Annotated in this window: 36 protein-coding genes (2 of these 36 cut by a window edge); 33 read left to right on the forward strand and 3 right to left on the reverse strand. The window is 35.8% G+C overall.

Annotated features, from left to right (window positions below):
* From ACZ0AH_RS09890 to ACZ0AH_RS09940, 11 genes are all read left to right on the forward strand, one after another.
* Window positions 1–754, forward strand: the 3' end of a protein-coding gene (locus ACZ0AH_RS09890) for a RagB/SusD family nutrient uptake outer membrane protein (protein ID WP_463475632.1). Its footprint begins 1043 nt before the window's first position; the window shows 754 of its 1797 coding nt (coding positions 1044–1797); its start codon lies off the left edge, out of view; it ends in the stop codon at window positions 752–754.
* 69 nt (window positions 755–823) lie between these two features.
* Window positions 824–2212: a discoidin domain-containing protein gene (locus ACZ0AH_RS09895; RefSeq protein ID WP_463475633.1), complete on the forward strand. Its 1389-nt coding sequence runs from the start codon at window positions 824–826 to the stop codon at window positions 2210–2212.
* A gap of 137 nt (window positions 2213–2349) precedes the next feature.
* Window positions 2350–4818, forward strand: a complete 2469-nt coding sequence (locus tag ACZ0AH_RS09900) for a glutaminase family protein (RefSeq protein WP_463475634.1) — start codon at window positions 2350–2352, stop codon at window positions 4816–4818.
* Window positions 4819–4830: 12 nt separating this feature from the next.
* Window positions 4831–5958, forward strand: coding sequence for a glycoside hydrolase family 76 protein (locus ACZ0AH_RS09905; RefSeq protein ID WP_463475635.1), 1128 nt, complete (start codon window positions 4831–4833; stop codon window positions 5956–5958).
* A gap of 10 nt (window positions 5959–5968) precedes the next feature.
* A complete protein-coding gene (locus ACZ0AH_RS09910) occupies window positions 5969–8137 on the forward strand; it encodes a hypothetical protein (RefSeq protein ID WP_463475636.1) in 2169 nt (722 codons plus the stop codon).
* 25 nt (window positions 8138–8162) lie between these two features.
* Entirely contained in the window at window positions 8163–10433 is a 2271-nt protein-coding gene (locus ACZ0AH_RS09915; protein ID WP_463475637.1) for a GH92 family glycosyl hydrolase, read from the forward strand.
* A gap of 49 nt (window positions 10434–10482) precedes the next feature.
* Window positions 10483–11409 (forward strand): ROK family protein, encoded by a 927-nt coding sequence (locus ACZ0AH_RS09920; protein ID WP_463475638.1) that lies wholly within the window; start codon window positions 10483–10485, stop codon window positions 11407–11409.
* Between the two features lie 42 nt (window positions 11410–11451).
* Complete coding sequence (locus tag ACZ0AH_RS09925) at window positions 11452–11967, forward strand: cupin domain-containing protein (protein ID WP_463475639.1); 516 nt, start codon at window positions 11452–11454, stop codon at window positions 11965–11967.
* A 209-nt stretch (window positions 11968–12176) separates the two neighbouring features.
* On the forward strand, window positions 12177–13211 hold the full coding sequence (locus ACZ0AH_RS09930) for a LacI family DNA-binding transcriptional regulator (RefSeq protein WP_463475640.1): 1035 nt from the start codon (window positions 12177–12179) through the stop codon (window positions 13209–13211).
* 826 nt (window positions 13212–14037) lie between these two features.
* Window positions 14038–16335, forward strand: coding sequence for a GH92 family glycosyl hydrolase (locus ACZ0AH_RS09935; protein ID WP_463475641.1), 2298 nt, complete (start codon window positions 14038–14040; stop codon window positions 16333–16335).
* A gap of 7 nt (window positions 16336–16342) precedes the next feature.
* Window positions 16343–17782: a glycoside hydrolase family 125 protein gene (locus tag ACZ0AH_RS09940; RefSeq protein ID WP_463475642.1), complete on the forward strand. Its 1440-nt coding sequence runs from the start codon at window positions 16343–16345 to the stop codon at window positions 17780–17782.
* 58 nt (window positions 17783–17840) lie between these two features.
* Here ACZ0AH_RS09940 and ACZ0AH_RS09945 read toward each other — a convergent pair whose 3' ends face one another.
* The 3 genes from ACZ0AH_RS09945 to ACZ0AH_RS09955 form a co-directional block, all read right to left on the reverse strand.
* On the reverse strand, window positions 17841–18134 hold the full coding sequence (locus tag ACZ0AH_RS09945) for a DUF3861 domain-containing protein (protein WP_463475643.1): 294 nt from the start codon (window positions 18132–18134) through the stop codon (window positions 17841–17843).
* Window positions 18135–18384: 250 nt separating this feature from the next.
* Window positions 18385–19116, reverse strand: coding sequence for a LytR/AlgR family response regulator transcription factor (locus ACZ0AH_RS09950; RefSeq protein WP_463475644.1), 732 nt, complete (start codon window positions 19114–19116; stop codon window positions 18385–18387).
* Window positions 19113–20162: a sensor histidine kinase gene (locus ACZ0AH_RS09955; protein WP_463475645.1), complete on the reverse strand. Its 1050-nt coding sequence runs from the start codon at window positions 20160–20162 to the stop codon at window positions 19113–19115. The genes ACZ0AH_RS09950 and ACZ0AH_RS09955 overlap by 4 nt, the downstream gene beginning before the upstream one ends.
* A 264-nt stretch (window positions 20163–20426) precedes the next feature.
* Here ACZ0AH_RS09955 and ACZ0AH_RS09960 point away from each other — a divergent pair, with 264 nt between their 5' ends.
* From ACZ0AH_RS09960 to ACZ0AH_RS10065, 22 genes are all read left to right on the forward strand, one after another.
* The gene (locus ACZ0AH_RS09960) at window positions 20427–21590 is read left to right on the forward strand and encodes an efflux RND transporter periplasmic adaptor subunit (RefSeq protein ID WP_463475646.1); all 1164 of its coding nucleotides are present in this window, start codon (window positions 20427–20429) and stop codon (window positions 21588–21590) included.
* A 7-nt stretch (window positions 21591–21597) separates the two neighbouring features.
* Window positions 21598–24765 carry an efflux RND transporter permease subunit gene (locus tag ACZ0AH_RS09965; RefSeq protein WP_463475647.1) on the forward strand — a complete coding sequence of 1056 codons (3168 nt, stop codon included), beginning with the start codon at window positions 21598–21600 and terminating at the stop codon, window positions 24763–24765.
* A 19-nt stretch (window positions 24766–24784) separates the two neighbouring features.
* The gene (locus tag ACZ0AH_RS09970; protein ID WP_463475648.1) at window positions 24785–26188 is read left to right on the forward strand and encodes an efflux transporter outer membrane subunit; all 1404 of its coding nucleotides are present in this window, start codon (window positions 24785–24787) and stop codon (window positions 26186–26188) included.
* A gap of 203 nt (window positions 26189–26391) precedes the next feature.
* Window positions 26392–26880 (forward strand): hypothetical protein, encoded by a 489-nt coding sequence (locus ACZ0AH_RS09975; RefSeq protein ID WP_463475649.1) that lies wholly within the window; start codon window positions 26392–26394, stop codon window positions 26878–26880.
* Between the two features lie 166 nt (window positions 26881–27046).
* Window positions 27047–28090 (forward strand): LacI family DNA-binding transcriptional regulator, encoded by a 1044-nt coding sequence (locus ACZ0AH_RS09980; protein ID WP_463475650.1) that lies wholly within the window; start codon window positions 27047–27049, stop codon window positions 28088–28090.
* Window positions 28091–28595: 505 nt separating this feature from the next.
* Complete coding sequence (locus tag ACZ0AH_RS09985; protein ID WP_463475651.1) at window positions 28596–30761, forward strand: alpha-glucuronidase family glycosyl hydrolase; 2166 nt, start codon at window positions 28596–28598, stop codon at window positions 30759–30761.
* A gap of 17 nt (window positions 30762–30778) precedes the next feature.
* The gene (locus ACZ0AH_RS09990) at window positions 30779–31516 is read left to right on the forward strand and encodes an SDR family NAD(P)-dependent oxidoreductase (RefSeq protein ID WP_463475652.1); all 738 of its coding nucleotides are present in this window, start codon (window positions 30779–30781) and stop codon (window positions 31514–31516) included.
* A gap of 18 nt (window positions 31517–31534) precedes the next feature.
* Window positions 31535–32716, forward strand: a complete 1182-nt coding sequence (uxuA, locus tag ACZ0AH_RS09995) for a mannonate dehydratase (RefSeq protein WP_463475653.1) — start codon at window positions 31535–31537, stop codon at window positions 32714–32716.
* 240 nt (window positions 32717–32956) lie between these two features.
* Window positions 32957–35821, forward strand: a complete 2865-nt coding sequence (locus ACZ0AH_RS10000; protein WP_463475654.1) for a glycosyl hydrolase 115 family protein — start codon at window positions 32957–32959, stop codon at window positions 35819–35821.
* 156 nt (window positions 35822–35977) lie between these two features.
* Complete coding sequence (locus tag ACZ0AH_RS10005; protein WP_463475655.1) at window positions 35978–37093, forward strand: endo-1,4-beta-xylanase; 1116 nt, start codon at window positions 35978–35980, stop codon at window positions 37091–37093.
* Window positions 37094–37337: 244 nt separating this feature from the next.
* Window positions 37338–38771, forward strand: a complete 1434-nt coding sequence (locus ACZ0AH_RS10010; protein WP_463475656.1) for an MFS transporter — start codon at window positions 37338–37340, stop codon at window positions 38769–38771.
* A 29-nt stretch (window positions 38772–38800) separates the two neighbouring features.
* Window positions 38801–39826: a glycoside hydrolase family 43 protein gene (locus ACZ0AH_RS10015; protein WP_463475657.1), complete on the forward strand. Its 1026-nt coding sequence runs from the start codon at window positions 38801–38803 to the stop codon at window positions 39824–39826.
* 35 nt (window positions 39827–39861) lie between these two features.
* Window positions 39862–40593, forward strand: coding sequence for an NUDIX hydrolase (locus tag ACZ0AH_RS10020; protein ID WP_463475658.1), 732 nt, complete (start codon window positions 39862–39864; stop codon window positions 40591–40593).
* A 209-nt stretch (window positions 40594–40802) separates the two neighbouring features.
* A complete protein-coding gene (locus tag ACZ0AH_RS10025) occupies window positions 40803–42290 on the forward strand; it encodes a xylulokinase (RefSeq protein WP_463475659.1) in 1488 nt (495 codons plus the stop codon).
* A 4-nt stretch (window positions 42291–42294) separates the two neighbouring features.
* Window positions 42295–43620, forward strand: coding sequence for a xylose isomerase (gene xylA / locus ACZ0AH_RS10030; protein ID WP_463475660.1), 1326 nt, complete (start codon window positions 42295–42297; stop codon window positions 43618–43620).
* Window positions 43621–44008: 388 nt separating this feature from the next.
* Window positions 44009–44665, forward strand: a complete 657-nt coding sequence (gene fsa / locus ACZ0AH_RS10035) for a fructose-6-phosphate aldolase (protein WP_463475661.1) — start codon at window positions 44009–44011, stop codon at window positions 44663–44665.
* A 606-nt stretch (window positions 44666–45271) separates the two neighbouring features.
* Window positions 45272–48439, forward strand: coding sequence for a SusC/RagA family TonB-linked outer membrane protein (locus tag ACZ0AH_RS10040; RefSeq protein WP_463475662.1), 3168 nt, complete (start codon window positions 45272–45274; stop codon window positions 48437–48439).
* Window positions 48440–48451: 12 nt separating this feature from the next.
* Window positions 48452–50083 carry a RagB/SusD family nutrient uptake outer membrane protein gene (locus tag ACZ0AH_RS10045; protein WP_463475663.1) on the forward strand — a complete coding sequence of 544 codons (1632 nt, stop codon included), beginning with the start codon at window positions 48452–48454 and terminating at the stop codon, window positions 50081–50083.
* A 40-nt stretch (window positions 50084–50123) separates the two neighbouring features.
* A complete protein-coding gene (locus tag ACZ0AH_RS10050) occupies window positions 50124–51488 on the forward strand; it encodes a glycan-binding surface protein (protein ID WP_463475664.1) in 1365 nt (454 codons plus the stop codon).
* Window positions 51489–51520: 32 nt separating this feature from the next.
* Window positions 51521–53722 carry an endo-1,4-beta-xylanase gene (locus ACZ0AH_RS10055; RefSeq protein ID WP_463475665.1) on the forward strand — a complete coding sequence of 734 codons (2202 nt, stop codon included), beginning with the start codon at window positions 51521–51523 and terminating at the stop codon, window positions 53720–53722.
* Window positions 53723–54435: 713 nt separating this feature from the next.
* Window positions 54436–56061 (forward strand): GH35 family beta-galactosidase, encoded by a 1626-nt coding sequence (locus tag ACZ0AH_RS10060; RefSeq protein ID WP_463475666.1) that lies wholly within the window; start codon window positions 54436–54438, stop codon window positions 56059–56061.
* A 156-nt stretch (window positions 56062–56217) separates the two neighbouring features.
* Window positions 56218–57671 carry the 5' portion of a sialate O-acetylesterase gene (locus ACZ0AH_RS10065; protein ID WP_463475667.1) on the forward strand. 472 nt of this gene lie beyond the right edge of the window, so 1454 of the gene's 1926 nt are visible here — the first part of the coding sequence; it begins with the start codon at window positions 56218–56220; its stop codon lies beyond the right edge, outside the window.

Here is a 57671-nt window from a genome sequence, read left to right on the forward strand (position 1 = left end):
TGCTTATTTTACAGCAAACGGTCGTTCTATAGATGATCCGGCTTCAGGTTACCAGCAAACTGGTTTCTCTAATTTTCAATCTCCAAATGATTTCCAAAAAAGAAATACCTACAATCAATGGGCAAACAGAGAACCAAGATTTTATGTAGGAGTTACCTATAATGAAAGTCTTTGGTTAAACCGAGATTTCGGAAACATTATAACCGCTACCTGGTACGGTGGAAATTCAGGACGTAAAGTAGGTTCAAACGATTATAGCCCAACAGGTTATATGGTTAGAAAAACAATGATTACAGGTAATAAAAATAATACCAACAGAAGTATACCAATGTTGAGACTTGCAGAAATCTATTTGGATTATGTAGAAGCCTTAAACGAGTCAGATCCTTCAAATCCTGATATTTTAATTTACCTGAATAAAATCAGAGAAAGAGCAGGAATTCCACAATATGGTGACGCAGGTTTGGATATTCCGGGAGGTCAGGCACAAATGCGTGACGCCATTCATAAAGAGCGCAGGGTAGAACTTGCTTTCGAAAACGTGCGTTATTTTGATGTTCGCCGTTGGAAAGAAGCAATCACAAAATTTGCAGGTGATTTTCACGGAATGGATATTAACGCAACAGATGAAAATAACTTTTACAAACGCGTAGTTTTTGAACAAAGGGTTTTCAATCAAAGACATTATTTATGGCCAATACCACAAAAAGAATTGAACACAAATACCAAGTTAATTCAAAACCCGGGATGGTAATCTAAGTATTTTACAGCGCTGTTTTTCTTATAATAAACAGCGCTTAAATAACCTTTAAAACGTAAAACTATGAATAAAAATATCGTAAAAATTATTTCATTAATTTTTGTTACAAGCTTATTTTGCTCTTGCAACGACGACGATTCTTCGATTATCGAAGGAATGCCGGATGCAATTGTAAACTCAGATCCCGCGGGAGCGCCTCCAAGAGAAATTAACGAAAACTGGAGCAATCACACTGATAAATTATACCGTCAGTATTTTGATAAAAATGTGGCCATTTATTATGATAATGATGTAAAAAGACCTTTGGATTGGCCAAATGATTTTTTCAAAAATACCTGGAAACAAGTAACTGCGACTTACGGAGATTTTGCCGGAGACAACAGATTATATGCTGTTTTTCATGACAAAAGCAAAGGCGCAACTTATGTAGGAACGACTTTTAACAGCGAAAGCGGAAACAGAAGCATCTTCGACATTGCCTTTGATGGTTATGAAATGAAAGGAAACAACATCGATAATCCGCTTATTGCAATCAGTCAGATTGTTGAAACTTCTGCAAAAGGAATAAACGGTTCTCCTGCAAAAGCAATTTGGGGAGATACATTTTCGCAAATCTTCTTATATGATATTTACACCAATTTGCAAATGCAAACAGATGCAGATCGTATTGCAGCACTTTACAATGCAAAAACAGAAACTTTTCCAAAAGAAAACACCAATTGGTTTAAAGATTGGTACATGCCAATTTATAAAGATCACGGCGGAAGTTTAGCACTGGGAAACTTCTTTAAACTTACGGCACAATTTTACCCAACAAACGGTAATGTATATGCGCATGATATGAATATGGGAGAATTTGTTCACTTTTTTAGCGGCGCAACAGGAGACGATTTACAGCCTCTTGCCGAAGCAGCTTTTGGATGGAATGACGAATGGCAGGAACAATTATTAGACGCCCGCGCTGATTTTCCAACCTTAAATTATCCATTTACACCAGTTGTAAACATTACAGATTTAACAACCGGAGCAACATTAACCGTAAGCAAAGACAACGGAAATGGAGCGCAAGGAGGCGAAGGATCTCTAAAATTAATTGACAATGACTTAAATTCTAAGTTTTTAGTTGGAGGTTTAGATACCAATAATATTAATTTCTGGATGCAGCAGGAACTTATAGAAGCTGCAGTAGTAAACAAGTATAACTTTACATCCGGTAATGATGCACCGGACAGAGATGCTAAAAACTGGGAACTTCTAGGTTCTAATGACGGTTCAACATGGACATCTTTAGACAAAAGAACCAATCAGGTTTTCAGCGGAAGAAATCAAACCAGAGAATTTGTCGTAGACAACACAACTGCATACAAATATTACAGAATAAATATTACTGCTAATTACGGTAGCGACGCCATTCAGATCAGTGAATGGAGGCAGTATTATGTTAGAAAATAAAGGTTTAGTTAATTAAGTTTAGTAATGATTGATAAGCATTCTGGCCTGGTTAGTCAGAATGCTCCAATCTCTTAAATATTAAAATTATTTTCAAAATCAATATTGCATAATCAGTAAAATTTCAACAATACATTATAATGATAAAAAAATATATCTCGATTATAACCCTTGCTTTTACAGCAATCACGACCAGTAATGCTCAGATATTAAGAGCGCCTTCTTATCCTTTAATCACGCACACGCCTTATCAGAGTGTATGGTCTGCCGGAAATCAGTTAAATACCATGGCAACCCAGCACTGGACAGGAGCAGAGCAGTCTTTGACCGGATTAATCAAAATAGATGGCGAAGTGTACCGCTTTCTTGGTGTAGAATCAACAGCTTATAAAACAGTTTTGGCTACAGCCGATGAAGAAAATTACAGCGTAAAATATTCGGAAGAAGCTCCGTCATCTGACTGGAAAAATTCTGATTTTAATGATGCTGCATGGAAAACCGGAAAAGCGCCTTTTACAGATGAAGAATCAAAAGCCAAAACCATCTGGAAATCCAGAAACCTTTGGACAAGAAGAACCTTTGATTTAAAGGATAAAAACTTCAGTAAATTATTCCTGAAACTGCGCCATGACGATGATATTCAGGTTTACCTTAACGGAGAAAAAATTTATGACGTAACCGGATGGAAACATCAGTACAAATACATCAACATTGAATCTGCTGTACTTGCAAAACTGAAAGCAAAAGGAAATGTATTAGCCGTTCATATCGAAAATACCGCAGGCGGACAATGGCTTGACGCAGGTTTAGTAACCGAAGATGTTTCGATGCGAAATGTAACCATTCATCAGGCAAATCAAACCAATGTTTCCCTGGAAGCTACCAACACAAAATATACTTTTGATTGCGGAAAAGCAGAACTAAATGTAACCTTTACATCACCGCTTTTATTAAATGATTTAAAAATATTAAGCCGTCCTGTAAGTTATATTTCAGTTGCAGTAAAATCAAAAGATGATAAAAAACACAGCGTTCAGGTTTATTTAGGTGCTTCAAGTTCATTGGCCGTAGATTCTCCGGCGCAGGAAGTAGAAGTTTCACGTTACACGCAGAATAATTTAGCGATTTTAAAAGCCGGAACTACAGAACAGCCAGTGCTTCAAAAGAAAGGCGATGATCTTAGAATTGATTGGGGATATGCTTATGTTGCGACTAAATCTTCTAAAGATGTAAAACAATATATTTCATCAGCAAACGGTGGTTTTGAGCCTTTTTTAAGTACCAAAATAGCATCAGAAGTTAACAATCTAAACGGAACTAATTTATATTTGAATACCATAGTTGATCTTGGAAATGTGGGAAGTAAAGTAAAAAAACAAGTATTCCTGATGGGTTACGACGAATTGTTTGCCGTAAACTATTTTGATACTCCATTAAAACCGTGGTGGAAAAAAGACGGAAAAACAATTGAAGAAGCACTTTCAGATGCCAGTTCAGCTTACAAAAGAATCATCCGAAAAACCGAAAAATTTGATGCAAAATTATTATCAGATGCTACAGAAGCCGGCGGAAAAAAATATGCTGATTTATGTATTTTGGCATACAGACAAGCCATCGCAGCGCATTCGATTACTCAGGCTCCAAACGGCGATATTCTTTTTTTATCGAAAGAAAATCACAGTAACGGATCAATCAATACAGTCGATTTAACGTATCCTTCATCACCGTTATTCTTGCTTTACAACCCGAAATTAATGGAAGGAATGCTAAACGGAATCTTCTATTACAGCGAAAGCGGAAAATGGAAAAAACCGTTCCCATCGCACGATTTAGGAACATACCCAATTGCAACCGGACAAACTTATGGTGAAGATATGCCAGTTGAAGAAGCCGGAAATGCAATTGTTGTGGTTGCCGCAATCGCACAGCAGGAAGGAAATGCAGATTATGCTAAAAAACACTGGGAAACCCTGACAACATGGGCAAACTATTTAAAGAAAAGTGGTTTTGATCCTGAAAATCAATTATCAACAGATGACTTTGCGGGACATTTAGCGCGCAACGCCAATCTTTCAATAAAAGCAATCGAAGCATTAGCCGCTTACGGAAAATTAGCAGGAATGTTAGGCGATAAAAAAACAGAACAGGAATTTAGTGCTTCTGCAAAAGAAATGGCGCTAAAATGGGTGGATTTAGCCAAAGATAATGACCATTACACATTAGCTTTTGGAAAGCCGGGAACCTGGAGTCAAAAATACAACCTGGCTTGGGACACGATTCTGGATCTGAATGTTTTTCCTGAAAGTGTTAGAAAAACGGAAGTTGCGTATTATTTAACCAAACAAAATAAATACGGTATGCCATTAGACAGCCGTGAAAATTATACCAAAACAGACTGGATCATATGGTCAGCGTCTTTAGCAGACAATCAAAAAGATTTTGATGCAATCGTTAACCCAGTTTGGGATTATGCAAACGAAACTCCTGACAGAGTTCCATTAAGTGATTGGCACCAGACTTTAGACGGGCATACGGTAAACTTCAAAGCCAGATCTGTAGTGGGAGGATATTACATGCAACTTTTAAAATGGAAAACATCCAAAAAATAAAACATAAAAATTATGAAAAAATATAAAATAATTTACCTGGTTTTAGTGAGCGTTCTTTTTTCGTTCTGTAGTAATGATGAGCCTACGGGACCACCTTTATGGACACCGGACACCACCAATATTACGCCTTACACAGGTGCTGATGCAACGGTTGCGTATGAAGCTTTCAACAAACAGTTTTACAACCCAACAGCAAAATTATATTACAGCACAACCGAAAAAGGCGGATTGGGTTCGATCTGGACACAAGCTATTTTTTGGGACATTGCCATGGATGCTTACAAACGTACCAATGATCCTAAATACCTGACTTTGATCAATGATATCTATCAGGGCGCTTATAAAGAATACGACGGTTTCAATTACAGCAACAAAGTAAAATGGTTTATTTATGACGATATGATGTGGTGGGTAATCTCATTAAGCCGAGGATATGAAATCACTAAAAACGAAGAATACCTTCAAAACTCTATCAAAGGTTTTGAATATGTTTGGAATGGTTCATACGACCCAATTAACGGCGGAATGTTCTGGGATTTTCAGCATTCAGGAAAAAATACCTGCATCAATTATCCTACTGTAATTGCAGCAATGGAATTATACAAAATCACTGGAGACGCAGCCTATTTGGATAAAGCAAAAAGCATTTACGACTGGTCAAAAAACAATTTATTCGAAAAAACAACAGGACGCGTAGCCGATAATAAAATAGGAAACAATCCGGGTTGGTCTGATTACACCTATAATCAGGGAACTTGTATAGGAGCTGCAGTAGCACTTTATAAAGAAACGAAAGACGCAGCCTATTTAAATGATGCAAAATTAGCCGCTGATTATACTAAAAACGTAATGTCAAGCGCAGAAGGAATTCTTCCTGCAGAAGGCGACTGGAACGAACAAGGAGTCTTGAAAGCCATTTTTGCCAGATATACAATGGCATTGGTAAACGACGGAGGACAAGATCAATACCTGACCTGGCTTCGTAAAAACGGTGATGTAGCCTGGAGAAACAGAGACAAAAACAGAAACATCATGTTCCGTGATTATGATATTCCTTGCCCGGTTTTAACCGTTCAGTCATTCGAAGCCTGCAGTGCTGTAGGCATTATGCAAATTGCACCACCAGCAGCTCAAAAATAAAATTCAGAGTATGAAAAAGTATTCTAAAATAATAATCCTTTCAGGTCTTTTCGTTTTGCCAGCGCAATTATTTGCGCAAAAAAAAGACCCCAAAACAGTATTCCAGGTATCTGATGCCTGGAGTCCTGCTTATGATGTCAGGGCAGATGCGGCTATTGTTTACGGAATAAACGATGCCGGAGGAAACTTTAAGGAAAGAGCCAAAAGCTGGAAAGACAACGGTTATACCATTCAGTTTATGACCGGTATTGCCTGGGGACAATACAAAGATTATTTTAAGGGAAAATACGACGGCAAACAGCATTTTGACGAAGGTCAGAAAATGAAAAACGGCGAGATTATCTGGCATGGTGAAGATGTTCCGTACACGGTTCCAACAGCCGGATATATTGAATACATAAAAGGTTTGGTAAAAGAAGCCATCGACGCAGGATCAACCGCGATTTATCTCGAAGAACCTGAATTTTGGGCAAGAGCCGGATACAGCGACGCCTTCAAAAACGAATGGCAAAAGTTCTACGGATCGCCTTGGCAAGCACAGGACGAATCTCCGGAAGCGACCTATTTATCATCAAAACTAAAATATGATTTGTATTTCAATGCCTTGAAAAATGTCTTTGAATATGTTCATCAATACAGCCAAAGTATTGGCAGAAAAGTAAAATGTTATGTCCCAACGCACTCCTTAATCAATTATGCATCCTGGGAAATCGTAAGTCCTGAAGCCAGTCTGGCACAATTACCCTACATGGACGGATACATCGCGCAGGTCTGGACAGGAACTTCTCGTGAAAGAGTTTATTTTAACGGAGATTTTAAAGAAAGAACCTTTGAAAATGCCTTTCTGGAATACGGTTCAATGGTTTCAATGACAGCGCCAACAGGCAGAGAAATGTTTTTCCTGACAGATCCTATCGAAGACAGAAGTCAGACCTGGGCCGATTACAAGAAAAATTATCAGGCCACTTTTACCGCTCAATTGATGTACCCAACAGTTGCGAGTTATGAAGTTATGCCCTGGCCGCCACGAATTTATTTAGGTAAATTTAAAATGGAAGAAGGTCAGGAAAGACAACCGCTTTCAAAAGCATACGGAACCCAAATGCAGGTAATGATCAATTCCCTGAACAACATGCCGGTTTCAAAAAATGAAGTAAACGGAACCAAAGGAATCAATGTTTTATTGGCAAATTCTATTATGTTTCAGCGTTTTCCGCTTCATGAAGGTTATACAGATCCATCACTTTCTAATTTTTACGGTATGGCGTTGCCTTTATTAAAAAGAGGAATTCCCGTTGGAACCGTTCACATGGAAAATCTGGATTTAGTTTCCGGTTTAAAAGACACCAAAGTTTTAGTAATGTCTTATGCCAATATGAAACCGCTTTCGGCTAAAAATCATGAAGTTTTGGCAAAATGGGTAAAAGATGGCGGAATGCTGATTTATTACGGAAAAGACGATGATCCGTTCCAGAAAGTAACCGAATGGTGGAACAAAGATGGCAAAACCTATAAAGCGCCATCAGAACATCTTTTTGAATTAATGAACCTGAAAGTCGATAATTCAAAAACAAATTACACCTACGGAAAAGGAAATGTATTTGTAGTTCGCAAAAATCCAAAAGAATTGGTTTTGGAAAAAAACAACGACAAAGATTTTCTTGATATCGTTGCAGAAGCGTATCACAAAGCCAAACCTAAAGAAAAATTAGAACTTAAAAATTTCTATTATTTAGAACGCGGACCGTATGATATTATCGCTGTTTTAGACGAAAATGAGAACAAAGAAGCTTTACATATTAAAAGACAAGTTATTGACCTTTTTGACCCCGAATTACCTGTTTTACAAGAAAAAATAATCAATCCCGGAGAACAAGCTTATTTATTTGATTTAAATAGAATCGAAAATAAAAAGAAACCTCAGGTTTTGGCTGCGGCTTCAAGAGTTTACGAAGAGAAAATGACAAAAAACAGTTATTCTTTTTTAACCAAAAGTCCATCAAATACCATGAATGCCATGCGTATTCTTTTGCCATCAAAACCTTCAGAAATAATTTTGAGCAATGATGCCAAACAAACTATTACAACATTTACCACCACTTGGGATGAAGCCAGCAAAACCTGTCTTTTGAAATTTGAAAACGACAGCAAAGGCATCAGCGTACAACTGAAATGGTAAATTAATTACGAATAAAACTGAAAACATGAAGTATAATAAATATCTAATCTTTTTTCTTTTAGCACAATTTTTAGGTCACGCGCAGGCTTTAGATTTGACCCAATATGTGAATACATTGCAGGGAACAAATTCTAAACATGAATTAACAAAAGGAAATACGTATCCTACTACGGCATTGCCTTTTGGTATGAATACCTGGTCGCCACAAACGGGAAACAACGGCGATGGCTGGAAATACCAATATTTCAAAGAAACCATCAGAGGTTTTCAGCAGGCACATCAATGTAGTTCATGGTCAAATGATTACGCGGTATTTTCGCTAATGCCCGAAACCGGAACTTTAGAATTGAACGAAGACAAAAGAGCGGCAAAATTTAGCCATACCAATGAAATTGCAAAACCTCATTATTATAAGGTTCAGTTTGAGAACCAAATAACAACCGAAATGTCTCCAACAGAAAGAGGTGTTCACATGCGTTTTTCTTTCCCAAAAAATCAGGCTTCCTTTCTTGTTTTGGATGGATATACCGGAATGAGCGGCGTTACAATCGATGTTAAAAAACAAACCATAACAGGATTTGTACAAAACGGAAAAGGCTTTGATCAGGTAAAAGAATTGAAAAACTATTTTGTAATTCAGTTTGATAAACCTTTTAAAACACAAGGAACCTGGGAAAACAGAAACGGTGAAAAATCAGATAAACTTTCGTTAGAAGCAAAAGGAGCAGGCGCTTATCTTCAGTTTAAAGATGGAGAAATCGTTCAGGTAAAAATCGCTTCATCCTACATAAATTACGATCAGGCACAACAAAATTTAAATCAGGAATTAGGCAGTTTCAAAAAATTAGAAGACACTAAAGAAGCGGCCAGAAAAGTCTGGAACAAACAATTAGGAAAAGTAGTGGTAGAAGGCGGAACCGAAGAGCAATTCAGGACTTTTTATTCTTGTTTGTTCAGAGCCAGTCTTTTCTCCAGAAAATTCTACGAAGAAAAAGCAGACGGATCTCCAATTTATTTCAGCCCGTATGATGTAAAAGTTCACGACGGATACATGTACACAGATACTGGTTTTTGGGATACTTTTAGAGCACAATTTCCTTTAAACGCTTTATTGTCTCCGCAAATGCACGGGCGTTATGTGGGTGCTTTGGTCGATGCTTACGATCAGTTTGGGTGGTTGCCTTCGTGGTCATTTCCTGCAGAAGCCGGAAGTATGATCGGGAATCACGGAATTTCACTTTTGACAGATGCCTGGGCAAAAGGTTTCAGAACCTTTGATCCTAAAAAAGCATTAAAAGCATACTATCACGAAGCCACAAATAAAGGTCCGCAAGGTCCGTCAAACGGAAGACACGGCTGGAAAGAATACTTCACGCTGGGTTACGTTCCTTATCCGGAATATGGCGAAGCGACCGCAAAAACTTTAGAATATGCATACGATGATTTCTGCGGATATCAATTGGCAAAAATGACCGATAATCAGTTTTATCAGGACGTTTTTTCACGCCAAATGTACAACTACAAAAATGTTTACAATGCCAAAGACGGTTTCATGGAAGGCAGAAATATAAACGGAGACTGGAAATCAAACTTTGATCCATATGAATGGGGAGGCCCTTTTACAGAAGGAAACGCATGGCATTATTTATGGTCGGTTTTTCAGGATCCGCAAGGTTTGATTAATTTACTAGGTGGCGAAGATAATTTTACCAAAAAATTAGACGCCGTTTTCTCTAGTCCAAACACGGTAAATGTGGGAACTTATGGAGGAAAAATTCACGAAATGACTGAAATGGAAGTGGGCAATATGGGACAATATGCACACGGAAATCAGCCAATTCAGCACATGATTTATATGTATGATTACGCTGGACAGCCTTGGAAAGCGCAATATCACGTGCGTGATGTCATGGAAAAATTATACAATTCTACCGAAAATGGATATCCCGGAGATGAAGATCAGGGACAAACCTCTTCCTGGTATGTATTAAGTGCCTTAGGATTTTACAGCGTTTGTCCGGGAACAGATCAATACGTTTTAGGAAGTCCGGTTTTCGCCAAAACAACCATCAATTTAGAGAACGGTAAAAAGTTTGTAATCGAAGCCAAAAACAACAACAAAGAGAATGTTTACATTCAGTCAGCAACCTTAAACGGTAAAGAATATACCCAAAACTTTTTGACTTACGGAGATTTGACAAACGGAGGTATTTTTAAACTCGAAATGAAAAATACACCAAACGAAAAAAGAGGAATCAACGATTCTGATCGTCCATTTTCGCTAACAAAAAAATAAAATTAATAATAAAATAATCCCCCAAATATTAAATATAAATAACGTAGAAATGTCAATAATAGTAGGAGTAGATATAGGAGGAAGTCATATTAGCAGTGCAGCAGTTAACCAGGAAAATCGCGAAATAATTAGCGAAAGTTATTTTAGAGGCGCTGTTGACAGTAAAGCGGCTAAAGAAATAATTCTGAAAAAATGGGCAGAAATCATCAATCAATCGCTTGAAAAAATAAAGGTTGACGAAACAATTGGAATTGCGTTTTCGATGCCCGGACCATTTCAGTACGAAACCGGAATTGCCATGTTTGAAGGCAATGACAAATACGAATCGCTTTATAACGTGGATATTCCTTTAGAATTAGCCGATTATTTAGACAATAAAAATGTTGTTTTCAGGTTTTTAAATGACGCTACTTCATTCGGAATTGGAAGCGCGCTGAATCAAAAAGGCGGCGGAGCAGATCAAAAAGTAATCGCAATAACATTAGGAACCGGTTTTGGAGCTTCATTTTTAAATGATGTAATTCCAGTAATAAATAGCGATGATGTTCCTGAAAACGGCTGTCTTTGGGATAAACCTTTTAAAAATACTATTGCCGATGATTATTTTTCGACAAGATGGTTTTTAAAGAAATACGAACAATATAGCGGTCAAAAAAGTACGGATGGCGTTAAGGAAATTGCCAGCATCAAAAATGAACATTCGGCTAAGATATTTGATGAATTTGCTACTAATTTAAGTGATTTTCTATTGCCATATATTTTGAAATTTAATGCAGATTTATTAGTTTTAGGTGGCAATATTGCCAAGTGCAGTGAACTTTTTTTACCAAAAGTGCTTCAGAACTGGAAAAATAACGGGATTGAAATCTCCATTACAATTCTCGAAAACACGGAAGAATCAAGTATTATTGGGTCAAGTTATATGTTCAATGAAGTTTTTTGGGAAAGAATAAAAGAAGAACTTCCTAATTTTTAAGAAGAAAAACAGGAAGTTATAATCATTAAAATTAGAATCAAAATGAGTATTACTATTTCAAACAATGAGGAGAAACCAGCAGTTTTTGAGGAAATTGCAAAATTTTTAGCAAACGAGAATTTTAAAGTTGTTGCGCAGGACCACACAAGGCCCTGGGGCGGTTTTTTTGTAATTGATGAAACCCAGGCAAGTGCTTTTGCAGCAAAGTTTTTTCCGCATTTAAATTTGTCTGACATTCAGATTACCAATAAACTAAGTCCAAAAATATTAATTGTTGCACCAAATAAGCGTTTATCGTGGCAATATCATTTTAGAAGAGCCGAAATCTGGAAAGTTTTAGTTGGTCCGGTTGGCGTTAAAATCAGCGATACAGACGAAGAAGGAGAATTAAAAGAATTAACAGTTGATAGTTTTATCCAGATGGACAAAGGAGAACGCCACCGCTTAATTGGTTTGGATTCATGGGGAATTGTTGCTGAAATTTGGCAGCATACAGATCCTGAAAATCCATCGGATGAAGACGATATCGTACGTCTTCAGGATGATTTTGGAAGATAAAATAAAGAGTGAAAATATGAAAACATATTAAAAACGACTCCATAAAAAGGCATTAAATTCTTTTTTTACTGTTAAAATACTATTGTTTGTTGAGTTTTTATTATTAATCTTCTAAAATTAGTTTTCCTATATTTGACCATTATTTGCTCAATGTTTTTATTAAAAGAAAGCATTGAGCAAATAATTTTAATATCTTTTATAACTTTAGAATGAAAAAAAAGTCAGTATCTATAAAGACTATTGCAGAAAATCTTAACATTTCAGTTACCACTGTTTCTTTTGTTTTAAACGGAAAAGCCAAAGAAAAACACATTTCGAAAGAGTTGACACAAAAGGTATTAGATTACGCAAAAGCAGTCAATTATAAACCCAATCAGATTGCCCAGAGTCTTAGAACCGGAAAATCGAATATTTTGGTTTTTATGGTTGAGGATATTTCAAATAGTTTCTTCTCAAAATTAGCCCGTATCATTGAAGATATTGCCTATGAAAAAGGATATAAAGTTATTTTTTGCAGTAACGAAAACGACGACGAAAAATCGATAGAATTAATCAGTATTTTCAAATTCAGGCAAGTCGACGGATTTATTATTGTTCCGTCTCCGGGAATAAAATCGACCATTGCAGAGTTAATTGAAGAAAATATTCCGGTTGTTCTTTTAGATAGATATTTTGCTGGTTTAGATTGCAATAGCGTTGTAATAGATAATGAAGATGCAACTTTTAAAGCAACAAGCCACCTTATTGACAACAATTTTAAAAATATTGCTTTCATCACCACAGATTCTGACCAGACCCAAATGCAGGATCGTTTATTAGGATATGAAAAAGCAATTTCAAACTTCAGGTTAAAACCTCAAGTCCTTAAGATTCCGTATAACGAAACCAGCGATGGAAAATCGAAGGAATTCATTAAAAACTTCATCGAAAAATCTAAAAAACTAGATGCTGTTTTTTTTGCAACAAACTACCTTACACAAACAGGTTTAGAAGTTTTTAAAGAAAATGCACCGCATTTAATTCAGGATTTAGGGATCATTACTTTTGATGATAATGAACTTTTCAAAATCTACACGCCAACAATTACAGCTGTTTCACAGCCATTAGTAGAAATAAGCACCGAATTAATGAAGCTTTTATTACCACTTTTAAAACGCAAAGACCTAAAAGAAGAACCAACAAAAAACATTCTCCTTCAAGCAGAGTTGAAAATCAGAGAATCTTCTGTAGAGAAGTTAAAATAATAGCACCCAGATGACGCGGATTTGAATAGATTTGCGCGAATTTTATACTCATTTTCGTCATCCTGAGAGAAGTCGAAGGAACGCAACAATGAGCACAAAATGTTTTGTTGCAAAGTGACTAATCCCGAAGTAAATCCTTGCGAAGAGCAAAGCAATCTCACTAGCTGCATTAGACACTTTTTTCATTTGTGGTAATGTGTAGTCCCTACGGGACATTTGGCGTTGGGTTGATATTGTTTTCTACCAAGATTTAACTCCTGACGGAGTATAGCTATTAGATATTTAAATGTTTTTAAAATGGTATGCAATTTTATCTGTACTAGAATTTCAATTCGTGGCAGAGTGTACCTCGTAGAGGTTAAATGTTGGTAGAAAAAAGATTCACATCGAAAATTTGTCCCGTAGGGACTACACATTCCCTCTATGCGAAATATGTGTGACCAAGCAAGTGAGATTGCTTCGTTCCTCCCAAAGACTAAAAAAATCCGTTTAAATCCGCCTTATCGCTTTAGCGAATCCGTGTCATCCGCGTTCCATTTTCATCCCAACCTTAATCTGGATTTTTTACTTACCATTAGTAATTCAATATAATATCACTCCTAAAATTAAGATTATACTCATTAATTAACGCAAAAATTATTTAAAACGAAAAAAGTTTTGTTTTTGCTAAAACGTTTTAGTATGTTTGCTTTAGTATTTTTGAATTGGCTTTATACCGATTTAAAATTCTTACTAATTCGAAAATAAACTATTTTATTATTAATTTCCAGACTCTTTTTGTGAGGCTTAAAGTGTCAAAATCTTCAGTAAAACTGTAATCATGCACATGAAAAATTTCTTAATTAAATCAGTAGCCCTCTTTTTTGTCTTTCAATGCGCATCGGCACAAGAAGGTATTATAAACAATGTCGAAAAACCTATCGATTGGGTAAATCCTTTAATTGGCAGTGACTCTGATCATACACTTTCTAACGGAAATACCTATCCGGCAATTGCGATGCCCTGGGCGATGAATTTCTGGACACCGCAAACGGGAAAAATGGGAGACGGATGGGCGTATACGTATTCGGCTAAAAAAATAAAAGGGTTCAAACAAACGCATCAGCCATCGCCGTGGATGAACGATTACGGACAGTTTTCGATTATGCCAATTACAGGAAAATTGCGTTTTAAAGAAGACGAAAGAGAAAGCTGGTTTTCGCATAAATCAGAAATTGTAACGCCTTATTATTACAGTGTTTATCTGGCAGATCATGATGTAACGACTGAAATTGCACCAACAGAAAGAGCCGCAAGATTTAGATTTACATTCCCGCAAACGGATGATGCTTATGTAGTTATCGATGCTTTTGATAAAGGTTCATATGTAAAAATTATTCCAAACGAAAATAAAATCATTGGATATACGACTAAAAATAGCGGTGGAGTTCCGGAGAATTTCAAGAATTATTTTGTGATTGTTTTTGATAAAAGTTTCACCGTAACCAAAACTTTTGATGGCGATAAATTGTTAGACGCCTTAGAAACTCAGGCAGATCATGCCGGAGCAGTTATCGGATTTAAAACTTCAAAAGGAGAAAAAGTTAATGCAAAAGTGGCTTCATCTTTTATTAGTTACGAACAAGCAGAAAGAAACTTAAACGAATTGGGCAAAGACAATTTTGACCAAATAAAAGAAAAAGGTAAAAATGTCTGGAATACAGAGTTAAGCCGAATCAAAGTAGGAGGAGGAACGGCAGAACAATTCACCACTTTTTACTCCAGTTTATATCGTTCACTTCTTTTTCCGAGAAAATTCTATGAGTTTGATGCTCAAGGAAAAGTAGTGCATTATAGTCCGTATAACGGAAAAATTTTGCCGGGATATATGTTTACAGATACCGGTTTTTGGGATACTTTCAGGGCTTTATATCCTTTTTTAAATTTAATGTATCCGGAATTAAACCAACAAATGCAGGAAGGTTTATCGAATGCTTATAACGAAAGTGGCTGGTTGCCGGAATGGGCAAGTCCGGGTTTAAGAGATATTATGGTGGGGAATAACTCGGCTTCGATTGTGGCTGAAGCGTATTTGAAAAGCGAAACCAAAAAGAATCCTGAAATCGAAAATTTATACAAAGCCTTGATTCACGGAGCTAATAATGCCGGGCCTTTAAGAGCGGTAGGGCGTTTGGGTGTTGATTATTACAACTCGTTAGGATATGTTCCTTATGATGTAGAAATCAACGAAAATGCTGCGAGAACATTAGAATATGCATACGACGATTTTGCTATTTACAAATTAGGAGTTGCTTTGAATAAACCAAAATCTGAAACAGATATTTACAAAAAGCGCAGTTTGAATTATAAAAATCTTTTTGACTCTGAGAATAATTTGATGAGAGGAAAAAACAAGGACGGAAAATTTCAGGCACCTTTTAGCCCGTTTAAATGGGGAGACGCTTTTACAGAAGGAAACAGCTGGCATTATTCATGGTCGGTTTTTCATGATATGCAGGGTTTAATTGATTTGATGGGCGGAAAAGAAGTTTTTGTAAGTCAGTTGGATAAAGTGTTTTCATTAGCGCCGGTATTTGACGAAAGTTATTACGGAAGTGTGATTCACGAAATCAGAGAAATGCAAATTGCTAATATGGGACAATATGCACACGGAAATCAGCCTATTCAGCACATGACATATTTGTATGATTATGCAGGTGAACCCTGGAAAACGCAATATTGGGTAAGAGAAACCATGAACAGAATGTACAAACCAACCCCTGATGGATATTGCGGAGACGAAGATAACGGACAAACCTCAGCCTGGTATGTTTTCTCAGCGATAGGATTTTATCCTGTAACGCCTGCGAGCGATCAGTATGTTATTGGTGCGCCATTGTTTAAAACGATCAAACTGAAATTGCAAAACGGAAAAGAAGTTACGATCAATGCGCCTCAAAATAATGCTGAAAACAAGTATATCAAAAGCATGAAATTCAACGGAAAAGCGGATACTAACAACTTTTTAAGCCATTCGGCATTATTAAAAGGCGCTACAATTGATTTTGAAATGAGCAATACGGCGAATAAAAACAGAGGAACTGCAAAAACAGATTTCCCTTATTCTCTTTCAACCGAAAAATAATACAATTATGCAAAGAAGAAAATTTATTAGAAATTCAGCTTTATTTGGAAGTTTAATGTTAGTTAATCCATCTGAATTGTTTGCAAACGAATTATCATTTTCATTAAAAGATTTTCCGGTTGTAAGACCTTTAAAAGGCAAAAGAAATTTTGAAAGTACTATCATTGAAAATGCCATAAAAGAGTTTACAAAAAATGTAAAAGATCAGGAACTTTCGTGGTTGTTCAACAACTGTTTCCCCAATACACTTGACACAACGGTAACGTATTCTGTGCAAAACGGAAGACCGGATACCTACGTAATTACAGGCGATATTGATGCGATGTGGCTGCGAGACAGTTCGGCTCAGGTTTGGCCGTATATGGCTTTTGTAGCCAAAGATGAAAAACTAAAAAATCTGATTGCCGGCGTTATCAACAGACAAACGCAATACATTTTGAAAGATCCGTATGCAAATGCGTTCTATAATGATCCGAATAAAAAAGGGGAGTGGACAACGGATTTAACCGATATGAAACCGGGCGTTCACGAACGAAAATACGAGATCGATTCGTTGTGTTATCCAATCAGGTTAGGCTATAATTACTGGAAAACGACCGGAGATGTTTCTCCTTTTGATGAAAACTGGAAAAAAGCGATTCAGGAAATTCTGAAAGTTTTTAAAGATCAGCAGCAAAAGAAAGATAAAGGTGCGTATCATTTTCAAAGAGAAACTTCAAAAGCTACGGATACACGCGCTCTTGAAGGGTACGGATATCCGGTGAATCCGGTTGGTTTAATTTGCTCTGCTTTCAGGCCGAGTGATGATGCTACGGTATTTTCATTTTTGATTCCGTCTAACTTTTTTGCGGCGGTTAGTTTAAAACAATCTTCAGAAATGATGCGCGAAATCAAAAAAGATAACGCTTTAGCGGAAGAATTAAAAGCCTTGGGTGTTGAAGTAGAAAAAGCAATACAAGAGCACGGTATTGTAAAACATCCCAAACATGGGGATATTTATGCGTTTGAAATTGACGGTTTTGGAAATCACCTTTTAATGGATGATGCGAATGTGCCAAGTTTGCTTTCGTTGCCGTATTTAAATGCTATTGATGCAAAAGATCCTATTTATCAAAACACGCGAAATTTTGTCTGGTCAAAAGAAAATCCTTTCTTCTTTAAAGGTTCTGCTGCCGAAGGAATTGGCGGACCGCACGTAGGAATGGATATGATTTGGCCGATGTCAATCACCATGAAAGCCCTGACAAGTTCAAATCCGCAGGAAATAAAAGAATGTATCAAAATGCTGAAAACCACGCATGGTGATACCGGTTTTATGCACGAATCGTTTCATAAAGACAATCCTAAAAACTTTTCGAGATCCTGGTTTGCCTGGTCAAATACATTGTTTGGAGAATTGCTTTGGGAAACTTACCAGAAATATCCTGAGGTTTTAAAAGAGATATAATTTGTAATAGTGGTTAATTTAAAAAAGTGCTGAATCATCTGACTCAGCACTTTTTATTTTATAAACTTTTTAATTTCTTCATAAAAACTGGAAACACTTCGTTGAGTTCTTCAAAAAGTGGATTGTTACGATGTTTTAGTTTTATTTCGCTAAACAATTTCAATCCAAGTGCAAATTGTGCAGCTTCAGAATCACTTTCAAAAATGTTTTTCGCTCTTATTCTTTCAATAATGCCAAATATTTCATCGTGATTAGTAAATTCTAATCCAAGTTCTTTGGCTGGTTCTGTTTCGCCGTTTGCGTATTCTTTCAGGCTTAAAGTCAGATAATATTTGTTTGATCTTTTTTCCATGTGATATTTAGATTTATTTGGGGTTTAAAATATATCAAAGTGCTTGTATTCAATTTTTTTTATAAGATGTTTAAAAAAATAACTCCATCGGAGTGTCATATTTATAGTTATTTTATATCGTATTGTTAAAGCTCCATCAGAGCGATATTCAACAAGAAATATTTCACCCTGATAGGGTTCTGCTGCCAATATGTATTAATTTTCTACAAATATGATGTCTCGCTGAGACTTTTCGGAAAATGTTAATTCATCATTTCAACCATTTTTCAACTATAGTTTTAAATGTTTCTTTGTATTGTTCGCCAACCGTTATTTCGGTTTTATTGATGAAAATTGAGTTTTTGCTTATAGAATTTATCTTTTCTAATGACACAATAAACGAACGATTGATTCGCATAAATTTTGATGCCGGTAATTTTTCTTCCAGTGCTTTAAGCGAAATCAATGACATTACTGATTTTTGCGTATCTTCAAGATGGACCTTCACATAATCTTTTAAACTTTCGATATATAAAATGTCTTTTAAGGAAATCCTGACCCATTGGTATTCTACCTTCAAAAAGATAAATTCGTCATCTGCAGCAAGCGAATGAAATTGATTTGAAGCTTCTTCAGACAATTGCAATACTTTGTTGGCGGCGCGTAAAAATTCTTCGTAACTAAAAGGTTTTAAAAGATAATCTACGGCATTAACCCTGTAACCTTCAATAGCATAATGATTATAAGCTGTTGTAAAAATAATTTTAGGCAATGGTCCGGGCTGTTCCTGCAAAAGTCTGGCGAGTTCCATTCCTGTTAAATTGGGCATATTGATATCCAGGAAAACAATATCCGGCTGTTGTTCGCGTATCAGGCTCATGGCTTCGACGGCGTTATCGCAACTGCACGCCAATTGCAAAAATGGCGTTTGCTCTATGAACGTTTCAACAAGTTTTAAGGCTAATGGTTCATCATCTACTGCTATACATTTTAATACAATCATTGTTCTAAAGTTATTTGCAGATTTACTTTGTACTTTCCGTTTTGATCGACACCGCATGTCATATTATGCCTGTGCGGATAAATTAAATGCAATCTGCGTTTGGTATTCGTTAACCCAATTCCGCCCTGATCTGATGTCGAAGTTTTTTCAAAAAAAGTATTCTCAACTTCAAATTCAAGATTAGTTTCCTTTTGCTTAAGCGTAATATGTATTTCACTTTTATCCGTGGCATGTACGCCGTGTTTAAAAGCATTTTCTACTAAAGGCAGCAGCAACATGGGAACAATTGGATAATCCTGGATCTTTTCCGGAATATCTGTGGTAATAGTTAATTTGCTATTGGCACGAAGTTTCATCAGTGCTATAAAATCTTTCATGAATTCGACTTCTTTAAGCAATGATGTTCTTTCGCCTTCGGTGCTATAAAGAAGGTATCGCATCATGCGGCTTAAAGTATGGAGCGCCTTTCTTGAATCTTCGATATTAGTGTATGTAAGCGAATAAATACTATTTAGTGAATTAAAGAAAAAATGCGGATTAATCTGGGCTTTCAACATCGCCAATTCGGCCATGGTTTTGTCCTGTTCCAGTTTTTGTTTGTGCTGTGCCGCTTTTTGCCAGTGCTGCAGCATGGCCCAGCTCGTGCTAATTCCTAAAACCAATAGGCTTATCGTGAAAACGTAATTGTCGAAATAATCATTTCGGTATTTTTTAAAACCTAATATTATGGCCAGTTTATTGTGCAAATCGGTGTTGTAATTGTAGACATACGCAATAAGCTGCATAATAAAAATGGTAAAAAACGCCCAGATGAAAAAGGGACTTATTTTATCTTTTATAATGGTTCTTGGAACAATTAGCTGTGCATTAGAATAAAAAATAACAATCATAAAAAACAACACGATCGATTGCCACAACCAAAATATCGTTGGCAAAACAATATTCCATGTCAAGGGGATATAGAACAGCAAAGTAAATCCTAATAATAACCAGGCAAGAATATGTAATCCTGTGAATATATATGGTTTAAAAAAATTGGGTGCCATATTGTTTGTGATTTTATGGCAATATTACATTATATTTATATAAGATATAAAATCAATCGCCCAAAATAGAATCAGAATCCTTAAAAACCATTTTAGAACCGACGAGACTGCCCTTAAATGCGAAGATATTAGCAAATAAATTTCTATCGGCTCTTATGTTATATCTATCGATTCTCTCTAGGCCTTCGTCTATTGAAAAAATTTTGTTTGTGATATTTTAGTTCTTTTGTACGTATATAAATAGATAATTACACATTTTTGACAATGAATAAGCAATCCTTTTTAAGCATTCTCGCAGCATCAGTTATCATCGTATCGTGTGGTAACAAAAATGATAAAGCGGCTCAGGCCGGAGGTGCACCGCAAGTTAAAGAATATAAAACGTTAACCTTAGAGCCTAAATCAGCGACCTTATATACTGATTTTCCCGCAACGATTCAGGGACAGCAAAATATAGAAATCCGCCCAAGAGTAGAAGGATATATCGATAAGATTTTTGTTGATGAAGGTGCTGTTGTCAAAGCAGGACAGCCTTTGTTTAAAATTAGTGCGCCGGAATATGAGCAGGAGGTTCGTACGGCATCTGCAAGTATAAAAAGTGCACAGGCAGATGTAAGCGCAGCAAAATTAGCTGTAAATAAAGTGAAGCCACTTGTAGAAAAAGGAATTATCAGCAAATACGATTTAGAGTCGGCGCAATTTACATATGAATCTGCTGTAGCTTCGTTAGCGCAGGCAAATGCAGCATTGGTAAATGCCAAAACAAATTTAGGATACACAACAGTAACAAGTCCGGTTAATGGCGTTGTAGGTTCGATTCCGTTTCGTTTAGGAAGTTTAGTAGGTTCATCAACTGCAGAACCTTTAACTACCGTTTCGAGTATTGGCAACGTTTATGCTTATTTTGCATTGAATGAAAAAATGCTTTTAAACTTTACTCAAAATTCTGCTCCCGGATCTTCATTAGTTCAGGTAATCAAAAAAATGCCAGCCGTTTCCTTATTGCTTTCAGATGGTTCTATGTATGCTGAAAAAGGATATATTGAAACCGTAAACGGATTAATCAATACAGAAACAGGTTCGGTTACTTTTAGAGCGCGTTTCCCTAATCCAAAAGGAATCATCAGAAGCGGAAGCAGCGCAACAGTAAAAATTCCAAAAGAAATAGACGAAAAACTATTGATTCCGCAAAGCGCCACTTTCGAGCTTCAGGACAAGATATTTGCAGTTACAGTTGGAAAAGACGGAAAAACTAAAAATGTCAATATTAAGGTTTTAGAAAATTCTGCCGGAAACTATTATGTTGTAACAGAAGGATTAAAAACAGGAGATCAAATTGTTTTAGAAGGTGTAGCATCTTTAAAAGACGGAAGCCAAATCAAATCTCAAAATCAAAGTCAGGAAACGGTTTATGCTGACCTAAAATAAGAAAAAAATGTTTAAAATATTCATACAAAGACCTGTACTTTCGACAGTAATATCTGTTATTATTGTCATTCTGGGAGTTTTAGGACTTATTGAGCTGCCTATTTCTCAATATCCTGATATTGCCCCGCCAACAGTAAACGTTTCTGCAAGTTATACGGGAGCCAACGCTGATGTGGTATTAAAAAGTATCGTAATTCCGCTTGAAGAGCAAATTAATGGTGTAGAAAACATGACTTACATGACATCTACAGCAACGAATGACGGTAATGCTTCTATAAAAATATTTTTTAAAGTAGGAACAAATCCTGATTTAGCAGCAGTAAACGTTCAGAACAGGGTTTCCAGAGCTACCAGTTTATTGCCTGTAGAGGTAACTCAGGCCGGTGTTACGGTTACAAAAAGCCAGAGTAGTAACTTGTTGATTTTCTCTTTATACAGTGATGATCCGGCTTACGATCAGACTTTCCTTCAAAATTATGCCAAAATTAATCTTGTTCCTCAAATTCAGCGTGTGGTTGGAGTTGGAGATGTAACCGTTTTTGGTGCAAAAGATTACTCAATGAGAATCTGGCTAAAACCGGATGTCATGCAGCAATACAAACTGATTCCAAGTGATGTTTCGGCTGCTTTGGCAGAACAAAATATAGAAGCGGCACCAGGTAAATTTGGTGAGAACGGAAATCAGGCTTTTCAATATGTAATTAAATACAAAGGACGTTTAACCAGCGAAAAAGAGTTTGGTGATATCATCATAAAATCCATCGGAAACGGACAAATGCTTCGCTTAAAAGATGTTGCAAAAGTAGAACTTGGATCTTTAAGTTATTCTTCAACAATTAAAACAAACGGCGTAGAATCTGCAGCGATGGCTATTAGCCAGACTCCGGGATCAAATGCGCGTGATGTAATCAATAATTCTAAAAAACTGATTGAACAAGCCGTAAAAGATTTTCCAAAAGGAGTAAAATATACGATTCTTGTAGACGTTAACGAAAACCTGGATGCTTCTATCGAAAAAGTAATTCATACTTTGATTGAAGCTTTTATATTGGTTTTTATTGTGGTTTTTATCTTTTTGCAGGATTTCAGATCAACCTTAATTCCGGCGATTGCAGTTCCGGTTGCGATTGTGGGAACATTTTTCTTCCTTAGTTTATTTGGGTTTACGATTAACTTATTGACACTTTTTGCAATGGTTCTGGCCATTGGTATTGTCGTCGATGATGCTATTGTCGTCGTCGAGGCCGTGCACGCCAAACTGGACCATGGTTATAAATCGTCTAAAAAAGCCACAATTGACGCGATGGATGAAATTTCTGGTGCGATTATTTCGATCACGCTGGTTATGGCTGCGGTATTTATTCCGGTAACATTTATCACCGGTTCTACCGGGGTTTTCTATAAACAATTTGGTATTACATTAGCGGTTGCGATTATTCTTTCGGCAATTAATGCATTAACTTTAAGTCCGGCATTGTGTGCCTTACTTTTAAAACCACATGCAGACGATCATAAGCATAAAAGTTTTATTCAAAGATTTTACACTTCGTTTAACGTTGCATTTGATAATGTAACCGGCAAGTATAAAAGATCAGTTCAATTTCTTTCGGTTAAAAAATGGATTGTATTGACGGCAATTGTTATTGCGGGTACAGCATTATTTTACATGATGAAAACTACGCCATCAGCTTTCGTTCCTGCCGAAGATCAGGGAACTGTTTTTGCAAATATTAGTTTACCGCCATCGGCTTCTATGGAACGTTCTGATATAATAGCCAAAAAAGTAGACAGCATCGCCAAGACAATTCCTGGAGTTAAAAATACGCTGCGTATTGTGGGGCAAAATTTTACGGCAGGAGCGGGAAGTGCATACAGTATGGTTATTGTAAAATTAGAAACATGGGATAAACGTGATTTAAGTGTAAATGATGTAATTGGTCAGCTTTTTGCCAAAACTAGCGGTATTCGTGAAGCTAATATTTTCTTTATTTCGCCGCCAACAATTTCAGGATTTGGACAAAGTGGTGGATTCGAATTCCAATTGCAGGATAAAGGAGGACATACAACAGCAGATTTCTTTAAAGTAAATAATGAATTTTTAGAAAAGCTCTCAAAACGTCCCGAAATACAATACGCAACAACGCCATTTAATCCGGGTTTTCCTCAATATATGATGGAAATTAACCTGGCAAAAGCGAAAGACGCTGGTATTCCCGTTAATACGATTTTGTCGACAATGCAAGGATATTATGGAGGTTTGTATGCTTCGAATTTCAATAAATTCGGAAAACAATACCGTGTCATGATCCAGGCTTCACCGGAATTCCGTACAAATACAGAAGGACTGAATAAAATTTTTGTTAGAAACAGTGCAGGAACAATGGCACCAATTACAGAATTTGTAAAAATGACAAGGGTTTTTGGACCGGAATCTATTTCGAGATTTAACCTTTTCTCTTCTATTGCGATTACAGGAGCTCCAAATCCGGGTTTTAGTTCCGGAGATGCCATTAAAGCGATTCAGGAAGTTGCAGCAGAAGAACTGCCGGCAGGTTATGGTTATGAATTCTCAGGATTAACACGTGAAGAATTAGCATCAGGAAGTGAAACTATTTTCATCTTTATATTATGTCTTGTCTTTGTTTACTTCTTGTTAAGTGCACAATATGAGAGTTATATATTGCCATTTGCCGTATTGTTATCAATTCCGTTTGGACTTGCAGGAGCTTATTTGTTCTCGATTATATTCAAATTAAACAGTAATATTTACCTGCAGATTTCTTTAATCATGTTGATTGGATTGCTGGCCAAGAACGGTATTTTGATTGTCGAATTTGCTTTGGAAAGAAGACGAAAAGGAATGCCAATCGTGCAAGCCGCAGTTGAAGGGGCTGTAGCTCGTTTACGACCAATTTTAATGACCTCATTCGCTTTTATTTTAGGACTTGTTCCTTTAATGTTTGCTACAGGTGCAGGAGCTGTCGGAAACAAATCAATTGGTACCGGAGCAGTTGGAGGTATGTTAATCGGAACCATTCTGGGAGTATTTGTTATTCCAATATTGTTTATCATTTTCCAGACTTTACAGGAAAAAATTAGTGGTCCGGCAAAAGAAGGTTATGACGATGACGATGATGATGAGGAAGTACAACTGATAGAAGCTCACAAAGAGTAATAATTTAATTAAGACAGAGATGACTCACAGTTCAAATAAATATATAATAATGGTAGTTGCAGCCACACTTTTAAGTGCCTGTGTTACCAAAAAATACGAACGCCCCACAACATTTTCTACAGATAAGCTGTATCGTGATCAGGCTTCCGCCGATTCGACTACGATCGCCAATATGCCCTGGCAAAGTGTTTTTAAAGATGAGAAACTGAATGCTTTAATCCAAAAAGGATTAGATCAGAACCTTGATCTTAAAAATGCCATAGAAAATATCGTTCAGTCGCATGCGGCTTTACAACAAAGTAAATTAGCCTATTATCCAACATTAAATGCGGATGCCAATGTAACGCGTAATAAACAGTCTCAAGCCGGTTTGAATTTTCCGGCAGGAATTAATATCAACACCTTAACGACGACCTATAAATTAGGTTTAAGTACTTCCTGGGAAGCAGATATTTGGGGAAAACTAAGCAGTTCTAAAAGAGCTGCCCTGGCAACTTATCTTGCTACAGATGCTGCAAAACAAGCAATTCAGACGCAATTGATTTCGGATATTGCCAACAATTATTTTTTATTGCTGGCGTATGACAAACAATTAGAAATCACAAAAGCAACTTTGGAAAGCCGTATCAAAAATGTTGAAGTTATCAAAGCTTTAAAAGAAGGCGCAATTGTTACCGGAGCATCAGTAGTGCAAAGTGAAGCCAATCAGCATGCAGCCGAAGTATTGATTCCGGATTTAAAAAGAAACATTCGTGAAACCGAAAATGCATTGAATATTCTTTTAGGACAAGAACCTCAAGCTATTGACAGAGGAACGTTAGGAAATCAGGTAATTCCTGAAAAACTGGAGATCGGTTTGCCGGCCCAATTATTAGAAAATCGTCCGGATGTTCGTCAGGCAGAATTTAATTTCAGAACAGCTTTCGAAAATACAAATATGGCAAAAACATATTTTTATCCTAGTTTGACATTGACTGCAAGCGGTGGTTTTTCGAACCTTCAATTAACGGATTTCTTTACGAATTCTGTTTTTTATTCCTTAATAGGAGGATTGACACAGCCGCTTTTTAATCAGGGATTAAATAAAGCCAGATTAACAACAGCACAATCAAGACAAGTTCAGGCGCTGAATAATTTTCAACAAAGTTTATTAATTGCGGGTCAGGAAGTTTCAAATGCTTTGTATGCATATGAAATGGCAGTTGAAAAAGAAGATTCAAGAGAAAAACAAATCGAAGCCCTGACAAAAGCGGTTGACTTTACGCAGCAGCTTTTAGAATATAGCTCGGCTACCAATTATACAGATGTATTAACATCAGAACAAAATCTTTTAGCAGCACAGTTAAGCGGTGTAAATGATAATTTACAAAAATTGCAAGCTGTTGTTGATTTGTATCGCGCTTTAGGCGGAGGATGGAAATAATAAAAATAACCTGCATTGTTAATTAAAATTGTTGAAACGAAGAGCGCCTCATTATTTGAGGCGTTTTTTTTTAGCTTTATGTCGGTTAAGAAGTGCTTTTCGTCGATTGGAATGGCGATTTCATATAATGGATAGTGAAAAAGAAAATAAATGGCACTACTTTAGCTTAGTATCCAATAACATTAATATTTAATACCACAACAATGAAAAAATTAGGATTCGCATTAATACTCTTGATGAGTGTTTTTGCACAAGCGCAAGTTTCGATCAATGTAAATATTGGTACACCGCCAAATTGGGGTCCGCAAGGAAATGACAACAGCAGATATTACTATTTACCGGATATCGACACATATTACGACGTTGCCCAAAGCCAGTTTATTTATGATAATAATGGCAGATGGGTTCGTGAAACAAGACTTCCGTCAAAATACAGACAATATGATCTTTACGGAGGTTATAAAGTAGTTTTAAATGATTACAGAGGAGATGCTCCGTATTATTATCATGCAAAACACAGAGCCAGTTATCCGCAGGGATATCACGGAAAACCTCAACAAAACAGAGGTCCAAAACCGGATAAAAAATATAAATCAAATAACAAGGATAAACAAAAAAACGACAAGCACGGGAAATCAAAGGAACATTCCCATAATGATCAGAATCATGGTCACGACGATCATCACCATTAATTAAAACATGACAAAGAAAACGCCTCAGATAATGAGGCGTTTTTATTTTTTAGATAAATTTGCAGGTAATTGTAAAGTTGAACATTAATTGAAAAACGAAGGCTGATTTCAATAAGATTGTGTTGTCATAAAATAGTTTATATTTACATCTCATATTAGTTATTTCATGGAAGAAAATAAACATGTAACGATTTACGATATTGCTGAAAGGCTAAATCTGGCTACCTCAACAATCTCAAGAGCTTTAAAAGATCATCACACGATTAGTGATAAAACGATAAAGAAAGTAAAAAAAACAGCTGAAGAAATGGGTTTTGTTCCCAACACTTTAGCCGCCGGTTTGCGTGGCAACAAAACCAAAACAATTGGCGTTTTGATTCCAACCGTAACACAGCCCTTTTTATCCTCCTTAATTAGTGGTATCGAAATTACAGCTCAAAAATCAGACTATACGGTAATAATTATGCAATCGCACGATTCATATGAAGAAGAGGTCAATATGGCTAAATCCTTATATAGCAACCGTGTAAGTGGCGTAATTTGTTCATTGGCTATGGAAACCAGAGATACATCTCATTTTCAGCAATTTTCAAACAATAACATTCCGCTTGTGTTTGTAGACAGGGTTCCTAAGGATTATAATACTTTTAGAGTAGTCATCGACAATTATACAGCAGGATATAAAGCCACAAAACATCTTATAGAACAAGGCTGTATCAGGATTGCACATTTAACTGCCGGATCAGAATATGGAAATCTGTATAACGAAAGGAAAAGAGGTTATATAGAAGCCCTAAAAGATCATAATTTGGCTGTAGATGAAGAATTAATCATTAATTTGAAATCAGTTACATACGAAGAAGGAGTAAGGGCAAGCAATCAGTTATTTGATTTAGATCCAATTCCGGACGGACTTTTTGCACCTGGAGATATCATTGCAGTAAGCGCCGTTCAAACCGCTAAAAAACGCGGAATAAAAGTACCCGAAGAAATTGCAATTATAGGTTTTAATAACGACCCAATTTCTCAAATCATTGATCCTAATATATCTACAATTACACATCCCGCAGAAAAAATGGGTAAGGCTGCAGCCGAAATTATCATCAAAAACCTAAAATCCTCTAAAAATGATGATGCCAAAGAAATCACATTTTTAAATACAGAAGTTCTGGCACGTGAATCTTCTGATAGAAAAGCATTAATTTCTTAAATCCGTTTCCTGCAAGGTTTTCAAAACCTTGTAGGCATGGTCTGTGTGGTTACGGAATATCTGTATGGCAAATCAAACAGATTATTTATTTCAATTTATTAATTACCCCAAATATTCCCTCCCGAATTTATCTGTAGAGGCGCACAGCAGTGCGTCTACGTCCTAATATTCCGTTTCTAATATTCCGTAATTTTATTTCGTGTTTTACATTACGTCAAAACTGTGTGTAGACGCACAGTTGTACGTCTCTAAGGAATATCGGTGTCGATATTTTATATGAAATAATTTAATTTTCATTTAATCCTTCAATTTCTGTCATTTTATTTTTTCATAAAAAAATACAACAAAAATTTTTTTCTTAAATAACAATACTATATTTTTACGCAACCGATTGCAATTGTTGTTTTATTTCTAATAATGTATTTTTTAGGATATAATTTTATCAAATGCTTTTATAAATAAGAAAATTGCTGATTTGTATTTAAATAAAAATATTGAAACCATAATGAAATACATAAGAAATACGTCCTTACAAATTATCATATTGCTTTTTGCGATTTCTTGGCAGGCATCTGCCCAAAAGGATTATAAATTATGGCTTCAATATAATAAGATAACCAATGCTAAAATTGTTTCAGATTATAATGCTGTTATTCAGGGAATTGTTGCTGCTGGGAATTCTGAAACCATAAAAATTAGCACTGATGAATTAGAAACAGGTTTGAATACTATGTTAGGAAATAAAATTCAAATCAAATCAAAAATAGAAGGCGAGAACAACATAATTATAGGCTCGAAATCATCTTTAGATTCAGAAATTCAAAAAGAAATAGAATCTGATTTTAATAAAATAAATGACGAAGGTTTTATTATAAAATCCATTTCGATAAAAAATAAAAAGCAGATTATCATTACAGGAAAAAAAGACGTTAGTGTTTTATACGGCGTTTACAGTTTCTTGAGATTAATTCAGACCAATACATCAATCTCAAATTTAAATATCGTTGATTCGCCCAAAACAAATATCCGAATCTTAAATCATTGGGATAATTTAGACCGAACTGTAGAACGCGGTTACGCAGGATTTTCATTATGGAATTGGCAAAAATTACCTGATTTTATCGATCAGCGTTATATAGATTATGCCCGCGCAAATGCTTCAATTGGAATAAACGGAACGGTTTTGACCAACGTAAATGCAAATGCCCTGATCTTAACGCCGCAATATTTAGAGAAAGTAGAAGCTCTTGCAAATGTATTTAGGCCTTACGGAATAAAAGTGTATTTAACAGCACGATTTTCGGCACCAATAGAAATTGGAGGCTTAAAAACGGCCGATCCAAAAGATGCTGCTGTAGCCAATTGGTGGAAAGATAAAGCCAAAGAAATCTATAAAAGAATTCCTGATTTTGGAGGATTTCTGGTAAAAGCAAATTCAGAAGGTCAGCCGGGTCCGCAAAATTATGGACGAGATCATGTTGATGGCGCGAATATGCTGGCAGATGCTGTAGCGCCTTTTGGAGGTGTAATTATGTGGCGCGCGTTTGTGTATTCGGAACATGATGCAAATGACAGGGCAAAACAGGCTTTCGCCGAATTTCAGCCGTATGACGGAAAATTCAAGGACAATGTAATCGTTCAGGTAAAAAATGGCGCGATAGATTTTCAGCCAAGAGAACCTTTTCATCCGTTATTTGGTGCCATGCCGAAAACGCCAATTATGATGGAGTTTCAAATTACACAGGAATATTTAGGTTTTAGTACACATTTGGTTTTCCTGCCAAAATTATTTCAGGAAGTTTTAGAATCTGATAGCTATCAAAAAGGCAAAGGTTCGACGGTTGCAAAAGTCGTTGACGGAACTTTATATCCACATAAACTTACCGGAATTGCTGGCGTTTCGAATATAGGGAATGATCTCAACTGGACCGGACATCCTTTTGCGCAGGCAAATTGGTACGGTTTCGGGAGATTGGCGTGGAATCCTTATTTACATGCTGAAACGATTGCAGATGAATGGTTGAAATGTACTTTTTCGAACGATGAAAACTTTATAAAACCTGTTAAGGAAATGATGATAAAATCGCGTGAAGCAGTCGTAAATTATATGGCGCCGCTTGGTTTGCATCATATTATGGATACGGGACATCATTACGGTCCTGGTCCGTGGGTTTCGAATTTGTCAAGACCAGAATGGAATCCGACGTATTATCATAAAGCAGATAAAAACGGAATTGGTTTCGACAGATCAAAAAACGGAACAAATGCAACCGCCCAATATGCGCCGGAAGTTGAGAAACTTTTTGATAGTCTGGAAACGTGTCCCGAAACAGATTTATTATGGTTTCATCATGTTTCCTGGGATTATAAACTCAAAAACGGCCAAACACTTTGGAATGGTCTTGCATTGAAATATCAGGAAGGCGTAAATCAGGTTAAGGAAATGCAAAATACGTGGAATAAAACCGAAAAATATGTTGATGCTGAACGTTTTAAAGAAGTTCAAATGCTGTTAGCTATTCAGTATAAAGAAGCAAAATGGTGGCGCGATGCCTGTTTGCTTTATTTTCAGCAATTTTCAGGTAAAGAATTACCGGTTGGAGTAGAAAAACCAACACAAACTTTAGAGTATTTCAAATCATTAAAATTTCCGTTTGCACCTGGAAATTAATATATAAATAAAAGAATATGAATACAAAAACGGCCATTGTAACCGGAGGAAATTCGGGTTTGGGTTTTGCAACCGCGAAGAAATTATGTGATAACGGCATCAAAACGTATATAATTGGAAGATCAAAAGAAAAAACAGAAGAAGCCTGCGCGGAAATTGGCGAAAATGCAATTCCGGTTTTATTTGATTTAAATGATATCGCGGGAATTCCCGCCATGATCGAAAATTTGACAAAAGACAATGCAATCGATATTTTGGTAAACAATGCCGGAATCAATCTTAAAAAAGAATTTCTGGACGTAACCGATGAAGATTTTCTATCGATAATTCACACCAATCTTTTGAGTGTTTTTGCTGTGAGTAAAGCAGTTGTAAAAAATATGAAAGAAAATAACGGAGGAAATATCGTTAATATTAGTTCGATGGCATCTCAATATGGTATTCCAAAAGTGATTGCTTATTCGGCAAGTAAAGGTGCGATCGAATCAATGACACGGGCAATGGCGGTAGAATTGGCACAGTTTGGAATTCGCGTCAATTGCGTTGCGCCGGGATTTATCAAAACCAAAATGTCGGCAAAAGCATTAGACAGCGATCCTGAACGAAAAAATAAAGTATTGGGCAGAACGCCAATGGGAATTTTAGGGGAACCATCAGATATTGCAGATGCGGTTTTTTATTTTGCATCAAATGAATCAAAATTTACAACCGGAACTATTTTGCCTGTTGATGGCGGAAACAGCATTGGTTTTTAATCGAAAAGAATAAGTATCATGATAAAAATGCAGCAAACCATGCGTTGGTTTGGCCCTCAGGATCCTGTAACATTAATAGATATAAAGCAAGCCGGAGCAACCGGAATTGTAACGGCTTTGCACCAAATTCCGGTTGGCGATATCTGGACTATTGAGGATATAAAAGAAAGACAGCAAATCATTAAAAATGCAGGTTTAGAATGGGCTGTTGTAGAAAGTTTGCCGGTTCACGAAGAAATTAAAAGAGCGAGTGGAAATTATCAGCAATACATAGAAAACTATAAAATTAGTTTAAAAAACTTGTCGGATTGTGGGATAAAAATCATCACATATAATTTTATGCCCATTTTAGACTGGGTTCGGACGAATCATAATTTTATCAACGAAGACGGAAGTAAAGCCTTGTTATACAATCAGGAAGCGTTTACTTATTTTGATGTTTATCTTTTAAAAAGACCAAATTCTGAAAACGATTATTCGGAAAAAGAAAAACAAAAAGCTTTAGCATTCGGAAACAAACTTTCTGAAGATGAAAAAGCATTATTATTCAAAAATGTGCTGTTAGGATTGCCGGGAAGTAAAATCAATTTTACGGCAGAACAAATTCTTTCGTTATTGGATAATTACGCTGATATCGACAACGAAAAACTAAGAGAAAACCTGATTTATTTTTTATCAGAAGTAGCTCCAATTGCTGAAAAATTAGGCTCAAAATTAGCGATTCATCCTGATGATCCGCCGTTTTCGGTTTTGGGATTGCCAAGAATTGTTTCTACGGAAAATGATATGAAGGCAATTTTTGAAGCAGTTCCGCTAAACGCAAATGGATTGTGTTATTGCACGGGTTCTTTGGGCGCAAATGCGAACAATAATCTGGAAAAAATAATTGATGATTTTGGAGACAGAATTCACTTTTTGCATTTAAGAAATACATTCCGCGAAAGCGAAGACATTTTCAGGGAATCGGAGCATTTAAAAGGAGATACCAAAATGGAAGTCATTGTAGAAAAATTATTACTATTAATGAATCAAAGAAAAGTGAGTTTGCCCATGCGTCCGGATCACGGTTTCCTGCATGCCGTTGATGAAAAAACAGAAACATATCCGGGTTATTCTCTTGTGGGAAGATTAAAAGGTTTGGCTGAATTAAGAGGATTGGAAATGGGAATTGCTTATAAATTAAGTCAGGTTTTAAATTAAAAAAGGTTTAGACCTGACAGTTTTTAAAACCTTTCAGGTCGCAGTTGAAGCGTATTTTGTCATCCCGAGGAACGAGGGATCGCACTAGAAATTCGACAAAGATTGGCGAAGTTCCAGGCGGAATTTCTTGTGCGATTTCTCCTTACGTCGAAATGACAAAACTGGCGCGGATTAGACTAGGAAAGCTATGTTTGTTTAAGCAAGTGAAACGCCTTTTATAGACAAAAAAACTATGTATCTATGTGTTTAAAAATAAAACTATCGTATGTGATTTTATTGCTGTTTCTCTTCGGAATCGGTACAAACTCATACGCCATAAATCCGGAGAAATATGTAGTAAAAAAAGCTTCTTCAGAAAATTTCCCTTTGGCTTCAAAAGGAAAAATAGCTTCTGTTTTAGTGAGTGAAAATGATTTTGCAGGAGTTTTAAAAGTTGCCGGACATTTAGAAAATGATCTTTTTAAGGTTACAGATTTACATCCGAAAAGAATCAATAAAATTTCTGAAGCTACAGATTTTGTCGTTATTATTGGAACAATTGGCAAAAGTGAAATTATAGATCAATTGGTTCGTGAAGGCAAAATTGATGCAAATCAGCTGAAGGGGAAATTGGAAAAATTTACGACTCAAATTGTAAATAATCCTGTAAAAGGAATAAAAAAAGCATTGGTAATTGCAGGTTCTGATAAAAGAGGAACGATTTACGGTATTTATGATTTATCAAACCAAATAGGGATTTCTCCGTGGTATTTCTGGGCAGATGTTCCGGTTCAGAAACAATCGGAATTGCATGTTTTGCCTGGAGTTCATTCGCAGGGAGAACCAAAAGTAAAATACCGGGGAATTTTTATAAATGACGAAGCGCCGGCATTATCGGGTTGGGCTTTTGAGAATTATGGCGGATTTAACGCTAAATTCTATGATAAAGTTTTTGAATTGATTCTAAGAATGAAAGGCAATTATTTATGGCCGTCGATGTGGGGAAGAATGTTTTATGTGGATGATCCTCAAAATGCGGTTTTAGCCGATGAATACGGAATTGTAATGGGAACTTCGCATCATGAACCGTTAACAAGAGCCCATGCAGAATGGGGAAAATCGAACGGGAAATGGGATTTTAGTACCAATTCTGAAAACCTGATTTGGTTCTGGAAAGAAGGAATGAAAAGAATGGGAAATACCGAAACAATTGTAACAGTTGGCATGCGTGGCGATGGCGATGAACCCATGACGCAGGGAACTGCAATAGATTTACTCGAAAATATCGTAAAAACGCAAAGAGAAATTATTGCAGCAGAAACGAAAAAACCTGCCGAAGAAACGCCGCAAATGTGGGCGCTTTACAAAGAAGTTCAGGATTATTATGATAAAGGAATGCGTGTTCCAGACGATATTACGCTTTTATTATGTGATGATAATTGGGGAAATATCCGCAAATTGCCTGAACTCGGTGCAAAACCAAGAAAAGGCGGTTACGGGATTTATTATCATTTTGATTATGTTGGCGGACCAAGAAATTACAAATGGATTAATACGAACCAAATCGAAAGAACCTGGGAACAAATGGATTTGGCATATCAATATGGCGTTGATAAAATATGGATTGTAAATGTGGGCGATATCAAACCAATGGAATTTCCGATTGAATTTTTCCTGGATATGGCCTGGAATCCAGAAGCTTTTAATGCCAATAATTTGGATCAATATTATGTGAATTGGGCAAAGGAAAATTTTGGAAATCAATATGCTGAAGAAATTGCTCAAATTATAAAATTATATACGAAATACAATTCAAGAAGAAAACCGGAATTACTGAATGCTAAAACCTATAGTATTACCAATTACAATGAAGCTGAAAATGTAATTTCCGATTATAAAAAACTGGCAGAGAAAGCGAATAAAATCAACGATCAGTTAAAACCGGAATACAAAGATGCTTTTTATCAATTGGTTTTATTTCCTGTTTTGGCAAGCGCAAACTTAAACGAATTGTATGTAGAAACAGCTAAAAATCAGCTGTATGTCAATCAGGGAAGAGCTTCGGCAAATGACTATGCAAAACAGGTAAAAATGTTATTTGAAAAAGACAGTTTGCTGACGAATTATTATCATACGAAATTGGCAAATGGCAAATGGAACCATATGATGGCGCAAACGCATATTGGTTATACAAATTGGCAGGAACCGAAAACAAATGTGATTCCGCAGACAAAAGTAATAGCACTACCAAACAAATCTGAAGCCGGAATTGCCATTGAAGGATCTGAAAACTGGTGGCCAGATAGTAAGGAAGAAATTGTTTTGCCCACTTTTAATTCATTCGAAAACAAAACCTCTTATATAGATGTATTCAATCGCGGCACAAAACCGTATGATTTTAAAATAAGTGCTGAAAATGATTGGATTAAGTTTTCGAAATCTAAAGGAACGATTAATCAGGAAGAAAGAATATTAGTTAATATTGATTGGAAAAAAGCGCCAAAGGGTGCTATAAAAAGCCAAATTACAATTACAGCAGACAAACAGGATTTTATCATAAATATAAATACTAAAAATGTCGATTTAAACGCAATAAAAGGCTTTGTAGAAAGTTACGGAATTATTGCAATTGACGCACAAAATTATTCAAAAGCAATTGACACAAATGTGCATTGGACAACGATTCCGAATATGGGAAAAACAGAATCCGGAGTAACATTAAAACCGTCGCATATACCAAGTATTCAAATTTCCGAACAATCACCAAGATTAGAATATGAGGTTCATTTTTTTAGTAAAGGAAATGTAAAAGTGCGTGCTTATTTTTCGCCTACAATTAATTTTAAAATGGGCGATGGTTTAAAATACGGAGTTGCTTTTGATTCGGATAAACCTCAAATTATGAACCTGAATGCGGATAATTCTGAGAAGAACTGGAACGAATCAGTTGCAGATAATATTAAAATAATTACGTCGTCGCATACAATTGAAAATCCCGGGAATCATGTTTTGAAAATTTATGGAGTTGATCCTGCATTGGTTCTTCAGAAAATAATAATTGAAACGGAATCAGGCCAGGTATTAAAATCGTATTTAGGACCGCCGGAAAGTTTTAGGATGAAATGATTCGTTTTATTTGTCATTCCGAGGAACGAGGAATCTCCGTTTGTGAATCCAAGTTTGGGGAGTTGCTTGCGAAGATTTCTCGTTCCTTAGAATGACAAATTCAATGTTATATATAAGTAATGAATGAAAAAAATACTAACTAAAAAACCAAAAACAATGAAATTAATAAAACCCAGTTTTCTAGTAATGACAGCAATGTTAGCGTTTAGCTGTTCATCAAAAAAAGAGGTGGCTTCTTTGAAAAATAGTTACAAAGGCGATTTTTATATAGGAACAGCTTTAAGTGAAGACGAAATCGAAGAAAAAGATGCTAAAGTTGATTCGCTAATTTGCAAAGAATTCGATGCGATTACGCCAGAAAACATCATGAAATCGATGTTTATTCATCCGCAAAAAGACAAATATGATTTTACATTGCCGGATAAATTCGTTGCTTTTGGCGAAAAAAACAAGATGTTTATTCACGGACATACTTTGATTTGGCACAGTCAATTGGCGCCGTGGATGGCTCAGATTAAAGATAGTACTGAAATGAAAGCTTTTATGAAAGATCATATTACGACAATTGTTTCTAAATATAAAGGAAGAATTAATTCGTGGGATGTTGTTAATGAAGCGTTGAACGAAGACGGAACGTTAAGGAAATCGGTTTTTTTGAATACACTTGGCGAAAGTTATTTGGTTGATGCTTTTAAATTAGCGGCAGAAGCAGATCCTAAAGTTGATTTGTATTATAATGATTATAATCTTGAAGATCCTGCAAAAAGAGAAGGCGTAGTAAGATTGGTAAAAAAGATTAAAGCTGCAGGCGTAAAAATTGATGGAGTTGGAAGTCAGGCACATTGGAAACTGGATAGCCCGTCATTGGAAGAAATTGAAAAAACGATTCTGACTTTTTCGGCATTGGGCGTTAAAGTTGCTTTTACGGAATTAGATATTACCGTTTTACCAAATCCGTGGGATTTAAAAGGTGCCGATGTCAACCAGAATTTTGAAGGAAATCCAAAAATGAACCCGTATCCGGAGAAACTTCCGGATTCTATTCAGGATAAACTCGCGCAGCGTTATGCAGATATTTTTAAATTATTTCTAAAACATAAAGACAAAATAAGCAGAGTTACGTTTTGGGGCGTTCATGACGGACAATCGTGGTTAAATGATTGGCCAATAAAAGGACGTACTAATTATCCGTTGTTATTTGATACTAAATTACAGCCTAAAAAAGCATACGAAAGCGTTATGGATTTAAAAGCAGCAAAACGCCCTGAATAATTGATTAAAAAACCATTCGTTTTAAAGAGAATTCCTGCAATCGGTTGTTTTTAAATTTATTATATAAATAAACTGAACTAAATTTGCATAATATATATTTTTAGCTAATTTTACACAACCGATTGTGTGAATGGAATTTTGATATCAAAATCATGAAACAGAAAAATTAAATTAAAAATAAATGCTAATATTATAACCTAAATCGATTTTGATTTAAACTAACTAAAATAACCACAGACGAATAATGAATTACACATCACAAAAATTATCCATTAAAGAAAAAATCGGATATAGCTTAGGTGACTTAGCAGCAAATTTAGTTTTTCAGACCTTGATGACTTATCTGGCCTATTTTTATACGGATATCTACGGATTATCTCCCAGAGATTCCTCTATAATAATGTTAGTTGTAGGTTTAATTGCAGCGTTTATTTTTAACCCGATTATTGGTGTATTAGCGGACAGAACTTCTACCAAATGGGGAAAATTCAGACCGTGGATTTTAATAACGGCAATTCCGTTAGGAGCAATTGCTTTATTAGCCTTTACAACACCTAGTTTTTCATACCACGGCAAAGTAATTTATGCCGTTGTAACCTATACTTTATTGCTGCTTTTTTATGCCAGCAATAACTTGCCATATTCTGCTTTAAGCGGCGTAATTACAGGCGATATGGGAGAGAGAAACAGTTTGTCATCGTATCGTTTTGTAGCGGTAATGTTTGCACAATTTTTTGTTCAGGTTTTCATGTTGGGAATCATAAAAAGTGCCGGAAACGGTGATAAAGCTGTTGGTATCGAAAAAGTAATGACCGTTTTGGCAATTATTGGAACCATTATGTTGTTAATCACGTTTTTAACTACAAAAGAAAGAATCATTCCAAAACCGGAACAAAAATCCAGCATTAAGGAAGATTTGACAGATTTGATGAAAAATAAACCGTGGGTAATCATGTTGAGTTTAACCACACTGGTTTTTATTACACTAGCCATGAAAGGCGGATCTTATGTGTATTATTTTGAAAATTATGTAGACAAAACACAATTGGCCATTTTTATTCAGCCCATTCTGGATGTATTGTCAAAAATAGGATTGAATCATTTTGGGAATGATCCTGTTTCTGCAGGTTTTGGATTATTTAATGCAGGCGGAATCATTTTTATGATTGTTGGAATTACGTTATCAAAAGGTTTAGCAGATAAGTACGGAAAACGAAATGTATTTGGCTTATTTCTATTCATTTCGACTTTGTTTATTGTGGCGTTTTATTTCTTTCCGCCAACATCTATTAGTCTGATATTTTTCTCCCAAATCCTGCACGGATTTTTCTACGGAATTACAATTCCGCTGCTTTGGGCGATGATTGCAGATGTTGCAGATTACTCAGAATGGTTAAACAATCGCCGTGCAACAGCTATTATATTTTCGGCTATGATGGTGGGTCTAAAAGCCGGATTAAGTATTGGTGGCGCTTTAACGACATCGTTTTTGGGATTTTTTCAATATGTTCCAAACTCATTAACCCAGACAGATACTGCAATTAACGGAATAAAATTATTGGTTAGTATTTTTCCGGCTATACCATTTTTAATTGGAGTTGCTTTATTGTTCTTCTATAAAATCAACAAGAAAATGGAAGTACAAATTGAAGCGGATCTAAAGGAAAGAAGAACTTAAAAATTAATCTAAAAAAATAAAAATGCACTATGCCTGAAGATAGTATTGAACAAATTAATTTTGAAACAATTAATAAATTAGCGATTTCGCAGCCGTTAGTTTCACATATTTACACGGCCGATCCGTCGGCGCATGTATTTAATGGTACGATTTATATTTATCCTTCGCACGATATTGATGCCGGAATTCCGTTTAACGATAATGGTGATCATTTTGGGATGGAAGATTACCATGTTTTTTCGATGGAAACCATTAAATCAGAAGCAGTTGATAATGGCGTTGCGCTGCATGTAAATGACGTTGAATGGGCACAAAAACAAATGTGGGCGCCTGATGCAGCTTGCAAAGCAGGAAAATATTATTTGTATTTTCCAGCGAAACGTCCTGACGGAATTTTCCAGATTGGAGTTGCGATAAGCGATTCTCCTGTTGGTCCTTTTAAGGCAGAACCACAAGCGATTAAAGGAAGTTATAGTATTGATCCTGCGGTTTTTGAAGATGAAGACGGGAAATATTATATCTACTTTGGAGGTATTTGGGGCGGACAGCTTCAAAAATACAGAAACAATAAATACGCTGTAAATAACGAAGAACCCAAAAGCACCGAAACGGCTTTGGGACCAATCGTTGCCTTGCTTACTGATAATATGCTGGAGTTTGCCGAAGAACCTAAAGAAATCAAAATTCTGGATAAAAACGGTGCCGTTTTATTAGCCGGCGATAACGATCGTCGTTTTTTTGAAGCTTCCTGGGTTCATAAATACAACGATAAATATTATTTCTCGTATTCTACCGGCGATACTCATTTTATCTGTTATGCCATTGGCGACAGTCCGTACGGGCCATTTACGTATCAGGGCAGAATTTTAAATCCTGTTGTAGGCTGGACTTCGCATCATTCGATTTGTAAAGTCAACAATGAGTGGTATTTGTTTTATCATGATTCGAGTTTATCAAAAGGAGTAACGCATTTAAGAAGCATGAAAGTGACTAAAATTGAATATCTGGAAGATGGTTCAATAGTTACAATAGATCCTTATGGTCCAAAAGAATAAGTAAAGAAATGTACTATATTTAAATTTTATTTTCGATGAAAAAAGGGGATGAAAAAGAAAGAAATGCCACCAGCCCATATATTGCAAACAGAATAGAAGTTGATTGTGTGATATTTACTTTTGAAAGAGAAAGCCTGAAAGTTTTACTGGTAAAAAATGAAGACGAGAACGGAAATTTAAATTGGGAATTAGCAAACGATTGTATAAAAGAAGGAGAAACAATAGCAAGTACGGCCCGCAATATTTTAAGGGAATATATAGATGCAGATAACTTTTTTCTGGAACAATTAAAAGCTTTTGGTTATCCGTCACAATCTTCGACACAAGAAGAAATTTCGATAGGATATTATGCTTTGGTAAAAAGGGATATTCCTGTTTTAGAAGATGATGAATTTATTTCTGAAGCTGAATTTAATGCGAATTCACAATGGATTGGAATTAATGATATACCCCATTTAAACGAAAAGCACCAGGTAATTTTAGATTATAGTTTGAAAGAATTGCGCAGGAATATTTGTAAAAGTGCAATAGGATTTAATTTATTGCCTGAAAAATTTACTTTATTGCAAGTCATGCATTTGTACGAACAAATTCTGGGTATCGAACTAAATAAGTCTAATTTTAGAAGAAAGATTCTGCAAATGGATTTAGTCTTAGATGCAAACGAAAAAGAAGAAGATGTGTCGCACAGAGCCGCAAAGTTTTATAGTGTAAAGTTGCAGAAACATGAAATGTTAGCGCACAGAGAACTAAATTTTAATTTTTAATATGTTTATAAATAATAAAATAGATTTCAAAAATTACAGCTGTAATCATTCTTATGATTGCCGGTTCTTCGTGTAAAAAAATTTCCTGCAAAAAACAATCGGTTGTGTGAGTTTAAAAGGAATTAAGATTTAACTTAGTGAATTGATTTTAAAAGAGATAAACAACACTATTTATAATGTTGAGAATAGAAATAAGAAACAAATAAAGTATGTATTACATAGGATTTGATATTGGAAGTTCATCCGTAAAAGTAGCTTTGGTTGAAGCCGAAACCGGAAAAAAAATAATTGTTTTGCATGAACCGCAAAACGAAATGGAGATCGTTTCGCTGCATTCGGATTGGGCAGAGCAGGATCCTGAAATTTGGTGGCAGCACATTTGTACAGCGACCAAAAGAGCGATTCGCGAAGCCAATATCGAAGCTTCAAAAATTCAGGGCGTTGGAATTTCCTATCAAATGCACGGATTGGTAATTGTGGATAAAAACGGAAATCCGTTACGTAATTCTATTATTTGGTGCGACAGTCGCGCGGTTGAAATTGGCAATACCGCTTTCGCCGAATTAGGACAGGAAAAATGTTCTGAGCATTTATTGAATTCACCTGGAAATTTTACGGCTTCAAAACTAAAATGGGTTAAAGAAAACGAACCAGAAATTTATAATAACATTTATAAATATATGCTGCCGGGCGATTATATCGCGTACAAATTAACCGGAGAAATCACCACTACAAAAAACGGTTTGTCTGAAGGAATGCTTTGGGATTATAAAGAAAATAAAGTAGCCAACTGGTTGTTGGATTATTACGGAATCGATCAGTCGCTGACGCCAAATATTGTAGAAAATTTTACAACTCAGGGCATTTTAAACGAGAAAGCTTCAAAAGAATCCGGGCTTCCTGTTGGGATTCCGGTAGTTTACAGAGCGGGAGATCAGCCTAATAATGCATTATCATTAAATGTTCTTAATCCGGGTGAAGTTGCAGCAACCGGAGGAACTTCGGGCGTTTTTTATGCCGTTAGCGAAATGTCTACGGGAAATAAAAGTACAAGAGTAAACAATTTTGTACACGTTAATTATGAATTGGAAACACCAAGAATTGGTAAACTTTTAAACATAAACGGAGCAGGAATTCAATACAGATGGCTGCGCAATAATATGGGCGACGAAACGTATGAATCGATGAACCGAAAGGCGTCAAAAATTGCAGTTGGATCAGATGGGGTTGTGGTGATTCCGTTTGGGAATGGCGCTGAGCGTATGTTCAACAATAAAAACATCGGAACACATTTTTTAAATCTGAATCTGAATATTCATAACAGTTCGCACTTATTCAGAGCTTCTCTTGAAGGAATTGCTTTTTCATTTGTTTACGGAATGGAATGTTTAAAAGATGATAATGCAACGATAAATGTTATCAGGGCCGGAAATGATAATTTATTCCGTTCTGAGATTTTCTCGAATACAGTGGCAACTTTAATTGGTCACGAAATCGAAATTTACAATACAACGGGCGCAGTTGGCGCTGCAAGGGCAGTGGGTTTAAAAGATGGAGATTACAATAAATTTAGTTCAAGTATTACAACCAACGATCACGTAATGACCTTTTTACCGCTGAAAAATAAAGAACCTTATGATAAGGCTTACCAAAAATGGAAACAAGAATTAGAATTAATATTAACACAAAAAAAATAAAAAAATGATAGTTTTAGGAAATAAAGAATATTACAAAGGCATAGGTCAGATTAAATTTGAAGGAAAGGAATCTGACAATCCTTTGGCGTTTAAATATTATAATCCAGACCAGATTGTAGCAGGAAAAACGATGCGCGAACACTTTAGATTTGCGATTGCGTACTGGCATACTTTCTGCGGACAAGGAAGCGATCCGTTTGGACCGGGAACTCAAAATTTTGCGTGGGATCAATCATCAGATCCAATTCAGGCGGCTAAAGATAAAGCGGATGCTGCTTTTGAATTTATCAGTAAAATGGGCTTTGATTATTTCTGCTTTCACGATTATGATTTAGTTGCCGAAGGACCAACTTTTGCAGAATCTGAAAGACGTTTATCAACTATTACAGAATATTTAAAACAGAAAAAAGCAGAGTCAGGAATCAAATTACTTTGGGGAACTTCTAACTGTTTTTCGAATCCAAGATTCATGAACGGAGCGGCTACAAATCCTGATTTTAATGTGGTGGCAAGAGCCGGAGGACAAGTAAAATTAGCACTTGACGCAACAATTGCTTTAGATGGAGAAAACTATGTATTCTGGGGAGGAAGAGAAGGATATATGTCTCTTTTGAACACAGATATGGGCAGAGAATTAGATCATATGGCGCAGTTTTTAACCATGTCGAGAGATTATGCAAGAGCGCAGGGATTTAAAGGAACGTTTTTTATCGAGCCAAAACCAATGGAACCATCAAAACACCAATATGATTTTGATTCGGCTACAGCAATTGGATTTTTAAAAGAATACGGTTTAGATAAGGATTTCAAAATTAATATCGAAGTAAACCACGCAACATTGGCACAACACACTTTTCAGCATGAATTAGAAGTTGCTGCAAAAGCGGGAATGTTAGGAAGCATTGATGCAAACAGAGGTGATTACCAAAATGGCTGGGATACAGATCAATTTCCAAATAATATCCAGGAAACTACAGAAGCCATGCTTGTATTCTTAAAAGCTGGAGGATTACAAGGCGGAGGTGTTAATTTTGATGCAAAAATCAGAAGAAACTCAACTGATCTTGAAGACGTTTTCCTTGCTCACATTGGCGGTGCCGATACTTTTGCAAGAGCTTTATTAACGGCTGATAAAATCATCACTTCTTCTCCTTATGAAAAATTGAGAAAAGAAAGATACAGCTCATTCGATTCCGGAAAAGGAAAAGATTTCGCTGACGGAAAATTAAACCTGAAAGATTTATATGCAATCGCACATGATAATGGAGAATTAAATCTTCAAAGCGGTAAACAAGAGTTGTTTGAAAATATCATTAATCAATATATATAACATTTTATTTAATAACCTGCAAGGTTTTCAAAACCTTGCAGGTTTAATTTAGATTTTCTGGTTTTAAATAGCAGACCTACAGGATTTTGAAAACCTTGCAGGGCAAAGATAAAAGTGAAATAAAGAGAATGTGTATTAAGATTATGGCTTTCTTTTTTTGATTTACAGATTTTAGAGAAATTAGGTTTAAGGTTTAGTTACTATTTTTTTATGATTTACAAAGTTTAAAATAGAAAGTTAGTTTAATAAGAACAGCGAGATTAGTTTTTTATTAAATGGTTTTTGAAGATTAGACTCAATCGAAATGCACATTTTCATTCACTGGAATTTTTTCAAACAAATAAAATCCGATAACATTTTGTTATTCAATTTAATTAAAACAAACAACATGAAATTTTTTATAGATACAGCTAATTTAGAGGATATTAAAGAAGCGCAATCTTTGGGTGTATTAGATGGCGTGACGACAAATCCGACTTTAATGGCAAAAGAAGGCATAACCGGAAAAGATAATATTCTGAAACATTATGTAAATATCTGCAATATAGTTGATGGCGATGTTTCGGCTGAAGTTATTTCGACAGATTATGACGGAATGGTGAGAGAAGGCGAGGAGTTGGCAGCTTTGCACCCGCAAATAGTGGTAAAATTACCGATGATTGCTGACGGAATTAAAGCTTGTAAATATTTTTCGTCTAAAGGAATCAAGACGAATGTTACGTTGGTTTTTTCTGCCGGACAAGCTTTATTAGCTGCAAAAGCCGGAGCAACTTATGTTTCTCCATTTCTGGGAAGATTGGATGATGTTTCGACAGACGGGATGCATTTAATTGCAGAAATTCGTCAGATTTATGATAATTACGATTACCAGACACAAATACTTTCAGCTTCTGTGCGACATACGATGCATATTGTAAATTGTGCAAAAACAGGATCTGATGTGATGACCGGACCATTATCGGCAATTAAAGGATTGTTAAAACATCCGTTAACGGATATTGGTTTAAATCAGTTTATAGAGGATGCTAAAAAAATGAAATTATAAGTTTTTAATCGAAAATTAAGACATTATAATTTCATTTTACTGCAGCTTTTTTTGTAGTTAATAACTCTCTTCAATTCAGTTTTGAAGGGAGTTTTTTTATTTTATCAGCAACCGATTGCTTGTTTTGTGTTTTTATTAGAGATTTAGCGATTATCAGGCTTAATATTGTTTATGAGCACTTAAATGGTTTTTTAAAACATCCAAAAGTATTACTTTGTTCATTTTTTTAACATTATTTATACTTCAAATAATGATGAAAAAGGAAGCTTAAAAAAGAAAATTTAAACTTTTTATTTTTTATGATTTTTTTAAGGTTTTGAATAAAACACATTATTATCTACAACGTTTTCGTAATTCTAAAACTATATTTTGATTAATTATCAATATTTTATTAATTTAAATATATATAATACTTTTTTTACTACTATTTTTTTTGTTATTCAGAAAAAAAATTAACGCAACCGATTGTGTGTTGTTGTTTTTTATATATATTTGTTTCAATCAAGAACCTGCAATTGGGGATATCTGTACGGAAGAAACCGCCTGCAAGTCCATTCAAAATAAAACTAACTAAACCATACTATTAACTAATTAAATCAACTATTTATGACTAACTTTTTACTTACTAAAAGCAAATCAAAATACTTTAAAAATTTGGGATTCTTATTCCTGATGTTAGTATTTTCTGCTGCGGTAAATGCTCAAACAACTGTATCAGGAGTGGTTTCTGATAATAACGGACCAATACCAGGTGTGAATATTATTGTAAAGGGAACTAAAATTAGTGCAGTTTCTAATTTTGACGGAACATATGAAATCAGATCAGTACCCACAAATGCTGTTTTGGTTTTTAGTTTCATAGGTTACAAAACAAAAGAATTACCTACGGCCAACAAAAGCAAAGTAGATGTATTGATGGAAGAAGATGCAAATGATCTAAAAGAAGTTGTTGTTGTGGGATATGGTACGATGAAAAGAGGCGATTTAACAGGATCAATTTCCTCTATATCAGCAAAAGCCGTAAGCGAATCTGTAGCCACAACGATCGATCAGGTTTTGCAGGGGCGTGCTGCGGGTGTACAAATTCAGCAAAATAATGGTGCTCCGGGTTCAAGTTCTTCTATCCGTATTCGTGGTATAAGTTCATTAAACGGATCAAATGAACCAATATTTGTCATTGATGGCGTTATTATCGACGGATCTACAAGTTCTGTAAATTCAAATCCGTTAGCGTCAATAAATCCGTCAGATATTGTTTCTATGGATGTTTTAAAAGATGCTTCGGCTACAGCCATTTATGGATCCCGCGCTGCAAACGGAGTTATTATTGTGACTACAAAAAGAGGTAAAAAAGGCGATTTGACCTTAAATTTTGATAGTTATGTAGGTTGGCAGGAAATTCCGAAACACCTTGATTTATTAAATCTTAGAGAATATGGAACGCTAAAAAATACACGTTCAGATTTAGGAATCGTTCAGCGTGACAATACTTTTATCCGTCCAGATTTATTAGGAGAAGGAACAGACTGGCAAAAAGAATTGTTTACAACTGCAATGATGCAAAGTTATAACTTATCAGCTTCAGGCGGTTCAGATACAACTACTTATGCAATGGGAGTTGGTTATTTAGATCAGGATGGTATTGCGATTGGATCTTCTTTCAGCCGTTTTAACCTTAGGGGGGTTATCGATTCTCAGGTAAAAAGCTTTTTAAAAGTGGGCGTAAATTTCGCTTTAAGCGAAACCAAGCAAAAAACAACTGTAACGGATGAATCCTTAATTCTTACCGCTCTTAAACAAACGCCAAACGTTGCAGTTCGTAATGCTGACGGTTCTTTTGATGGTCCGGATACAACAGAGTTTGTTCAGAATAATCCAATTGGTTTGGCTTCTATCAAAGACAATCACAACGATAATATCGGAATGAGAGCCAATACGTATGCTGAAATCGGGTTTACAAAAGATCTTAAATTCAAAACCCAATATTCATTAGATTATGGTTTTTCTAATAATTACACCTTTAGTCCGTCTTACGCTTTTGGAGCACTTATAAACGATGTAAGAGAAGGAACAAGAACAAAATCATACAGTAAATACTGGAACTGGAATAATGTATTAACATACAATAAAACCTTTGGAAATCATACGATTAATGCTATGTTAGGAGAAGAAATGCAGGAATCGCACTGGGAAAATCTTTACGGATACCGTTCCGGATATTTAACAAACGGCGCTACAGATTTGAATGCAGGAGACGCTACAACCGCTAAAAACTCAAACGGAAGCAGTACAAGTTCTATCAGCTCTTATTTTGGAAGATTATTTTATTCTTATAATGATAAATATTTGCTTACCGCTACTTTAAGAAGAGACGGTTCTTCTAAATTTTACAAAGACAATCAATGGGGCTGGTTTCCATCAGCAGCATTGGCCTGGAAAATCTCTAACGAGAATTTCTTAAAAGAAAGCAAGGTGATCAATAATTTAAAATTACGTTTGGGCTGGGGAGAAGTTGGTAATCAAAATGTGCCAAACTACGCTTATACCTCAACATATAATGCATCTGCAACAAATTGGGGAACTGGATTACTGGCTGCAAATACGGCAAATAAAGACCTGAAATGGGAAACTACAATGTCTAGTAATGCTGGTTTGGATATTAGCTTTTTAGACAATAGAATTGAACTTGTTACAGATGTTTATTACAAGAAAACCAAAAATTTACTGCTTGCATTGCCATTGCCGGCTTATGTAGGAACAACGGGTCAGGGATCAACATCTGCACCGTGGGTAAACATTGGATCTCTTGAAAATAAAGGTATCGAGTTTACTTTGAATACGTTAAACATGGACAGAAAAGATTTTACCTGGAGATCTAATTTTGTTTTTTCTATGAACAGAAGTAAAGTTTTGGCTCTTAATACAGAAACCGGAATTTTAAATAAAGATCTTCAGCAAGGTTCTGATGTTACGGTTGTTACGCGTACAGCAGTTGGAGAAGCAATTGGACAATTTTACGGATATAAAGTAATTGGGCGTTTCGAAAAAGCAACTGATTTCTATTATAAAGACAAAGACGGAGTGGTTAAACCAACTGCTTTGCCGGAAGGAATGCAAATTGGCGAAAACAGTGTTTGGATAGGAGATTACATTTTTAAAGATGTAAATAATGACGGTGTAATCAACGAAAAAGACCGTGATTATATTGGTAATCCGGCTCCTGATTTTACTTTTGGAGTAGGAAATACATTCTCTTTTTTAGGATTTGATTTGAATATTCTGGTAACTGGTTCTTACGGAAATGATGTCGTAAACTACCAAAGACGCTGGTTAGAAAATCCTCGTGAAAATACCAATTTATTATCATCGGCTTTAGGATATGCACAATTAGGATTAATTGATGCGAACGGACCAAATGATTATCGTAACGTACAAATTGTTGGAGGAGACCCTCATATGACAAGAATTGCTGCATCATCTGCATCATCAACTTCAAATTACCGTTTTAGTGATCGTTTTGTAGAAGACGGATCTTATGTTAGAATTAAAAATATCTCTTTAGGCTATAATTTACCAAAAAGCCTGTACGCTAAATATGGTATTTCGAATGTAAAAATTTATACAAATGCACAAAACATATTAACATTCACAAAATACAAAGGTTATGATCCTGAAATTGGATCAATCAATCAGGATGCACTTTTAACAGGTATTGATAACGGGCGTTATCCGTCACCTATGATTACTACCATTGGATTAAATGTTAATTTCTAATTATTGCAAACTATGAAAACAAAAAAAATATTTTACACGGTTCTTATGATCGCATTGCCATTTGTTTGGACTAGTTGTAGTGATCTTTTAGATACAGAACCGGAAGATCAGATTACGAAAGAAAATTTCTATCAGTCAGAAGCTGATTTTCAGGCAGCAACAAGTCCGTTATACAATAAAGTGTGGTTTGATTTTAATGACAAATTTTATTACGGATTAGGCGATGGCCGTGCCGATAATTTATATGCACCTTATTCAGATTATGTTTATCCGTTTACAGATTTGTCTGAAACAGGATTAACAGGACCATTAGTTTCGGCTTGGGGATCTTTGTACAATGTGGTACAGCAATCTAATAATGTGATAATTGGTATTACAGACAGTAAAGTAAGCGAAAGTGTAAAAAACAAATACATTGCCGAAGCCCGTTTTATGAGAGGAACTGCTTACTGGTATTTAGCTTCTTTATGGGGAGATGTAATTATTTCTACAGACCCGAGAGAATTGGTAAAAAATCCAATTGTGAGCAAAAATCCAACAAAAGATGTTTTCGAATTTGCGATTCGTGATTTAGAATATGCAGCAAAATATCTTCCGGAAACGGCGGGACAAGCAGGTCGTTTAACAAAATACAGCGCATTCGGGATGTTGTCACGCGTTTATTTATCGTATTCAGGTTTAAGCGAAAATCCAAACAGCGGATCAAGAAATCAGGAATATCTGGATTTGGCCAAAAAAGCTGCCGAAAAAGTAATCACATCCGGGCCTTATTCTTTAATGCCTAATTATGCTGATTTATTTATGGTCGATAATAATAATAATCCGGAGTCTATGTTTGCTTTGCAATGGGTTCCAAACGGAGATTACGGCGTAATCAATTCACATCAGGCTTATTTTGCTTTGGGATCTGATATTACCGGCGACGATGCTGCATGGGGATATTGGACAAGAGCTTCGTATAATATTTTGCAGGAATACGAAACGAAAGATGTTCGCCGTAAAGCAACCTGGATGGGAGATGGAGATTTTTATCCGGAAATTAGCAAATCAAACGGAGGTTATACTGTTGATCACACAAACGATTTTCTAACCGTTAAAAAAGGAGTTGTAGGTTCTACCAAAGACAATTCTAAAATTAGCCGAATGAACTCAGCCTTAAATACCTATATGCTGCGTTTAGGCGAAGTATATTTAAATTATGCCGAAGCAGCTTTAGGAAACAACCCAAGTACAGCCGATGGTCTTGCCGTAGAAGGTATAAATAAACTTCGTGCACGTGCAGGACTTGATCCTAAAACGATTCTTACTTATAATGACATTATTCACGAAAGAAGGGTAGAGTTGTGTATGGAAGGGCAATATTGGTACGATTTAGTACGCAGGGCATATTACAAACAACAAGAAGTAATCAATTATATCACCAGTCAAAACAGAGGAACAATTGTGCCAATTCTTTATGATGCAGCAACAAACAAGGTTTCAGTAGATCCTACAGGAACCAGCAGCCCGCGTTCTATTGGCTTAATCGATGCTACAATCTTTGTATTGCCTTATCCGGAATCAGAACTTGTTCAGAACCCGTTGTTGAGAGAAAATCCAGTTCCTTATCAGTTTACTGAAGAAAGAATCAAGGATTTATTCTAAACTATTATTAAAAATAATAAAATTTAAAAGAGCGATTAATATGAAATATATTTTAAATAAAAAGTCTTGGGCGGCCTTTGCATTTTTGGCAATAATGGTTTCCAGCGTATTGTTTACGTCTTGCGAAAACAACGATTCTGAAGGCGGAAAAATAACAATCAGCAAAGTATTTCTGGAAGATGTAAATGCAACGGTACAGGACAGAGAAGTTACTTTTGCCAGACTTGGACAAACACTTCGTATTGAAGGTTCTGGCTTTACAGGTTTAAGAAGAGTTTACATCAACGGATATTCAACTTATTTTAATACCGTTTTTATAAGTGATAAATCAATGCTAATCAGTATTTCAGGTGATACGCCAATTCTTGAAGCAGATCCTTCGGTTAGAAATACCATTCGATTTGTAAATGATAATAACGAAACCATATATTCATTTGATATTCGTGCATCACAACCTGTAATCGACAGAATTTCGAACACAATGCCGAAAGCCGGAGAAATCATAACAGTTTACGGAACCGGTTTAACCGAAGTAAGCAAAGTAACTTTTCCCGGAAATATTGATGTTACAACAGGAATAGTTTCAGATGAAGAAGGAGAATTTTTTACAGTAGTTGTTCCAAACGGAGTTTCAGACAACGGAGGTTCATTATTTGTTCAGAGTTCAAACGGAGGCGCTTATTCTCCGGCTTATTTTAACTTCAAAAAAGGAGTATTATTGAATTTTGACGAAATAGGTTCACAAGGTTCATGGAGTACAACAAGTATGATTTTGCCAGCAGATTTAGGATCAGATGCAATAGGAATTGGAAATGTTTCCCAAGGAAAATATGTGCCGCATCGTCCGGCAAGAGTGGCTTCTTTTGATGCTGCAAAAAACCGTTGTTCAGAAGTCTGGACAGCAGGAAACGGCGTTGACAACTGGAGAGCGCAATTAACACCTTACATTCCGGCAAGTACACCGCTTGATAAAGTAGCGCTTCAGTTTGAAGTGTATGTTCCAAATGCATGGAAAGATACAGGATTCTTAAAAATATGTATGGTCAATAACTTTAACGGAGGAGAATGGGCAGGAGCTGTTTACAATTATGTGCCCTGGATTGTTGACGGAAAATCAGTTGCTTTTCAGACAACAGGATGGACAACCGTTACAATTCCGCTAAACAAATTTTATGCATGGTCAAAAGAACCTTTCACTTTCGAAACCGTTTTGGCCTATCGTGAAGCGGCAACATACCAGAATTTCGGTTTCTTTTTTGAAAATTCTGATATAAAATTAAAAGATGTTACCGGAACTGCAAGCGAAGTAGAATTTCCTTCGAGCGCAACTTCAGTTAGTGTATATACTGATAATTGGAGAATTGTACCATTAGACACACCGGTTTATAATGATTTCTCTAATTAAGAAATGCATCGTGTAATTAAAAAAAAAGCAAAATGAAATACAAATATATACTACCTATAATCGCTGCGTCTTTAATGGTTTTATCATCTTGTGATGATGACAAAATGGACTGGCAAAAAGATCCGGAACACGGAGCCGTAACAGGAGCGGAACTTCCGTTGGAATTAGTGGAGAAAATTAGCAGATATGAGCCCTTAAAAACCTATACAAATTTTGTTTTAGGAAACGGAATCGACACAGATATATACATGAACGATGAAGCGTATCGTAAAATAATCAATGAAAATTTTGATGAAGTTACTGCCGGATACGCCATGAAACACGGTCCGATGGTAAACGCAAAAGGAGAATTAAACTATGCTGCCGTAGATGCTTTTATTGCAAAAGCAAAACAAGGCGGACTAAAAATATTCGGACATACTTTGGTTTGGCATTCCAACCAAAATGCAAGTTATCTTAACGGACTTATTGCTCCAACTGTAATTCCAGGTTCAAGCGGAACAAATACATTGGATTTAGCAGGTTTAAAAAATGGCTCTTTTACCAATTGGGCAAGAAATAATCCGGGAAAAGGGATCACAATACTGGACAATGCAGGATTAACAGGCAGTTCAAAAGCAATTCAATTACAGGCAAGTGCGACATCTTCTGCACCTTATAATTTACAATTAACAACGCCTAATATTGACGTTGTTAGCGGTCATAATTATGAAATATCCTTTTATATTAAATCAGATGTAGCCGGAAAAGGCCGACTTTCATTTAATGCTTCTTTAACAAATCAATATCCGTATCAGGACTGGTATAATACAGGCGGATCGTGGGTAGAAGCTTTTGCAACAACATCGCAATGGCAGCAAGTTAAAATTAAACTGGCACCAGGCGATTTTAAATCAGGAAGTACAAGTTTTAATTTCAACCTTGATTTAGGTTATCTACCAAACGTAACCTATCTTATTGATGTAGATAATTTTGCAGTTGTAGATCTTAATGCTGCGCCAACTGTTGTAAATATGGTGAGCAACGGTAAATTTGACGGAAATATCAACGGATGGGCAAAATATAATGGCGGTACAGATGCTTTAAGTCTGGCAAGTTCGGGAGATGCCTATGAAGGAAGCGGCGCCATGAAAGTTATAAACGCAACAAGCGACGCAGCCAATCAATGGAAAACCCAGATTCATGCAGATTTTACTGCAGTTTTAACTTCAGGCAAAGAATACACGGTTTCTTACATGATTCGTTCCGAAGCAGCAGGTTCAGTTCGTTGCTCAACTTCAGGAACTACAGCGCATTATCAAGGCGATCAGTCTACATCTACAACCTGGAAATTAGTAGAATGGAAAATTACAGGAAACGGTACAGAAACGGGTTTAAACTTTGATCTTGGCGGAGCTGCAGGAACGTATTATATTGATAATGTTCTGGTAACAACCGGTGCTGCAACTGGCGGAGGTTCTGCTCCAGTAATTATCGACAAATCAGATGCGGAAAAAACAACCATTATTGCCGCTGCAATGCAGGATTGGATTTCTAAAATGGTAGGTCATTATAAAAATGATGTCCATGCCTGGGATGTTGTAAACGAACCAATGAGAGAAGACGGAAGTCTAAGAAACGGAACTGACGGCGATACAGCAGCAGATTATTTCTCATGGGTAAAATATCTGGGGAAAGATTATGCAGTAACAGCCTTTAAACTGGCGCGTCAATACGGGAATACAACCGATAAATTATTCATAAATGATTTTAATCTGGAATCAAGATTAGACAAATGTGATGGTATTATTGAATACGTAAAATATATTGAAAGCAAAGGCGCTACAGTTGATGGTATCGGAACCCAAATGCACATTTCGTTAACAACTGATAAAGATAAAATTGTTCAGATGTTTCAAAAATTAGCAGCTTCCGGAAAATTAATTAAAATTTCTGAATTGGATATTCGATTAGGAACAAATGCTCCAACAGTAGCACAACAAGCTTCTCAAGCCGAAATGTATCAATATGTTGTAGATATGTACAAAAAATACATTCCTGAACCTCAACAATATGGTATCACAGTTTGGGGAGTTTCAGATAGTGTAAAAGAACATGTAAACTGGCTTCCGGATGAATCACCAAACCTTTGGGATGCCAATTACGTTCGTAAACATGCCTATAAAGGAACTGCTGATGGTCTTGCAGGAAAAGATGTAAGTAAAGATTTTTCAGGTGAATTAGTAAAAAAATAAATTCCTGTAGCGAGTAATCCATATTATGAATCCCGACCGATTTATGATATGGATTACTTATTTTTTCTACAAATATTTAATGCTCGCAGAGGTTAAATGTCGCTAGAATAATAGGTGTAGTCCCTACGGGACAATAATATTGTATGGAAATATTTTTTCTACCGATATTTAACTCCTAACGGAGTATTTTGCTCCAACAATGTGATACCTCGTAGAGGTTAAATGTCGCTAGAATAATAGGTATAGACCCTACGGGACATAATATTGTATGAAATATTTTTCTACCGATATTTAACTCCTAACGGAGTATTTGCTCAAACAATGTGATACCTCGTGGAGGTTAAATGTCGGTAGAATAATAGGTATAGTCCCTACGGGACAATTATATTGTGTGAAAATAATTTTCTACCGATATTTAACTCCTAACGGAGTATTTTGGTCCAAAAATGTGATACCTCGTAGAGGTTAAATGTCGGTAGAAAAATAAATTCCAATTTTCACAATTGTCCCGTGGGGACTACACATATGATTCTATGTGTTATAAATAATATTCAACTCCTAACGGAGTATTGGTCAAACAATGTGCTACCTCGTATAGGTTAAATGTCGGTAGAAAAATAAATTTCAATTTCATAATTGTCCCGTAGGGACTACACATATTCACATTATTCGATTTGTAATAAATAATGACAACGGTTACATTAAAAAACAAAATGATGGATTTTTCAAAAAAAGGACTTTTTCTGCTGCTATTATTTGCCATTCAACTCGGATTTTGTCAGGATAAAACACCAAGTCTTCAGAAAAAAGGAAATAAAACACAATTGATTGTCAACGAAAAACCATTTATAATAAGAGGAGGAGAGTTAGGAAATTCTTCGGCTACGACCATGGAAAGTATGGAACCAATTTGGTCAAAACTAACCGACATGAATCTGAATACCGTTTTAACGCCCATTTATTGGGAATTGATAGAAAAGGAGGAAGGCAAATTTGATTTTTCGTTAGTAGACAATTTGATTCTAAGAGCCAGAAAAGAAAACTTAAAATTAGTGTTTCTTTGGTTCGGATCATGGAAAAACAGTATGTCGAGTCACGCGCCGGAATGGGTAAAATTAAATCAGAAGAAATATCCAAGAATCAAAGATGACAAAAATAAAAGCCATGAAATTTTAACGCCTTTCAGCGAAAATAATTTGCAGGCAGATTTGAATGCTTTTCAGAAATTGATGATTCACATTAAAGATTTTGATCAAAAAGAGCAAACCGTAATCATGATTCAGGTCGAAAATGAAATTGGAATGCTGCCAACAGCAAGAGATTATTCTCCGTTGGCAAATGAAGCATTCAAAAAAGAAGTTCCCGAAGAATTATTAAAATATCTTCAGAAAAACAAAGAAAATTTAGTGCCTGAATTTTTAGAAATCTGGAAAACAAATGGATTTAAAACCAAAGGAAATTGGGAGCAGGTTTTTGGGAAAGGACTTCAGACAGATGAGATTTTTATGGCTTGGTATTTTGCAAAATTCACCAATAAAATAGCAAAAGCCGGAAAAGACAATTATCCAATTCCGATGTTTGTTAATGCAGCCTTAAACGCACCGGAGAAAAAACCGGGAGAATATCCAAGTGCCGGTCCGTTGCCCCATGTAATGGATATTTGGAAAGCCGCCGGAACTTCAATAGATATGCTTTCGCCGGATTTTTATAACCCGTTATTTAAACATTGGAATGATTTATTTATCCGTCAGCAAAATCCATTATTTATACCCGAACATCGTTTTGATGCCAGCGCGCCGTTCAAAGGTTTATATGCAATTGGACATTATGAAGCGATTGGTTTTTCGCCTTTTTCGATAGAATCTGTTGCAGATGCAAAGAAAGAACCACTCGGAAAAATATATGATTTGGTGAGACAATTAACACCAATAATCGAATCAAATAAAGGACAAAATAAAATTGAGGGTGTTTTATTAGACAAAGAAAATCAATCACAAACAATCCAATTAGGCAATTACGAATTCACCTTTAAGCACGATTATACCTTAAATTGGTCAGACGGTGCAAAAGAGGAAATTTGGCCCATGTCAAGTGCCATTATAATCGAAATAACACCAGATGAATTTTATATTTCAGGTTCCGGAATTGTTGTAACTTTTAAACCATTAAAGGAAAATCTGAATGCCGGAATTTTAAAAACAGATCAGGGTATTTTTGAAAATGAAGTCTGGAGAACCATCAGGCATTTCAACGGAGATCAAACCCACCAAGGAAGACATTTAAGAATTGCAGTTGGAGATTACGAAATTCAAAAACTGAAATTATATACATATGAATAGTTTGGTTAGCCACGAATTTCACGAATTTTCACGAAGGATAAAAAAAAAGAAAATCAGTGTAAACCCGCATCATCCGTCTCATCCGTGGGCAAAAGCAATTCGCGGTAATTCGTGAAATTAGTGGCAAAAACACATAGAATAACAAAATAATATCAAATGAAAAAAATAATAATAGTAATTACGCTTTTTTTAAGCATCGGCATAAATGCTCAAATAAAATTACCTCGTTTAATTAGCGACGGAATGGTTTTACAACGAGATTCCAAAATAAAAATTTGGGGTTGGGCTTCCGCCAAAGAAAAAATCGAACTTGATTTTAATCATAAAACATACAAAACCACAACTTCCGGAGACGGAAAATGGACAATCATTTTACCATCACAAAAAGCCGGCGGTCCGTACGAAATGACTTTAAAAGGAAACAATACAATTGTGCTGAAAAACATTTTGTTTGGAGACGTTTGGGTTTGTTCCGGGCAATCGAATATGGAACTTCCAATGGCTCGTTTAAAGGATAAATACAAAGATGTTATCGCTAAAGCGGAAAATCCAAACATAAGGCAATTTTTGGTTGCGGATCAATATTATTTTGCCAATGAAAAAGAAGATTTTACATCAGGAGAATGGATTTCTGCCAATCCCGTAAATGTGTTGCAGTTTTCAGGAGTTGCATATTTTTTTGCTTTGGAAATCTATGAAAAATATAAAATTCCAATTGGTTTAATAAATTCAGCTTTGGGAGGTTCTCCTGCAGAATCGTGGATAAGCGAAGAAAGCGTTAAAAAATTCCCGGATTATTATCAGGAATATTTGAAGTTTAAAGACGGAACACTCGAAAAACAAATCGATGAGAATGACAAAAAAGTAAGCAACGATTGGTACAAATTAGTCAATAATACAGACGAAGGTTTAAAAAATAACTGGAAAACAGAAGAATTGGATGATTCAAATTGGAAAACCATGAATATTCCGGGTTATTGGGCTGATAATGAATTAGGATATACAAACGGAGCAGTTTGGTTTAGAAAAGAAATTACTTTAGAAAAAATAAAAGAAAACAATGCAAAGATAATTTTAGGCCGAATCGTAGATGCTGATTCTGTGTATGTAAACGGTCATTTTGTGGGAACAACATCTTATATGTATCCGCCAAGAATCTATTCGTTTAATGCTAATATTTTGAAAGAAGGCAAAAACGAAATTGCAATTCGCGTCATCAATAATTCAGGAAAAGGAGGTTTTATAACCGATAAACCATACGAATTGGTTATAGGAAATGATTCAATAGATTTAAAAGGATCATGGAAATATAAGTTAGGTGCAAAAATGTTGCCCTTGCCGTCACAAACCTTTGTAAGATGGAAACCTGTTGGGCTTTATAATGCTATGATTGCGCCTTTAAAAAATTATCCGATAAAAGGAATACTTTGGTATCAGGGAGAATCCAGCACGAAAAAACCATCAGAATATTCAGCATTAATGGAAACCTTAATTGCGAATTGGCGCGCCGAATGGCAACAAAAAGATTTACCATTTATATACGTTCAGCTTACCAATTTTATGGAATCAAAACCAGAACCGGTTGAAAGCAATTGGGCCGAATTAAGACA

Source organism: Flavobacterium sp. AC105 (assembly GCF_979258495.1).

Coding starts and splice junctions, on each gene's coding strand:
- ACZ0AH_RS09895 (WP_463475633.1), top strand. CDS start 824: ATGAATAAAAATATCGTAAAAATTATTTCATTAATTTTTGTTACAAGC.
- ACZ0AH_RS09900 (WP_463475634.1), top strand. CDS start 2,350: ATGATAAAAAAATATATCTCGATTATAACCCTTGCTTTTACAGCAATC.
- ACZ0AH_RS09905 (WP_463475635.1), top strand. CDS start 4,831: ATGAAAAAATATAAAATAATTTACCTGGTTTTAGTGAGCGTTCTTTTT.
- ACZ0AH_RS09910 (WP_463475636.1), top strand. CDS start 5,969: ATGAAAAAGTATTCTAAAATAATAATCCTTTCAGGTCTTTTCGTTTTG.
- ACZ0AH_RS09915 (WP_463475637.1), top strand. CDS start 8,163: ATGAAGTATAATAAATATCTAATCTTTTTTCTTTTAGCACAATTTTTA.
- ACZ0AH_RS09920 (WP_463475638.1), top strand. CDS start 10,483: ATGTCAATAATAGTAGGAGTAGATATAGGAGGAAGTCATATTAGCAGT.
- ACZ0AH_RS09925 (WP_463475639.1), top strand. CDS start 11,452: ATGAGTATTACTATTTCAAACAATGAGGAGAAACCAGCAGTTTTTGAG.
- ACZ0AH_RS09930 (WP_463475640.1), top strand. CDS start 12,177: ATGAAAAAAAAGTCAGTATCTATAAAGACTATTGCAGAAAATCTTAAC.
- ACZ0AH_RS09935 (WP_463475641.1), top strand. CDS start 14,038: ATGAAAAATTTCTTAATTAAATCAGTAGCCCTCTTTTTTGTCTTTCAA.
- ACZ0AH_RS09940 (WP_463475642.1), top strand. CDS start 16,343: ATGCAAAGAAGAAAATTTATTAGAAATTCAGCTTTATTTGGAAGTTTA.
- ACZ0AH_RS09945 (WP_463475643.1), bottom strand. CDS start 18,134: ATGGAAAAAAGATCAAACAAATATTATCTGACTTTAAGCCTGAAAGAA.
- ACZ0AH_RS09950 (WP_463475644.1), bottom strand. CDS start 19,116: ATGATTGTATTAAAATGTATAGCAGTAGATGATGAACCATTAGCCTTA.
- ACZ0AH_RS09955 (WP_463475645.1), bottom strand. CDS start 20,162: ATGGCACCCAATTTTTTTAAACCATATATATTCACAGGATTACATATT.
- ACZ0AH_RS09960 (WP_463475646.1), top strand. CDS start 20,427: ATGAATAAGCAATCCTTTTTAAGCATTCTCGCAGCATCAGTTATCATC.
- ACZ0AH_RS09965 (WP_463475647.1), top strand. CDS start 21,598: ATGTTTAAAATATTCATACAAAGACCTGTACTTTCGACAGTAATATCT.
- ACZ0AH_RS09970 (WP_463475648.1), top strand. CDS start 24,785: ATGACTCACAGTTCAAATAAATATATAATAATGGTAGTTGCAGCCACA.
- ACZ0AH_RS09975 (WP_463475649.1), top strand. CDS start 26,392: ATGAAAAAATTAGGATTCGCATTAATACTCTTGATGAGTGTTTTTGCA.
- ACZ0AH_RS09980 (WP_463475650.1), top strand. CDS start 27,047: ATGGAAGAAAATAAACATGTAACGATTTACGATATTGCTGAAAGGCTA.
- ACZ0AH_RS09985 (WP_463475651.1), top strand. CDS start 28,596: ATGAAATACATAAGAAATACGTCCTTACAAATTATCATATTGCTTTTT.
- ACZ0AH_RS09990 (WP_463475652.1), top strand. CDS start 30,779: ATGAATACAAAAACGGCCATTGTAACCGGAGGAAATTCGGGTTTGGGT.
- uxuA (WP_463475653.1), top strand. CDS start 31,535: ATGATAAAAATGCAGCAAACCATGCGTTGGTTTGGCCCTCAGGATCCT.
- ACZ0AH_RS10000 (WP_463475654.1), top strand. CDS start 32,957: ATGTGTTTAAAAATAAAACTATCGTATGTGATTTTATTGCTGTTTCTC.
- ACZ0AH_RS10005 (WP_463475655.1), top strand. CDS start 35,978: ATGAAATTAATAAAACCCAGTTTTCTAGTAATGACAGCAATGTTAGCG.
- ACZ0AH_RS10010 (WP_463475656.1), top strand. CDS start 37,338: ATGAATTACACATCACAAAAATTATCCATTAAAGAAAAAATCGGATAT.
- ACZ0AH_RS10015 (WP_463475657.1), top strand. CDS start 38,801: ATGCCTGAAGATAGTATTGAACAAATTAATTTTGAAACAATTAATAAA.
- ACZ0AH_RS10020 (WP_463475658.1), top strand. CDS start 39,862: ATGAAAAAAGGGGATGAAAAAGAAAGAAATGCCACCAGCCCATATATT.
- ACZ0AH_RS10025 (WP_463475659.1), top strand. CDS start 40,803: ATGTATTACATAGGATTTGATATTGGAAGTTCATCCGTAAAAGTAGCT.
- xylA (WP_463475660.1), top strand. CDS start 42,295: ATGATAGTTTTAGGAAATAAAGAATATTACAAAGGCATAGGTCAGATT.
- fsa (WP_463475661.1), top strand. CDS start 44,009: ATGAAATTTTTTATAGATACAGCTAATTTAGAGGATATTAAAGAAGCG.
- ACZ0AH_RS10040 (WP_463475662.1), top strand. CDS start 45,272: ATGACTAACTTTTTACTTACTAAAAGCAAATCAAAATACTTTAAAAAT.
- ACZ0AH_RS10045 (WP_463475663.1), top strand. CDS start 48,452: ATGAAAACAAAAAAAATATTTTACACGGTTCTTATGATCGCATTGCCA.
- ACZ0AH_RS10050 (WP_463475664.1), top strand. CDS start 50,124: ATGAAATATATTTTAAATAAAAAGTCTTGGGCGGCCTTTGCATTTTTG.
- ACZ0AH_RS10055 (WP_463475665.1), top strand. CDS start 51,521: ATGAAATACAAATATATACTACCTATAATCGCTGCGTCTTTAATGGTT.
- ACZ0AH_RS10060 (WP_463475666.1), top strand. CDS start 54,436: ATGATGGATTTTTCAAAAAAAGGACTTTTTCTGCTGCTATTATTTGCC.